General features: G+C 68.6%; 57 protein-coding genes (2 of these 57 only partly in view). 29 read left to right on the forward strand and 28 right to left on the reverse strand.

The window, feature by feature from the left end; translation table 11 throughout:
* Positions 1-1,373, forward strand: the 3' portion of a protein-coding gene (locus LGM42_RS20605) for an NCS2 family permease (protein ID WP_059581961.1). 16 nt of this gene lie to the left of the window's left edge; only the last 1,373 of its 1,389 coding nucleotides appear in the window; its start codon lies off the left edge, out of view; its stop codon occupies positions 1,371-1,373.
* Between the two features lie 175 nt (positions 1,374-1,548).
* Here the strand turns inward: LGM42_RS20605 and LGM42_RS20610 are convergent, their stop codons facing one another.
* On the reverse strand, positions 1,549-1,950 hold the full coding sequence (locus tag LGM42_RS20610; RefSeq protein WP_089465827.1) for a CopD family protein: 402 nt from the start codon (positions 1,948-1,950) through the stop codon (positions 1,549-1,551).
* A complete protein-coding gene (locus LGM42_RS20615) occupies positions 1,947-2,255 on the reverse strand; it encodes a DUF3817 domain-containing protein (RefSeq protein ID WP_059581956.1) in 309 nt (102 codons plus the stop codon). Before LGM42_RS20615 ends, LGM42_RS20610 begins: the two co-directional genes overlap by 4 nt.
* Before the next feature lie 107 nt (positions 2,256-2,362).
* On the opposite strand from LGM42_RS20615, the gene LGM42_RS20620 reads away from it, so the two are divergent.
* The 4 genes from LGM42_RS20620 (at position 2,363) to LGM42_RS20635 (ending at position 6,646) form a co-directional block, all read left to right on the forward strand.
* Positions 2,363-3,310, forward strand: a complete 948-nt coding sequence (locus LGM42_RS20620) for a GlxA family transcriptional regulator (RefSeq protein ID WP_059581954.1) — start codon at positions 2,363-2,365, stop codon at positions 3,308-3,310.
* Between the two features lie 66 nt (positions 3,311-3,376).
* Complete coding sequence (locus LGM42_RS20625) at positions 3,377-4,297, forward strand: LysR family transcriptional regulator (RefSeq protein ID WP_059581952.1); 921 nt, start codon at positions 3,377-3,379, stop codon at positions 4,295-4,297.
* A 226-nt stretch (positions 4,298-4,523) separates the two neighbouring features.
* Positions 4,524-5,306 carry an ABC transporter substrate-binding protein gene (locus LGM42_RS20630; protein WP_060317289.1) on the forward strand — a complete coding sequence of 261 codons (783 nt, stop codon included), beginning with the start codon at positions 4,524-4,526 and terminating at the stop codon, positions 5,304-5,306.
* 224 nt (positions 5,307-5,530) lie between these two features.
* Entirely contained in the window at positions 5,531-6,646 is a 1,116-nt protein-coding gene (locus LGM42_RS20635) for a succinylglutamate desuccinylase/aspartoacylase family protein (protein ID WP_059581947.1), read from the forward strand.
* 161 nt (positions 6,647-6,807) lie between these two features.
* Here LGM42_RS20635 and LGM42_RS20640 read toward each other — a convergent pair whose 3' ends face one another.
* Positions 6,808-7,614 carry a MetQ/NlpA family ABC transporter substrate-binding protein gene (locus LGM42_RS20640; protein ID WP_059581944.1) on the reverse strand — a complete coding sequence of 269 codons (807 nt, stop codon included), beginning with the start codon at positions 7,612-7,614 and terminating at the stop codon, positions 6,808-6,810.
* 309 nt (positions 7,615-7,923) lie between these two features.
* Between LGM42_RS20640 and LGM42_RS20645 the strand changes: the two genes are divergently transcribed.
* From LGM42_RS20645 to LGM42_RS20685, 9 genes are all read left to right on the forward strand, one after another.
* Positions 7,924-9,081: a porin gene (locus tag LGM42_RS20645; RefSeq protein ID WP_059581942.1), complete on the forward strand. Its 1,158-nt coding sequence runs from the start codon at positions 7,924-7,926 to the stop codon at positions 9,079-9,081.
* Between the two features lie 206 nt (positions 9,082-9,287).
* Positions 9,288-9,548 (forward strand): DUF2866 domain-containing protein, encoded by a 261-nt coding sequence (locus tag LGM42_RS20650; protein ID WP_011548992.1) that lies wholly within the window; start codon positions 9,288-9,290, stop codon positions 9,546-9,548.
* A 123-nt stretch (positions 9,549-9,671) separates the two neighbouring features.
* Entirely contained in the window at positions 9,672-10,055 is a 384-nt protein-coding gene (locus LGM42_RS20655; protein ID WP_060317293.1) for a DUF6232 family protein, read from the forward strand.
* A gap of 189 nt (positions 10,056-10,244) precedes the next feature.
* Positions 10,245-10,472, forward strand: a complete 228-nt coding sequence (locus LGM42_RS20660; protein ID WP_059581936.1) for a hypothetical protein — start codon at positions 10,245-10,247, stop codon at positions 10,470-10,472.
* 245 nt (positions 10,473-10,717) lie between these two features.
* Positions 10,718-12,991, forward strand: a complete 2,274-nt coding sequence (locus LGM42_RS20665) for a TonB-dependent hemoglobin/transferrin/lactoferrin family receptor (RefSeq protein ID WP_226233057.1) — start codon at positions 10,718-10,720, stop codon at positions 12,989-12,991.
* Positions 12,992-13,040: 49 nt separating this feature from the next.
* Positions 13,041-14,132 (forward strand): hemin-degrading factor, encoded by a 1,092-nt coding sequence (locus LGM42_RS20670; protein WP_060317300.1) that lies wholly within the window; start codon positions 13,041-13,043, stop codon positions 14,130-14,132.
* Positions 14,129-15,046, forward strand: coding sequence for a heme/hemin ABC transporter substrate-binding protein (locus tag LGM42_RS20675; protein WP_226233058.1), 918 nt, complete (start codon positions 14,129-14,131; stop codon positions 15,044-15,046). Before LGM42_RS20670 ends, LGM42_RS20675 begins: the two co-directional genes overlap by 4 nt.
* Positions 15,047-15,061: 15 nt before the next feature.
* On the forward strand, positions 15,062-16,150 hold the full coding sequence (locus LGM42_RS20680; protein WP_059581927.1) for a FecCD family ABC transporter permease: 1,089 nt from the start codon (positions 15,062-15,064) through the stop codon (positions 16,148-16,150).
* Between the two features lie 19 nt (positions 16,151-16,169).
* Positions 16,170-17,000 (forward strand): heme ABC transporter ATP-binding protein, encoded by an 831-nt coding sequence (locus LGM42_RS20685; RefSeq protein ID WP_226233059.1) that lies wholly within the window; start codon positions 16,170-16,172, stop codon positions 16,998-17,000.
* Positions 17,001-17,067: 67 nt separating this feature from the next.
* On the opposite strand, the gene LGM42_RS20690 is transcribed toward LGM42_RS20685, so the two are convergent.
* Both LGM42_RS20690 and LGM42_RS20695 read right to left on the reverse strand, forming a co-directional pair.
* The gene (locus tag LGM42_RS20690) at positions 17,068-17,679 is read right to left on the reverse strand and encodes a trimeric intracellular cation channel family protein (RefSeq protein ID WP_226233060.1); all 612 of its coding nucleotides are present in this window, start codon (positions 17,677-17,679) and stop codon (positions 17,068-17,070) included.
* Between the two features lie 8 nt (positions 17,680-17,687).
* A complete protein-coding gene (locus tag LGM42_RS20695) occupies positions 17,688-19,817 on the reverse strand; it encodes a penicillin-binding protein 1A (protein ID WP_226233061.1) in 2,130 nt (709 codons plus the stop codon).
* Positions 19,818-20,061: 244 nt separating this feature from the next.
* On the opposite strand from LGM42_RS20695, the gene LGM42_RS20700 reads away from it, so the two are divergent.
* Both LGM42_RS20700 and LGM42_RS20705 read left to right on the forward strand, forming a co-directional pair.
* On the forward strand, positions 20,062-20,856 hold the full coding sequence (locus tag LGM42_RS20700; protein ID WP_226233062.1) for an aminoglycoside phosphotransferase family protein: 795 nt from the start codon (positions 20,062-20,064) through the stop codon (positions 20,854-20,856).
* A gap of 382 nt (positions 20,857-21,238) precedes the next feature.
* Positions 21,239-22,102 carry a S66 peptidase family protein gene (locus LGM42_RS20705; protein ID WP_226233063.1) on the forward strand — a complete coding sequence of 288 codons (864 nt, stop codon included), beginning with the start codon at positions 21,239-21,241 and terminating at the stop codon, positions 22,100-22,102.
* 119 nt (positions 22,103-22,221) lie between these two features.
* On the opposite strand, the gene LGM42_RS20710 is transcribed toward LGM42_RS20705, so the two are convergent.
* A complete protein-coding gene (locus LGM42_RS20710) occupies positions 22,222-22,782 on the reverse strand; it encodes a hypothetical protein (protein ID WP_155644602.1) in 561 nt (186 codons plus the stop codon).
* A gap of 321 nt (positions 22,783-23,103) precedes the next feature.
* On the opposite strand from LGM42_RS20710, the gene LGM42_RS20715 reads away from it, so the two are divergent.
* Positions 23,104-23,517, forward strand: coding sequence for a hypothetical protein (locus tag LGM42_RS20715; protein ID WP_059581907.1), 414 nt, complete (start codon positions 23,104-23,106; stop codon positions 23,515-23,517).
* A gap of 79 nt (positions 23,518-23,596) precedes the next feature.
* On the opposite strand, the gene LGM42_RS20720 is transcribed toward LGM42_RS20715, so the two are convergent.
* The 5 genes from LGM42_RS20720 to LGM42_RS20740 all read right to left on the reverse strand — a co-directional run bounded on the left by LGM42_RS20720 (position 23,597) and on the right by LGM42_RS20740 (position 27,721).
* Entirely contained in the window at positions 23,597-24,433 is an 837-nt protein-coding gene (locus LGM42_RS20720) for a bifunctional allantoicase/(S)-ureidoglycine aminohydrolase (protein ID WP_059581905.1), read from the reverse strand.
* Positions 24,434-25,249: 816 nt separating this feature from the next.
* Positions 25,250-25,690 carry a hypothetical protein gene (locus LGM42_RS20725; protein ID WP_059581902.1) on the reverse strand — a complete coding sequence of 147 codons (441 nt, stop codon included), beginning with the start codon at positions 25,688-25,690 and terminating at the stop codon, positions 25,250-25,252.
* A 377-nt stretch (positions 25,691-26,067) separates the two neighbouring features.
* Complete coding sequence (locus tag LGM42_RS20730) at positions 26,068-26,727, reverse strand: methyltransferase family protein (protein WP_226233064.1); 660 nt, start codon at positions 26,725-26,727, stop codon at positions 26,068-26,070.
* A 156-nt stretch (positions 26,728-26,883) separates the two neighbouring features.
* Positions 26,884-27,048 carry a hypothetical protein gene (locus tag LGM42_RS20735; RefSeq protein WP_162838116.1) on the reverse strand — a complete coding sequence of 55 codons (165 nt, stop codon included), beginning with the start codon at positions 27,046-27,048 and terminating at the stop codon, positions 26,884-26,886.
* Positions 27,049-27,301: 253 nt separating this feature from the next.
* Positions 27,302-27,721: an HIT family protein gene (locus LGM42_RS20740; protein WP_226233065.1), complete on the reverse strand. Its 420-nt coding sequence runs from the start codon at positions 27,719-27,721 to the stop codon at positions 27,302-27,304.
* A 230-nt stretch (positions 27,722-27,951) separates the two neighbouring features.
* Between LGM42_RS20740 and LGM42_RS20745 the strand changes: the two genes are divergently transcribed.
* On the forward strand, positions 27,952-29,373 hold the full coding sequence (locus LGM42_RS20745) for a serine hydrolase domain-containing protein (protein WP_226233066.1): 1,422 nt from the start codon (positions 27,952-27,954) through the stop codon (positions 29,371-29,373).
* Positions 29,374-29,454: 81 nt separating this feature from the next.
* Here LGM42_RS20745 and LGM42_RS20750 read toward each other — a convergent pair whose 3' ends face one another.
* The 6 genes from LGM42_RS20750 to LGM42_RS20775 all read right to left on the reverse strand — a co-directional run bounded on the left by LGM42_RS20750 (position 29,455) and on the right by LGM42_RS20775 (position 35,016).
* Complete coding sequence (locus tag LGM42_RS20750) at positions 29,455-30,078, reverse strand: glutathione S-transferase family protein (RefSeq protein WP_060317330.1); 624 nt, start codon at positions 30,076-30,078, stop codon at positions 29,455-29,457.
* A 71-nt stretch (positions 30,079-30,149) separates the two neighbouring features.
* Complete coding sequence (locus LGM42_RS20755; protein ID WP_226233067.1) at positions 30,150-31,649, reverse strand: TIGR01777 family oxidoreductase; 1,500 nt, start codon at positions 31,647-31,649, stop codon at positions 30,150-30,152.
* Entirely contained in the window at positions 31,646-32,515 is an 870-nt protein-coding gene (locus tag LGM42_RS20760) for a thiol-disulfide oxidoreductase DCC family protein (RefSeq protein WP_226233068.1), read from the reverse strand. Before LGM42_RS20760 ends, LGM42_RS20755 begins: the two co-directional genes overlap by 4 nt.
* A 90-nt stretch (positions 32,516-32,605) precedes the next feature.
* On the reverse strand, positions 32,606-33,076 hold the full coding sequence (locus tag LGM42_RS20765; RefSeq protein ID WP_060317340.1) for a DUF2269 family protein: 471 nt from the start codon (positions 33,074-33,076) through the stop codon (positions 32,606-32,608).
* Positions 33,073-34,395, reverse strand: a complete 1,323-nt coding sequence (locus LGM42_RS20770) for an SDR family oxidoreductase (protein WP_226233069.1) — start codon at positions 34,393-34,395, stop codon at positions 33,073-33,075. Before LGM42_RS20770 ends, LGM42_RS20765 begins: the two co-directional genes overlap by 4 nt.
* Before the next feature lie 87 nt (positions 34,396-34,482).
* Positions 34,483-35,016, reverse strand: coding sequence for a GbsR/MarR family transcriptional regulator (locus tag LGM42_RS20775; RefSeq protein WP_011548968.1), 534 nt, complete (start codon positions 35,014-35,016; stop codon positions 34,483-34,485).
* A 162-nt stretch (positions 35,017-35,178) separates the two neighbouring features.
* Here LGM42_RS20775 and fabV point away from each other — a divergent pair, with 162 nt between their 5' ends.
* Positions 35,179-36,381 (forward strand): enoyl-ACP reductase FabV, encoded by a 1,203-nt coding sequence (fabV, locus tag LGM42_RS20780; RefSeq protein WP_059581884.1) that lies wholly within the window; start codon positions 35,179-35,181, stop codon positions 36,379-36,381.
* 59 nt (positions 36,382-36,440) lie between these two features.
* On the opposite strand, the gene LGM42_RS20785 is transcribed toward fabV, so the two are convergent.
* The gene (locus tag LGM42_RS20785) at positions 36,441-37,145 is read right to left on the reverse strand and encodes an SDR family oxidoreductase (RefSeq protein ID WP_226233070.1); all 705 of its coding nucleotides are present in this window, start codon (positions 37,143-37,145) and stop codon (positions 36,441-36,443) included.
* Between the two features lie 344 nt (positions 37,146-37,489).
* Between LGM42_RS20785 and LGM42_RS20790 the strand changes: the two genes are divergently transcribed.
* Positions 37,490-38,074 carry a TetR/AcrR family transcriptional regulator gene (locus tag LGM42_RS20790; RefSeq protein ID WP_226233071.1) on the forward strand — a complete coding sequence of 195 codons (585 nt, stop codon included), beginning with the start codon at positions 37,490-37,492 and terminating at the stop codon, positions 38,072-38,074.
* A 40-nt stretch (positions 38,075-38,114) separates the two neighbouring features.
* Here LGM42_RS20790 and LGM42_RS20795 read toward each other — a convergent pair whose 3' ends face one another.
* Both LGM42_RS20795 and LGM42_RS20800 read right to left on the reverse strand, forming a co-directional pair.
* Positions 38,115-38,693, reverse strand: a complete 579-nt coding sequence (locus LGM42_RS20795) for a hypothetical protein (RefSeq protein ID WP_226233072.1) — start codon at positions 38,691-38,693, stop codon at positions 38,115-38,117.
* Between the two features lie 268 nt (positions 38,694-38,961).
* A complete protein-coding gene (locus LGM42_RS20800; RefSeq protein WP_059641426.1) occupies positions 38,962-39,492 on the reverse strand; it encodes a GNAT family N-acetyltransferase in 531 nt (176 codons plus the stop codon).
* Positions 39,493-39,696: 204 nt separating this feature from the next.
* Here LGM42_RS20800 and LGM42_RS20805 point away from each other — a divergent pair, with 204 nt between their 5' ends.
* From LGM42_RS20805 to LGM42_RS20815, 3 genes are all read left to right on the forward strand, one after another.
* A complete protein-coding gene (locus LGM42_RS20805; protein WP_099318033.1) occupies positions 39,697-40,062 on the forward strand; it encodes an ArsR/SmtB family transcription factor in 366 nt (121 codons plus the stop codon).
* The gene (locus LGM42_RS20810) at positions 40,034-40,519 is read left to right on the forward strand and encodes an SRPBCC family protein (RefSeq protein ID WP_060317355.1); all 486 of its coding nucleotides are present in this window, start codon (positions 40,034-40,036) and stop codon (positions 40,517-40,519) included. The genes LGM42_RS20805 and LGM42_RS20810 overlap by 29 nt, the downstream gene beginning before the upstream one ends.
* Before the next feature lie 119 nt (positions 40,520-40,638).
* On the forward strand, positions 40,639-41,115 hold the full coding sequence (locus LGM42_RS20815) for an SRPBCC family protein (RefSeq protein ID WP_060317358.1): 477 nt from the start codon (positions 40,639-40,641) through the stop codon (positions 41,113-41,115).
* A 13-nt stretch (positions 41,116-41,128) separates the two neighbouring features.
* On the opposite strand, the gene LGM42_RS20820 is transcribed toward LGM42_RS20815, so the two are convergent.
* From LGM42_RS20820 to LGM42_RS20835, 4 genes are all read right to left on the reverse strand, one after another.
* The gene (locus LGM42_RS20820; RefSeq protein WP_226233073.1) at positions 41,129-42,244 is read right to left on the reverse strand and encodes an amidohydrolase family protein; all 1,116 of its coding nucleotides are present in this window, start codon (positions 42,242-42,244) and stop codon (positions 41,129-41,131) included.
* A 1-nt stretch (position 42,245) separates the two neighbouring features.
* Complete coding sequence (locus tag LGM42_RS20825) at positions 42,246-43,553, reverse strand: MFS transporter (protein WP_226233074.1); 1,308 nt, start codon at positions 43,551-43,553, stop codon at positions 42,246-42,248.
* 83 nt (positions 43,554-43,636) lie between these two features.
* Entirely contained in the window at positions 43,637-44,929 is a 1,293-nt protein-coding gene (locus LGM42_RS20830; protein WP_226233075.1) for a CaiB/BaiF CoA transferase family protein, read from the reverse strand.
* On the reverse strand, positions 44,926-45,912 hold the full coding sequence (locus LGM42_RS20835) for a hydroxymethylglutaryl-CoA lyase (RefSeq protein WP_060317370.1): 987 nt from the start codon (positions 45,910-45,912) through the stop codon (positions 44,926-44,928). The genes LGM42_RS20830 and LGM42_RS20835 overlap by 4 nt, the downstream gene beginning before the upstream one ends.
* A gap of 172 nt (positions 45,913-46,084) precedes the next feature.
* Between LGM42_RS20835 and LGM42_RS20840 the strand changes: the two genes are divergently transcribed.
* Both LGM42_RS20840 and LGM42_RS20845 read left to right on the forward strand, forming a co-directional pair.
* Positions 46,085-46,903 carry an IclR family transcriptional regulator gene (locus LGM42_RS20840; protein WP_060317372.1) on the forward strand — a complete coding sequence of 273 codons (819 nt, stop codon included), beginning with the start codon at positions 46,085-46,087 and terminating at the stop codon, positions 46,901-46,903.
* Positions 46,904-47,006: 103 nt separating this feature from the next.
* Positions 47,007-47,645 carry a 2-hydroxychromene-2-carboxylate isomerase gene (locus tag LGM42_RS20845; protein ID WP_226233076.1) on the forward strand — a complete coding sequence of 213 codons (639 nt, stop codon included), beginning with the start codon at positions 47,007-47,009 and terminating at the stop codon, positions 47,643-47,645.
* 29 nt (positions 47,646-47,674) lie between these two features.
* Here LGM42_RS20845 and LGM42_RS20850 read toward each other — a convergent pair whose 3' ends face one another.
* Positions 47,675-48,658 (reverse strand): LysR family transcriptional regulator, encoded by a 984-nt coding sequence (locus LGM42_RS20850; protein ID WP_226233077.1) that lies wholly within the window; start codon positions 48,656-48,658, stop codon positions 47,675-47,677.
* 101 nt (positions 48,659-48,759) lie between these two features.
* Between LGM42_RS20850 and LGM42_RS20855 the strand changes: the two genes are divergently transcribed.
* On the forward strand, positions 48,760-49,992 hold the full coding sequence (locus tag LGM42_RS20855) for an MFS transporter (RefSeq protein ID WP_226233078.1): 1,233 nt from the start codon (positions 48,760-48,762) through the stop codon (positions 49,990-49,992).
* Positions 49,993-50,419: 427 nt separating this feature from the next.
* On the forward strand, positions 50,420-51,112 hold the full coding sequence (locus tag LGM42_RS20860; protein ID WP_226233079.1) for a phosphatase PAP2 family protein: 693 nt from the start codon (positions 50,420-50,422) through the stop codon (positions 51,110-51,112).
* Between the two features lie 102 nt (positions 51,113-51,214).
* Here the strand turns inward: LGM42_RS20860 and LGM42_RS20865 are convergent, their stop codons facing one another.
* Together LGM42_RS20865 and LGM42_RS20870 are read right to left on the reverse strand one after the other, a co-directional pair.
* Positions 51,215-51,874 carry a glutathione S-transferase family protein gene (locus tag LGM42_RS20865; RefSeq protein ID WP_226233080.1) on the reverse strand — a complete coding sequence of 220 codons (660 nt, stop codon included), beginning with the start codon at positions 51,872-51,874 and terminating at the stop codon, positions 51,215-51,217.
* 125 nt (positions 51,875-51,999) lie between these two features.
* Entirely contained in the window at positions 52,000-53,070 is a 1,071-nt protein-coding gene (locus tag LGM42_RS20870) for a rhodanese-like domain-containing protein (RefSeq protein WP_060011231.1), read from the reverse strand.
* A 288-nt stretch (positions 53,071-53,358) separates the two neighbouring features.
* Here LGM42_RS20870 and LGM42_RS20875 point away from each other — a divergent pair, with 288 nt between their 5' ends.
* Positions 53,359-54,264 carry an HTH-type transcriptional regulator ArgP gene (locus tag LGM42_RS20875; RefSeq protein WP_060317384.1) on the forward strand — a complete coding sequence of 302 codons (906 nt, stop codon included), beginning with the start codon at positions 53,359-53,361 and terminating at the stop codon, positions 54,262-54,264.
* A 160-nt stretch (positions 54,265-54,424) separates the two neighbouring features.
* Complete coding sequence (locus LGM42_RS20880; protein WP_059581851.1) at positions 54,425-54,637, forward strand: DUF1059 domain-containing protein; 213 nt, start codon at positions 54,425-54,427, stop codon at positions 54,635-54,637.
* Positions 54,638-54,741: 104 nt separating this feature from the next.
* Here the strand turns inward: LGM42_RS20880 and ltaE are convergent, their stop codons facing one another.
* Positions 54,742-55,029 carry the 3' portion of a low-specificity L-threonine aldolase gene (gene ltaE, locus LGM42_RS20885; RefSeq protein WP_226233081.1) on the reverse strand. Its footprint extends 726 nt past the window's final position, so 288 of the gene's 1,014 nt are visible here — the last part of the coding sequence; the start codon falls outside the window, past its right edge; its stop codon occupies positions 54,742-54,744.

Raw genomic sequence — 55,029 nt, forward strand, 5'->3', positions numbered from 1 at the left:
TGCAGCCGACGGTCGGCGTCGGCGCGGAAGAAACTGACTTCGGCGCCCAGGGAGTCATCGACCGCTATTTCGGCATTTCGTCGCGCGGCAGCACGCAGCGCCGCGAGATCATTGCCGGCGTGACCACGTTCCTCGCGATGGTCTATTCCGTGTTCGTCGTGCCCGGCATGTTCGGCAAGGCCGGTTTCGACACGAGCGCCGTGTTCGTCGCAGTGTGCGTCACCACCGCGTTCGGCTCGCTGCTGATGGGCCTGTGGGCGAAGCTGCCGATCGCGATCGGCTGCGCGATCTCGCTGACCGCGTTCACCGCGTTCGGCCTCGTGCTCGGCAAGGGGCTGCCTCCGACGGTCGCGCTCGGCGCCGTGTTCCTGATGGGCCTCGTGTTCACCGGCATCTCGATCACCGGCGTGCGTTCGTGGATCCTGCGCAACCTGCCCGCGGGCGTCGCGCACGGCACGGGCATCGGCATCGGCCTGTTCCTGCTGCTGATCGCGTCGAACGACGTCGGCCTCGTGATCAGGAACCCGGGCGCCGGCCTGCCGGTCTCGCTCGGCCAGATCACCGCGTTCCCGGTCATCATGTCGGTCATCGGGCTCGCCGCGATCTTCGGCCTCGAAAAGCGCCGCGTGCCGGGCGGCATCCTGCTCGTCGTGATCGCGATCTCGGTGTTCGGCCTGATCTTCGATCCGGGCGTGAAGTACCGCGGCATCTTCGCGCTGCCGTCGCTGAGCGCGCCGGGCCACGCATCGCTGATCGGCGCGATGGACATCAAGGGCGCGCTGTCGATGGCCGTGCTGCCGAGCGTGCTCGCGCTGGTGATGACCGCCGTGTTCGACGCGACCGGCACGATCCGCGCGGTCGCGGGCCAGGCCGGCCAGCTCGACGAGAACGGCCGCATCATCAACGGCGGCCGTGCGCTGACCGCCGATTCGGTCAGCTCGATCTTCTCCGGCTTCCTCGGCGGCGCGCCGGCGGCCGCCTACATCGAGTCCAGCGTCGGCGTGGCCGCCGGCGCCAAGACGGGGCTCGCGGCCGCCGTGGTCGGCTTGCTGTTTCTCGTCGTGATGTTCTTCTCGCCGCTCGCGGGCCTCGTGCCGTCGTATGCGACGGCACCCGCGCTGATGTACGTCGGCCTGCTGATGCTCGGCAGCGTGAGCAAGCTGCACATGGACGACATGGTCGACGCGATGTCGGGCCTCGTGTGCGCGGTGTTCATCGTGCTGACCGCGAACATCGTGACGGGCATCATGCTCGGCTTCTCGACGCTCGTGATCGGCCGCCTCGCCAGCGGCGAATTCCGCAAGCTCAACGTCGGCACCGTGCTGATCGCGGCCGTGCTCGTCACGTTCTATCTCGGCGGCTGGGCCATCTGAGCGCACGCCATGCGCGACGTCGCCGGCACGAAGGCGGCGCGCATCGGGACGAGATCGTCTCCTCCACCATCGGCGTCGATGGTCTGCCGGCCTGGGAACGCGAGTTTCCAGGCTTTTTTTGCCGGTGCGGCGCGGCATGACGCCCGTCGCGAAAACGGCGCGCTCCCCCGCCCCGTCAGAACGGCTTGATCACGGCCAGCCCGACGACGAGCGCCATCGCGACGATCACCGCGCCCGCCGTCCGCCCGAGCCACGGCGCCGGCACGGCGACGAGATCGTCGCGCTCCATGCGCCGCAGCGTGCCGGCCAGGATTCCGTGCAGCACCGACAGCGCGACGACGAGCGCGAGCTTCGCCGACAGCCACGCGGCGCCGAACCAGTGGCCGCTCAACGCGAGCGCGATGCCGGCGATCCAGACGATCGCGAGCGCGGGCGCCGTCACCGTGCGATCCCAGCGCCGCACCGCGCGATGCACGGCGAGGTTCGCGATACGGACCGCGACGGACGACAGCAGCAGCCCGCCGACGAACGTGACGACGGCGACCAGATGCACGGCCTTCAGCACCAGGTAAATCATCGCGCGTGCCGCCTGCGCGCGATCCAGCCGGCGCTCGCCAGACCCGCGAACGGCACCACGGCCGACAGCACGAGCCGCGCGACCTCGCCCTTGCTCCACAACCCGCTCGACGCGGTGCCGACCACCGCCCACACGTACATCGCGAACGCGATGCCGTGAACCGGGCCCATGATCGATACCGCGACCGGATACCCGGCCAGGTGCTTGAGCGGCACGGCGACGCACACCAGCACGACGAGCGTGGCCGCTTCCAGCAGCGACAGGTATTGCAGGTTCCGCAACGCGTTGCGATCGTCTTGGTTCATCGGCAGGCCTCCAGGTGGGTCCGCCGCGATTGTCGCGTGTGGTGCCGGGTCGAGCCATTGGCTAGAATGACATCTTTCAACGGATTCTGGCCACGGCCGCGAACGCCATGCATACGGTCGCCGTTCTTGCCTTGCCCGATGTCGTCCCGTTCGATCTCGGCGTCGCCTGCGACACGTTCGCGCGCGTGCGGGCGCCGAACGCCGCGCAGGCGTACCGTGTACGCGTATGCAGCGAGCAGCCGCGCGTCGGCGGCGACCTGTTCGAGTTGCGCCCGCCGTTTCGCCTCGATGCGCTGGCCGACGCCGACACGATCATGGTCCCCGGCACGTCGGTGCCGCTCGCGCCCACGTCGCGCCGCGTGCTCGATGCGCTGCGCGCGGCGGCCGCGCGCGGGCGCCGGATCGCGTCGATCTGCAGCGGCGCGTTCGTGCTCGCGGAGGCCGGGCTGCTCGACGGCCTGCGCGCGACGACGCACTGGCTCGCGGCCGCCGAACTCGCGCGCCGCTACCCGAACGTCGACGTCGATGCGAACGTGCTGTTCGTCGACAACGGCCGGATCCTGACCTCGGCCGGCGCGGCGGCCGGTCTCGATCTGTGCCTGCACATGATCCAGGCCGACTATGGCGCGGCCGTCGCCGTCGACGCGGCCCGCAGCGCGGTGGCGCCGCGCGTGCGCGAAGGCGGGCAGGCGCAGTTCATCGCGCCCGAATGGCCGGCCGGCGGCGACGGGTTGCACGACCTGATGGACTGGCTGCACGCGAACCTGCGCCAGCCGCTGACGCTCGACGCGATCGCGCGCAAGGCGTCGACCAGCGTGCGCACGCTGACGCGGCGCTTCCAGGAGCAGACAGGCACGTCGCCCGGGCAATGGCTGCAGACCGCGCGCGTCAGGCATGCGCAGCAGTTGCTGGAGGTGACCGAACTGTCGATCGAACATGTGGCGACGGAAGCCGGGTTCGGTTCGGTCACCGCGTTTCGCGAGCGCTTCTCACGCATCGTCGGCACGTCGCCGCAACGCTATCGGCAGGCGTTCCGCGCACGCGCCGACGCGTGACGTGCATCCGGATCGCCGCCTGAATCCGAACCCGCCGCCCCCTTTCGCGCCAACCGGACCCGACCGATGACCCGCATCCGCAATCCCCTGAACATCGCGCAGCTCCAGGCGTTCGTCTCCGCCGCGCACCTGAAGAGCCTGCGCGCCGCCGCGCGCGAGCTCGGCGTCACGCAGCCGGCGATCACGCACACGATCCGCGAGCTCGAAACGGCGCTCAACGCGGAATTGCTCGCGCGCAGCGTGCGCGGCGTCGAGCTGACCGCGTGCGGCGAGGCGCTGCTGCCGCGCGCCGAGCAGTTGCTCGGCGACGTCCGCCGCACGGTCGAGGCCGTCGAGCAGGTGAAAGGCGAGATGTCGGGCCGCGTCGCGGTCGGCACGATGCCGTCGATCGCGCTGACGGCGTTGCCGCACGCGGTGACGGCGTTCCGCGAGTCGATGCCGAACGTCAGCCTGCATCTGGAGGAAGTGACGGTGCCCGATGCGCTCGCGCAGTTGCGCAACGGCACGCTCGACATCGCTGCAATGCACCATGTGCCCGCGCTCGACCGCGATTTCACGCAACTGCCGCTGCTGTCGACCGAATTCACGATCGTGATGCGCGACGGCCACCCGCTCGCGCAGGCGCGCCGGTTAGAGGAATTGCTCGATGCCGAGTGGATCGTCACGGTCGGCGCCGAGCAGTTTCCGCACAGCGTGATGGTCGGGATGTTCGAGGCGCACGGGCTGCCGCTGCCCAAACGCCTGCTGCGCTCGCCGATGTCGTTCGCGGTGACGCTCGGGCTCGTCGCGCGCTCGGACGTGATCGGCTGCTTCACGCGCCCGCTCGCCGCGATGGTCGCGCCGCTCGGCATCCGCACGGCCGAACTCGACGAAAGCATGCCGCGCTTCGACCTGTCGATCATCGCGCGGCGCGACCTGCTGCCCACGCCCGCCGTGTCGCACTTCGTCACGTGCCTGCAGCGCGCGGTCAACGAAACGCTCGGCTGAATCGTTCCTGTGTGTGAAACGGCGGTGCGTCCGACGCGCCGCCGCCGGGCCCGGTATCGGGGCTTGTCCTAGGCGCCCCGCCGGTATTTTGTCTTGATAATCTTGCGCACGTCGCGCGCCCCCATCGGGCGGGCGAAACGGACTGTCCGACGCGAAGCCGCGGCGGGCCGAAGGCTTACGGCGCGGCACAACCGCGCACCCATCGAACAAAACGAGGAGTCACCGAGTGAAAAAGATTCTTGCGGCTGTGACCGTGGCCCTGCTCGCCGTATCGGCCGGCAGTGCATACGCGAAGGACTGGTCGACCGTGCGGTTCGGCGTCGACGCAAGCTACCCGCCTTTCGAATCGAAAGGCGCCGACGGCAAGGTGGTCGGCTTCGACGTGGATCTCGGCAACGAGATCTGCCGCCGCATCAACGCGAAGTGCGTGTGGATCGAAAACGACTTCGACGGGATGATCCCGGCGCTGAAGGCCCGCAAGTTCGACGGCGTGCTGTCGTCGATGTCGATGACGCCGGCGCGCGCCGAACAGATCGCGTTCTCGTCGAAACTGTTCAACACGCCGACGCGCCTCGTCACGAAGAAGGGCGCGAACCTGCTGCCGACGGCCGAATCGCTGAAGGGCAAGTCGGTCGGCGTCGAGCAGGGCACGATCCAGGAAACCTATGCGAAGACGTACTGGGCGTCGAAGGGCGTGAACGTCGTGCCTTACCAGAACCAGGACCAGGTCTACGCCGACCTGATCTCCGGCCGCCTGGACGGCGCGCTGCAGGACGCGGTGCAAGCCGAGATCGGCTTCCTGAAGACGCCGCGCGGCGCGAACTTCGACTTCGCCGGCAAGGATCTCGACGATCCGAAGACGCTCGGCAACGGCGCCGGCATTGGCCTGCGCAAGGAAGACACCGACCTGAAGGCGAAGATCGACGGCGCGATCGCCGGCATGCGCAAGGACGGCACGTACGACAAGATCGCGAAGAAGTACTTCGATTTCGACGTCTACGGCAAGTAATCCGGCCGACCGACGCGCGATTCGGCGCGACACCGACGGGCTCCGCAAGGAGCCCGTTTTTTTTGCGCGCGGCGCGGACGACGTTATTTTTTCCGCGCCAACCCGATGATTTTCAACGGGAAACCGGATGTTCCGGCGCCGGTTTGGTGGGGGCGAGGAAGGCAACGTACAATCGATCTTCCACGCACACGGATCATTCGCGGCTGCGCCGCACTCCCCTCATCATGCAAACGCAGACCCATCCGCTGATTTCCCCCGCCGTCGGCACCGAACGCCAGATCACCAGCTTCCACTACGGCCCGCGCGGCGGCAAGAAGGTCTACATCCAGTCGTCGCTGCACGCGGACGAACTGCCCGGCATGCTGGTCGCCACGCTGCTGCGCCGCAAGATCGCCGCGCTCGAGACGGCCGGCAAGCTGCGCGGCGAAATCGTCATCGTGCCCGTGCCCAATCCGATCGGCCTGTCGCAACACGTGTTCGGCGATCATCTCGGCCGCTTCGAGCTCGGCTCGATGCAGAACTTCAACCGCAATTTCTACGATCTCGCGGCGCTCGTGCTGCCGCGCGTGGAAGACCGCCTCACGAACGACGCGCAGCGCAATCTCGCCGTCGTGCGCACCGCGATGCGCGAAGCGCTCGACGAGCAGAAGCCGCGCACCGAACTCGACTCGCAGCGCCTCGCGCTGCAGAAGCTGTCGTTCGACGCCGATATCGTGCTCGACCTGCACTGCGACAGCGATGCGGTGATGCACCTCTACACGAATCCCGATCTCTGGCCGGACGTCGAGCCGCTGGCGCGCTATCTCGATGCCAAGGCGTCGCTGCTCGCGCTGAATTCGGTCGGCAACCCGTTCGACGAAATCCACAGCTTCTGCTGGTCGGATCTGCGCAACCGCTTCGGCGACCGCTTCCCGATCCCGAACGGCGCGATTTCCGTCACGGTGGAACTGCGCAGCGAACGCGACGTGTCGTACGAGTTCGCCGAAAAGGATGCCCAGGCGATCGTCGAATACCTGACCGAGCGCGGCGTCGTCGAAGGCACGCCGGCACCGCTGCCGCCGCTCGCGCATCCGGCCACGCCGCTCGCGGGCACCGATCCGCTCGTCGCGCCCGTGTCGGGCGTGATCGTGTTCCGTACGCCGGTCGGCGTGATGATCGAGGCCGGCCAGGCCGTGGCCGACATCGTCGATCCGCTGACCGATCGCGTCGTCACGCTGAAGAGCAGCGTGTCGGGCGTGCTGTACGCGCGCCAGGTCGTGCGCTTCGCGACGGCCGGCATGGAAGTCGCGCGCATCGCCGGCGCGACCGCGATCCGCACCGGCTCGCTGCTGTCGGCCTGAGCCCGAGTGTCCGGCCCGCGCGCCGGGCCGGGCAGGGCCGCGGCGCGCATGCGCACCATCCGCATCCACCAATGAAATCGCCCGCTTGCGCGGGCGATTTGCTTTCCGGAGCGCGGTTGGCGGCCGATACTGCATCGCCGGCCGCCAGGCGCGAAGGCCGCTCAGAACGCCGGCACGATCGCGCCGCCGAACTTCTGGTCGATGAACTTGCGCACGTCGTTCGATTCATAGGCCGCGACGAGCTTCTTCACCCACGGCTTGTCCTTGTCCTGCGCGCGCACCGCGATCAGGTTCGCGTACGGCCCGCGCAGATCCTCGATCGCGATCGCGTCCTTCACCGGCGTGAGCCCCGCCTTCACCGCGTAGTCGGTGTTGATCGACGCGGCGTCGAGATCGGGCAGTGCGCGCGGCAGTTGCGCGGCGTCGAGTTCGACGATCCTGATCTTCTTCGGATTCTCGGCGACGTCGAGCGGCGTCGCGTTCACGCCGTTCGTGCCGGCGCCGGCCTTCAGCTTGATCACGCCGTACTTCTGCAGCAGCAACAGCGCGCGGTTGCCGTTCGACGGATCGTTCTGGATTCCGACCTTCGCGCCGACGGGCAGATCCTTCAGCGACTTGAGCTTCTTCGAATAGAAGCCCATCGGCGCGGTGTAGGTCAGCCCGACGTTGACGATCTTGTAGCCGCGCTGCTTGATCTGGCTGTCGAGGAACGGCTGGTGCTGGAAGCCGTTCGCATCGAGATCGCCGGCATCGAGCGCCGCGTTCGGCTGCACGTAGTCGTTGAATTCGATCACCTTGATCGCAAGGCCTTCGCGCGCGGCGACCTTCGTCACCTCGGTCCAGATTTGCGCGTCGGGGCCGCTCATCGTGCCGATCTTCAGCGTTTGCGGGTCGGCGTGCGCGCCGGGCGCGGCGAATGCCAGCGCGGCGGCGAGTGCGCCGAGGCCGGTCAGGATCGAACGTCGCATGGGTGTCCTCTTTGTCCCGTGTCGTGTGTTGGAGGACGGATCGTGGCACGGGGCGCGAACGCCGCAAACCAAGCTTATTTCATGTGCATATTCCGGATCGGGATCGAATCTCAGCCGAAATCGGTATAACCCGCGCGAGGCAACCCGGGCAGAATTCCGTGTCGCATCGGCACCACACATTCGTCATATGACAGTCGCTGTCATATTCATTACGTGGCCCGCCGATAAAGTTGCGCCGGTCCGTGAGAGCGCCCGCAGAGAGCGCCGGAACCGCAACTGGACACGCCATTCATTCGCTCGGAGAATCCTTTGAACAAGAAACTGTTGACCATCGCCGCCCTCGCAGCAACGGCCGGCACGGCGCACGCACAAAGCAGCGTGACCCTGTACGGCGTCATCGATGCCGGTATCAGCTACGTGAACCACAGCAAGACCGCTACCGGCAGCGGCAAGCTGTTCAAGTACGACGACGGCGTGGCCCAGGGCAGCCGTTGGGGCCTGCGCGGCACCGAGGACCTCGGTGGCGGCCTGAAGGCGATCTTCGTGCTCGAAAACGGCTTCAACAGCGGCAACGGCACGATCGGCCAGGGCGGCGCGATCTTCGGCCGTCAAGCGTACGTCGGCCTGAGCCAGGCGCAATACGGCACGGTCACGTTCGGCCGCCAGTACTCGTTCTCGACCGACATCCTCGGTTCGAACTACTCGACGGGCGGCAACACGGTCGCGGGCAACTACGCGTACCACGTGAACGACATCGACCAGCTCACGTCGAGCCGCATCAACAACGCGGTGAAGTTCCAGAGCGCGAACTACGCCGGCTTCACGTTCGGCGCGTTGTACGGCTTCTCGAACTCGACCGACTTCGCCGGCGCACCGTCGACGACGACGGGCACCACGACGACGCCCGGTTCGTCGCGCGCATACAGCTTCGGCCTGAACTACGCGAACGGCCCGTTCGCGCTCGGCGCGGCATACACGGACATCCGCTTCCCGAGCCAGTCGACGCCGGCCTTCTCGACGTCGATCGCGAACATCGCGCTGACGAACATCCGCGACCTGCGCACGTACGGCGTCGGCGGCCGCTACGTCTTCGGCCCGGCAACGGCATGGCTGCTCTGGACGCGCACACAGTTCACCCCGATCGCGGCCGGCGCATCGGGCACGTTCTACAACGCATACGAAGCAGGCGTGAAGTATGCGTTCACGCCGGCGCTGTCGGCGGCAGCGGGCTACACGTACACGAACGCGACGCAAAGCGGCAGCTCGGCGCACTGGAACCAGGGCAACGTGGGCCTCGACTACGCGCTGAGCAAGCGCACGGACGTGTATGGCCTGGTGATCTACCAGAAGGCGTCGGGCAACAACGTGCAGGCGCAGATCGGTTCGAGCACGAGCTACTTCAACACGTCGGGCACGGGTTCGTCGAACCAGCTGGCCGCTCGCGTCGGTATCCGTCACAAGTTCTAAAGCATCCGCTTAACTCGCGGATCACGACGGCAAGAAGCGCCCCGCTCCACGCGGGGCGCTTTTTTATGGGCTTTTAAGTTTCGCTTAATTCTGGGCTGAGACGATGCTCTCACCCCCCCTGTTGGCCGCCTGAGCATCGGCGGCTTTTTTTTTAAACGCCGACGGCGCCGCCATCGATTGCCCACAAGACAGGATCGGAGGCCATGATGATCGAAGATACCGTTTTCAGCCATCTGCACGCGATTCTCACGTGCCAACACTCGCTGCCGGTCCAGAGCTGCCGCGTCTCGGTTGAAATGCAGCGCCCCTGGGGCCGCCCGTATCGCCTCGTCGAATGGACGATGCATCTCGACGCGCCCGCGCGGCGCCAGATCGTGCCGGCCGAATCGACCGACGAAGAAATCGCCGAGGTCGTCGCGTCGCACGTGCCGGGCCGGCTTTACGGCGACGGCCGGCTACAGTTCTGAGCACGTTTCCGTTCCCCCGCCCCCCTTCTGTCGGCCGCGCCGCGCGCATCGTGCGGCAGTCGGTCTCGTTTGACGCGGCAACGAAACCTGCTACGCTGCGCGTTTTCGTCCACGCAACACATGATGGAAAACGCATTCAACGAACGTGGCGTCATGGTCACGCGCAACGGCCTGTCGGCCGCCGGGCAGGTATTCGCACTGCGTGACATCCGCCACGTCGACGTCGTCAAGATTCCGAAGAACCGTCTCGTGCCGTCGCTGATCTCGCTGATCGGCGCGGCCATCGCCATCGCGGGCGGCATCGGCGCATCGAGCGCCGCGCTCGTGGTCGGCGTGATGCTCGCCGTCGTCGGCTATCTCGCCTGGACCACGCAGGACGTCACCTATCGCCTGATGGTCGAGATGCCCGACGGCAAGCGCGAAGCGCTGTCGAGCGTCGACGCCGAGTTCGTCGAACGTGTCGCGCAGGTCGTGCGCGATGCGCGGTCCGCCACCGCGGCCGGCTGATTTTCCTCGCATTCGCTTGCGTGCCGGTTCCCGCCGGCCGCACGCACGCGGCGAATGTCGGCTCGCGCGGCGTTCGCGCGGAATCGCGTGCCGGCCGCCGGCACGCACGCACCTCGCCTCCACCTCCGCCGCCGAGCGCCTAGTATGGAAAGAGCGGCTCGCCGCCGCATCGTCCGAGGAGGCACCAGCATGAACGCTCAATCGCTGTCCGGCATGCTTCGCGCGCAGGAACTGCTGATCGTGTCGATGATCCGTGCGCTTCCCCCTGACGCACGCCGTACGCTCGTCGAGCTCTACACCGACCAGATCGCGTTCGCCGAACAGGCCGGTATCGAAAGCCACGGCGATCGCGCAACGCACGACGCGTTCGTCGCGCACGCGCGCAACCTGCTGATTCGCGTCGAAGCGCTGGCTTAGAGCGCGTTCGCGCCCCAGTTTCTCCCGAATTTCCGACCCGAGCTCGGCCGAGCCGCGCAGGCGAGCGCTCACTCGCGTGAGCCGCTTTGCGTCCTTGTATTGATAATAATTCTCATTTACACTGTTAAGGTTGTCAGTTGCCTTTCAAATCGCCGTTTGCCGCATGCCGCGCGCAAACGGGCCAGCCAGGTGAACGCGTCACCCAGCCAGCCTTCGGGCTTGTTATCGTCAATGGGAGACCACCTGTGCATTGCTCCATGCTGGCGCGGCGGCCGATCCGTGCCGCGCTGTTCGGCGCGTTCGGCCTGTCCGCCGCCACGGCTTACGCCGATTCGTCGCCGCAAGGCGTCACGCCGCCTTCCGCCGTCCTGACCGCCGCTGCCGCATCCGCGCGCGGCAATGCGGCGCTGCTCGACCCCGTCACCGTCACGGCCACCCGCACCGCCACCGCGGCGAGCCGCACGGCGGCGTCCGTGTCGGTGATCACCGACGACGATCTCGAAGAGCAGCAGGCCACCAACATCAAGGACGCGCTGCGCTACGAGCCCGGCATCACGGTGCGCCGCACCGCGTACCGGCCCGGCAGCGCCGCGCTCGGCGGCGGCCGCGACGGCGATTCGAGCATCAACATCCGCGGCCTCGAAGGCAATCGCGTGCTGTTGATGGAAGACGGCATCCGCCTGCCGAACGCGTTCTCGTTCGGCCCGCTCGAAGCCGGCCGCGGCGACTACGCCGATCTCGACACGCTCAAGCGCATCGAGATCCTGCGCGGGCCGGCGTCGGCGCTCTACGGCAGCGACGGCCTGACCGGCGCGGTGAACTTCATCACGAAGGACCCGCGCGACCTGCTGTCGGTCTACAACAAGCCTTACTACTTCTCGTTCCGGCCGAGCTACGACTCGACCGACCGCAGCATCGGCGCGACCGTGTCGGCCGCGGGCGGCAACGACCGCATCCAGGGGATGATCATCGCCGACGGCCGGCGCGGTCACGAGGTCGACACGCGCGGCGGCAACAACTCGGCGAGCACGCTGCGCACGACGTCGAACCCGCAGGACGTGTATTCGGAATCGCTGCTCGGCAAGCTCGTGCTGACGCCCACCGCGCGCGACACGATCAAGTTCACCGCCGAAACGGTGCAGCGGCGCGTGAGCACCGACGTGCTGTCGGCGATCAATGCGCCGGCCACGCTCGGCCTGACGACGCACGACCGGCTCGAGCGCAATCGCTTCAGCGTCGATTACGACTTCCGCGACGATGCATTCCGCTGGTTCCAGACCGCGCACGTGCAGTTCTACTACCAGGACGCGAAGCAGGATCAGTACGCGTTCGAGACGCGCGGCAGGCAGCCCTCGCGTTCGCGCGACAACCAGTACAAGGAGCGTACGTTCGGCGGCTCCGCGTTCGCCGAAAGCGGCTTCGCGACCGGCCCGCTCGCGCACAAGCTGCTCTACGGCGTGGACGGCAGCCTGTCGCGCGTGACGAACCTGCGCGACGGCACGGTGCCGGGCGTCGGCGAAGCGTTCCCGAACAAGGCGTTTCCCGACACCGACTACACGCTGTTCGGCGCGTTCGTGCAGGACCAGATCGGCTACGGCCGCCTGCTCGTCACGCCGGGCCTGCGCTTCGACACGTACCGGTTGAGCCCCACCGAAAACGATCCGCTGTTCACCGGCAAGGCCGTGTCGACGAGCGCGAACGAACTGTCGCCGCGCGTCGCCGTGCTCTACGAGATCACGCCCGCGGTCATTCCGTACGTGCAGTACGCGCACGGCTTCCGCGCGCCGACGCCCGACCAGGTGAACAGCAGCTTCTCGAACCCCGTGTACGGCTACACGTCGATCGGCAATCCGAACCTGAAGCCCGAGACCAGCGACACGTTCGAAGCCGGCCTGCGCGGCAAGGCCGGCACCGGCTACGGCGTCGTGCGCTACAGCGCGGCCGCGTTCACCGGCCGCTACCGCAACTTCATCTCGCGCACGACGATCGCCGGCAGCGGCCGGCCGGTCGACCCGTTCGTGTTCCAGTACGTGAACTTCGCCGATGCGCGCATCCACGGCCTCGAAGGCCGCGCCGAATGGGCGATGCCGAACGGCATCACGCTGAAGACGGCGATGGCCTTCACGAAGGGCTCGACGCAGAACGACGGCGCCGCCAGCCAGCCGCTGAACACCGTGAACCCGTTCTCGGCCGTGTTCGGCGTGCGGTATGAACCGGGCGAACGCTGGTTCGTGCAGACCGACCTGCTGTTCCAGGCCGCCAAACGCGACAAGGACGTCGACAAGTCCGACTGTTCGAACAAGACGTGCTTCACGCCGCCGTCGTCGTTCGTCGTCGACCTGCGCGGCGGCTACCGCTTCAACAAGCACGTGAGCGCGACGATCGGCATCCGCAACCTGTTCGACCGCAAGTACTGGAACTGGTCGGACGTGCGCGGCATCGCGGCCGATTCGCAAGTGCTCGACGCGTATTCGTCGCCCGGCCGCACGGTCGCCATCAGCATGAAAGTGGATTTCTGATGCGCGTTGCCCGCGCACCCACCCCAACCGTTACTCGAAGGAGTCCGACATGATGCATTCCGCCCTTCCCGGTCAGCCGGCCACGTCGGCCCGCGCGGTCGCCGCGCTGCGCGATGCGTTCATCAAGCTCAAGACCGAGCGCCAGTTGCGCAACCGCGACGTCGCGCAGGCGCTCGGCGTCAGCGAAGGCGAGGCGCTCGGCGCGTTCGTCGGCGAGCACGTCGTGCGGCTCGACGCGCGCTTCCCGGCGATGTTCGAGGAAATGCCACGCCTCGGCCGCGTGATGGCGCTCACGCGCAACGACACGGCCGTGCATGAAAAGGATGGCGAATATGCGCAGATGAGCCACGACGGCCCGGTCGGCCTCGCGCTCGGCGACATCGACCTGCGCATCTTCTATCGTCACTGGGTGTCGGCATTCGCGGTGCGCGACGAGACCGCGCACGGCCCGCTGAAAAGCCTGCAGTTCTTCGATGCGCAGGGCCATGCGATCCACAAGGTCTATCTGCGCGCGCACAGCGATCACGCGGCGTACGACGCATTCGTCGAACGCTGGCGCGCACCGTCGCAGAAGCCGGGCCTCGAGGTCACGCCCGCCGCGCCGAAAACGCCCGAGCGCGCCGATAGCGAGATCGACGTCGCAGGCTTTCGCGCCGCGTGGGATGCGATGACCGACACGCACCAGTTCTTCGGCCTCACGCAGCGCTTCGGCGTGAGCCGCCTGCAGGCCCTGCGTCTCGCCGATCCGCAATACGCGTATCCGGTCGAAACCGCGCATGCGTTGCGCCACGTGCTCGAACAGGCCGCGACAAGCGGCCAGCCGATCATGGTGTTCGTCGGCAATGCGGGAATGATCCAGATCCATACGGGCCCCGTCGCGAACGTGCGCGAGGTCGGCGCGTGGATCAACGTCCTCGATCCGGGCTTCAACCTGCATGTACGCGAGGACCTGATCGCCGCCGCATGGGTCGTGAAGAAGCCGACGAGCGACGGCATCGTCACGTCGCTCGAGCTGTTCGACCGGCAGGGCGAGCACGTCGCGCTGCTGTTCGGCGAGCGCAAGCCCGGCAAGGTCGAGCGCGACGACTGGCGCTCGCTCGTCGCGACGCTACCGGCGGCCGCACGCGGGGCCGCGCGGTGAGCGCGCGGCCGTTCGATCCGCGCCGCCGGTCGCTGCTGGCCGGCGCGGCGGCCGGTGCGCTCGCCGGCGCGCTGCCCGGCGGCGTGCTCGCCCAGGTCGCGGCCGCCACCCCGAAGCGCGTGATCGTGATCGGCGGCGCGCTCGCGGAAACCGCATTCGCGCTCGGCGGCGCCGAGACGCCGCGTTACCGGCTCGTCGGCGCCGACACGACCTGCACGTATCCCGACGCCGCGAAGCGCCTGCCGAAGGTCGGCTACCAGCGCGCGCTGTCGGCCGAGGGGCTGCTGTCGCTGCGGCCCGATCTCGTGCTGGCCTCGGCGGAAGCCGGCCCGCCGACGGCGATCGCGCAGGTGAAAGGCGCGGGTGTCGCGGTGACGACGTTCGACGAGCGCCACGACGTCGAATCGGTGCGTGCGAAGATCACCGGCGTCTCGCAGGCGCTTGAGGTGCGCGACGCCGGCACCGTGCTGCTGCAGCGTTTCGATCGCGACTGGCAGGCCGCGCGCGACGCGGTCGCCGCGCGCGTGCCCGGCGGCGCGCAGCCGCCGCGTGTGCTGTTCGTGCTGAACCATACCGGCGCGCAAGCGCTCGTCGCGGGCCAGCGCACGGCCGCCGACGCGATGATCCGCTATGCGGGCGCGCGCAACGCGATGCAGCGCTTCGATCACTACAAGCCGCTGACCACCGAGGCGCTCGCGGCGGCCGCGCCCGACGTCGTGCTGATCACCGACGAAGGACTGGCGGCCGTCGGCGGTCACGCCGCGTTGCTCGCGACGCCCGGGTTCGGCGCGACGCCGGCCGGCCGCGCGCGGCGCGTCGTGTCGCTCGACGCGCTGTTCCTGCTCGGCTTCGGCCCGCGCCTGCCGCTCGCCGTCACGACCCTGCATCGACGCCTGTCCGATGCGCTCGCCTGATTCCGGATCGACCCGATGCCCGCTCACGCTTCGCCGTTCAACGCACCGCGGCGCGCCGCGCGCACCGGCGCCGCGCGCCTCGGCACGTCGCGCCGCTTCGCGCCGTTCGTCCTGGCCGCGCTCGCCGTTCTGGTGGCCGCGATGTCCGTCGTCGCGCTGTGCGTCGGCGCGTACCGCATTCCGCTGGCGCAAGCCTGGGCCGCGCTGAGCGGCGACGCGGCCGCACAGCAGGCGCGCGCGGTGCTGCTCGACATCCGCGCGCCGCGCGTCGCGCTCGCGCTGCTGGTCGGCGGCGGCTTCGGCGCGACCGGCGCCGCGATGCAGGCGCTGTTCCGTAATCCGCTCGCCGATCCGGGGCTCGTCGGCGTGTCGAGCGGCGCCGCGCTCGGCGCGACCACGCTGATCGTGCTCGGGCCCGCGCTCTTCGCCGCGCACGCGAGCGCGGCCGCGCTGCCGGTCGCCGCGTTCGCGGGCGGGCTCGCGGTCGCGGCGCTCGTCTACCGGCTGGCCGCGTCGCGCGGCCGGCTCGCACTGCCGCTGCTGCTGCTCGCCGGCATCGCGATCAATGCGCTGGCCGGCGCGGCGATCGGGCTGCTCACGTTCGTCGCCGACGACGCCCAGCTGCGTTCGCTGACCTTCTGGAGCCTCGGCAGCCTCGGCGGCGCGCAATGGACGACGCTGGCGGCCGTCGCGCCATGCGTCGCGCTCGGCTGCGGGCTGCTCGTGCGCGAACGCGACGCGCTGAACGCGCTGCAGCTCGGCGAAACCGAAGCGCTGCATCTCGGCGTGCCGGTGCAGCGGCTGAAGCGGCGTGTGCTCGTCGCGGTCGCGCTGGCGGTCGGCGCGCTCGTGTCTTGCGCGGGCGTCATCGGCTTCATCGGACTCGTCGCGCCGCATTGCGTGCGCCTCGCGTGCGGCCCCGACCAGCGCATCGTGCTGCCCGGCGCCGCGTTGCTCGGCGCGTTGCTGACGCTCGCGGCAGATCTCGCCGCGCGCACCGTCGCCGCGCCCGCCGACATTCCGCTCGGCGTGCTGACCGCGCTGCTCGGCGCGCCGTTCTTCCTCGTGCTGCTGTGGAAGAACCGCGGCGCGCTCGGCGGGTAATCCCTTCATCACGACGACCATGCTGACTGCCCACCACCTCGACGTCGCCCGCCGGCACGATACGATCCTGCGCGACCTGTCGCTGTCGATCGAACCCGGCCGCGTGACCGCGCTGCTCGGGCGCAACGGCGCCGGCAAGAGCACGCTGCTGAAAACCTTCGCCGGCGAGCTGACCGGCGGCATCGCGCCGAACGGCGTGCGCGTGACGGGCGACGTCACGCTGAACGGCGAACCGCTCGCGCGCATCGACGCGCCGCGGCTCGCGTGCCTGCGCGCGGTGCTGCCGCAGGCCGCGCAGCCGGCGTTCCCGTTCAGCGTCGACGAAATCGTGCTGCTCGGCCGCTATCCGCATGCGCGGCGCGGCGGCGCGCGCCACGTGATCGCGCATCGCGATCGCGACATCGCGTGGCGCGCGCTCGAACGCGCGGGCGCCGACGCGCTCGTCGGCCGCGACGTCACGACGCTGTCGGGCGGTGAACTCGCGCGCGTGCAGTTCGCCCGCGTCCTCGCGCAGCTGTGGCCGGACCACGACGCGATGGAAACCGGCCCGCGTTACCTGCTGCTCGACGAACCGACCGCCGCGCTCGATCTCGCGCACCAGCACCGCCTGCTCGATACCGTGCGCGCCGTCGCGCGCGAATGGCGGCTCGGCGTGCTCGCGATCGTCCACGATCCGAACCTCGCCGCGCGGCATGCGGATACGATCGCGATGCTCGCCGACGGCACGATCGTCGCGCATGGCGCACCGCGCGACGTGATGACGCCGGCCCATATCGCGCGGTGCTACGGCTTCGCGGTGAAGATGGTGGAAACTGGCGACGGAACGCCGCCGGTGATGGTGCCCGCGTAGGAAGGGAACGTCTTTCAGGTGATGCAGCCGGACTGAATGCCGGCGCGGCAGGCACCGGCGCGTGCGCTCAATGCTCGACGTCCGCCGCGCCGAAGGTCCGCATCTTCCAGCCGAGTCGCACCGCGAGCGTCCGCATCGAGAAGCCGGCCGCCAGCGCGACGAGCGTCGCGAACCCCGCGTCGATGCCGACATGCTGCATCCCGACATACAGCGTGCCCGTGACGAACGCGACGCTCGCATACAGCTCCTCGCGCAGGATCAGCGGCATCTCGTTGCAGAGCAAATCGCGCAGCATCCCGCCGCACACGCCCGTGATCGCGCCGGCCAGCACGACGATGATCGGCGCCGTGCCGGCCGACGCGCCGACGTCGCAGCCGATGATCGTGAACGCCGCGAGGCCGATCGCATCGACGGTGACGAACAGCGTCTTCATCCGCGCGACATGGCGTGCCGCCCACGACGCGACGGTCGCCGCGACGAGCGTGATCACCAGGTATTCGGGATGCGCGATCCAGCCGAGCGGATAGTGGCCGAGCAGCACGTCGCGCACCGTGCCGCCGCCGAGCGCCGTCACCGCGCCGACGAGCGCGAGCCCGAAGCGGTCCATTCCGCGGCGCATGCCCATCAGCGCGCCCGACATCGCTTCCGCGACGATCGCAATCAGGTAGAGCGTATGCATCGCGCGCGTCAGTCGTCGGTCCGGAACAGGTCGAGCACGCGTTCGCGCTCGGCCGCATCGACCGCGGCGGGCATCGGTTCGTCGCGCTTGCCGTGGTCGGCCCGCGCATCCGGCGCATCGACGGCCGCCGCGCCGCCGCATGCGAAGCGGCTGCGGATATACGCCGGCACGTCGGCCGTGCACGTACCGCGCGTGTATTCGGCGTAGACGAAATCGCCGTCGACGAGCACGATGTCCTGCGGCGGCGTCGCATCGACCGGCGTGCGCCCGTCGACGGCCGTCTTCATGTAGTCGAGCCAGACCGGCAGCGCGAGCGTCGCGCCGGTCGCGCGCCCCATCGGGCGCGGCGTGTCGTAGCCGAGCCATGCGACCGCGACGATGCCCGACGAGTAGCCCGCGAACCATACGTCCTTCGACCCGTTCGACGTGCCCGTCTTGCCGGCCGCGTCGTCGCGCCGTAGCGCGAGCGCGCCGCGCGCGGTGCCGGCCCGCACGACGTCGCGCAGCATGCTGTCCATCACGAACGCATTGCGCGCCGACACGACCCGCTCGCCCGCCGGCACGGCCGCCTCGTACATCGCGCCGCCGTGACGCTGCTTCACCGACAGGATCAGGCGCGGCTCCATCCGCGTGCCGCCGTTCGCGAACACGCTGTACGCGCTCGCGAGTTCGAGCGGCGTCACGGCGCCCGCGCCGAGCGCGAGCGGCAGCGACGCCGGATTGCGCTGCGCGTCGAAGCCGAACCGCACCGCGTGCTGCTGCACGTAGCGCGCGTCGGTGGCCTGCATCAGGCTGACCGCGACGAGGTTCTTCGAGCGCACGAGCCCGCGCCGCACCGGGATGAAGCCCTCGTAGTGGTTGGCGAAATTACGCGGACGCCACGGCCGCGCGCCGGTTTCCGCATGCGTGAGCGTGCGCTGCGTATCGTCGACGAGCACGCCGGGGAAGTAGCCTTTCTCCAGCGCCGCCGAATAGACGAACGGCTTGAAGCTCGAACCCGGCTGGCGATACGCCTGCAACGCGTGGTCGAACACGTTGCGATTGAAATCCGCGCCGCCCACCAGCGCGAGCATGTCGCCGGTAGCCGCATCGAGCGACACGAGCGCGCCTTCGAGCCCGTTGCGCGTATCGCGCTTCGCGCGCGCCTGACGGCTCAGCGTGCGCTCGAGCGCGGCTTCGGCCGCGCGCTGGTCGCGCATCGAGATCGTCGTCGTCACGTCGAGGCCCAGCGTGTACGCATCGTCATGAAACCGCTCGACCATCATCCGGCGCGCCCGCTCCGCGACGTACGGCGCGGCGACGATGCCGGGCGGCGGCGTGGTCGCGAGCGCGATCGGCGCGTCGACGGCCGCGCGATACGCCGCATCGTCGAGCTGGCCGAGCGCATGCATGCGGCCGAGCACGTAATTGCGCCGCGCGGTCGCGCGCACCGGGTTGACGACCGGGTTGAACGCGGAGGGCGCCTTCGGCAGCCCGGCGAGCACGGCCGCCTCGCCGGCGCTCAGCGCGTCGAGCGGCTTGCCGAAGTACACGTGCGCGGCGGCCGCGAAGCCATACGCGCGCTCGCCCAGATAGATCTCGTTCATGTACAGCTCGAGCAGCTTGTCCTTGCTGTATTCGCGTTCGAGCTTGGCGGCCATCAGGATCTCGGCGAGCTTGCGGCTCAGCACCTTGTCGCGCGTCAGGTAGAAGTTGCGCGCGACCTGCATCGTGATCGTGCTGCCGCCCTGCCCCGGCTGCCCCGTGACGACGTTCGCGAACGTCGCGCGCGCGAGGCCGCCGATATCGACGGGGCCGTGCTCGTAGAACTTCGCGTCCTCGGCCGCGAGCAGCGCATGGCGCATCAGCGGCGGGATGCGTTCGAGCGGCACGAACTCGCGCCGCTCGACGCCGTATTCGGCCAGCAGGTCGCCGTCGCGCGAGAAGATCCGCAGCGGCAGCGCGGGACGATAGACGGCCAGGTGTTCGACGGACGGCAACTGCGTCCAGATGCGATCGATCGTCCACGCGCCGATGCCCGCGCACGCGAGCGTCAGGCCGAGCAGCGCGCCCGCGAGCGTGCGCCATACACGGCGGCGGCGCGGCGCTGCGGATGGCGGCGCGGGCGGTGGCGGCGGGTGGGCGGTGGGATCGGTCATGTCGGGCTCCTTCTTCAATGCCGCGACGGCCGGCGCGCGGGCGGCGCGCCGATCGGTCACGAAAGGCGCGCATTGTCGAAGGGATGCCGCGAAACCGGAACATTCTTTAGCCAAAGTTTGGCTGGCTAAATTTTATTTAGGAAAGCGCTTTGGAGGCCGCTCGGATCGTGCATGCGGGTTTGCGGCATGCCGTTGCGGTCACGTGTGCCGGGCGCGCGAGCCGGTTCGCTTGTACCATCGTCGGATGTTCGATCGATACCTCGACCTGTGGGGCCTCGTTCCCGACGGCGGCCCGATCCTGACCGCGAGCGGCGGCCTGCTGCCGGTCGTGTGGCACGCGCGGCCCGCGATGCTGAAAGTCGCGACGTGCGACGAAGAGCGGCGCGGCAATGCGCTGATGGCCTGGTGGAACGGGCAAGGCGCCGCGCAGGTGTGGCAGCACGACGGCGACGCGATCCTGCTCGAGCGCGCGCAGCCGACGCCGACGCTCGCCGCGTTGTCGGCCGCGGGCCACGATGACGACACGATGCGCATCGCGTGCGACGTCGTCGCGCGGCTGCATGCGCATCGTGCGCCGCAGGTACCGCCGGTGGTGCCGCTGCATGACTGGTTTTACGCGCTGCTGTCGAACGATGTCGATAACGACGCGCTGCGCGGCTCGGCGGCGGTCGCTCGCCAGTTGTTCGCCGAGCCTTCCGTCGACGAAGTCGTGCTGCACGGCGACATTCACCACGACAACATTCTTCATTTCGGCGATCGCGGCTGGCGCGCGATCGACCCGAAAGGGCTGCGCGGCGAGCGCACGTTCGATTACGCGAACCTGTTCTGTAATCCTGCGCATGACATCGCCGTCGATCCGGTGCGTTTCGAGCGGCGTATCGTGGTCGTGGCGGATGCCGCGCAGCTTGACTCGCGTCGGCTGCTGCAATGGATTCTCGCGTGGGCCGGGCTGTCGGCCGTGTGGTTGACGGAAGACGGCCAGCCGGCCGACACGCGGCTGCAGGTTGCGATGCTCGCGACGAGAGCGCTCGGGCTGTAGCGATACGCATCGGCGATGAAAACAGCTCATCGCGGATTTCCGCAGGAAAGCTGCGAAGACCACCGGTATTCGGCCAGGACGGCTACTCGACCTCAGCGCCTGAATCGTCGACAATCGGCGTCAGGCTGATAAAGGCGTGAATCGGGTTGCATTGCCACTTCACCGGGGGCGCATGTCGTAAGCTTGCGGGTCGCATGATGTCTCGTGCATACGGCGGCTCGTGGCTCGCCGTTCGCGACAATCGTTGCATCAGAAGTGGCAAGAGATAGGCAAGACGCAACGATTTCTGCTTTCAATGCGGAGGCGGGCTCTGGTTGGCGCGCGGCAACGTTCCGCTCAAATGCTTGGCGCCGGCGACCGGTGAAACAATGGAGCAACCGACGTGATAGAGCAAGGTAAGCGGGTGGCCGTCGTGGCGCCGGCGGGCATTCCTGACCGGGATAACCTCGCGCGCGCCATGTCGCTGCTGGAAAGTTGGGGATTTTCCGTCTCTGTGGGCGCGCACGTAGCTGACCGGTTCCGGTATCTCGCGGGATCTCATCAGGATCGTATCGACGATCTGCTTGCGGCGTTGTCAGACCCGGCAGTCGATATCGTCTGGATCGCACGCGGCGGCTATGGCTCTACGCATGTGCTGCCCGCGCTGCCCACTACCGTGCCCCGAAAGAAAACCGTGATCGGCTTCTCCGACGCGACCGCGCTTTTCTGCGCGCTGCAGCAGATTCCCGGCATCGACGTAATTCACGGGCCGACGCTCAACGGCCTCGCGACGAAAGTTGACGAGGAGTCGCGCCTCAGCGTTCTGGGTGCGCTCACCGGGGTCCCGCCGACGCCACTGCCACTCGAACGTCTGCATGGGTCGGCTGATTCGATCGAAGGGCCGCTTGTGGGCGGCAATCTCACGGTACTCGCGAGCATGGCCGGCAGCCGTTGGCAACCGAGATTTCGCGACTCGATTGTCGTTCTGGAGGACGTTACTGAACTTGCATACCGCATTGACCGCAGCATCATGACGATGCGTCACGCCGGTATCCTCGATGGCGCACGCGCGATCGTGCTCGGCGACTTCATCCGCTGCCCGGTGCCGGCCGGGGCCGACTACTTACTTACGGACGTTCTGCTGGACGCACTGGCGCCGCTCGGCGCCCCAATCTACGGGGGCCTTCCCGTGGGTCATGGTCAGCGCAATCTGTCGTGGGTGGTTGGACGGCCTGCCGAGATCCGCGGAGACATATTGCTGCGATAGCTTTGCCCTTCGCACATGCTGTCCGATCGTCGATTGTCGGGCGGTGGACGGGATTCGGCGCGGGCAGACGCTTGGTATCTCGCCTGATTCGTCGATAAAGAAGCGGCGGTGACGTTTGTTCAGCCTGCTTTGAGGAAGATCTGCTTTACCCCTCGTTTTGCAATGATGTCGAGAAGATGCATCAGGGCTGTCGTCGGCGCGGTCCCGAAGTCAACTGTGAAGAACGACCAGTGATCGTTAGATTCGACTTGGCTCGCACCGTGGATCGCACCGGCTAATCCATCGACGCTATTGCCACCGCATTCACCTACGTCTAGCCATGTGGTAATCCAGTTGTCCAACGCAAAGGTCTCTGGCGGCTGCCGATCGAAGACCACCTGCAATCTATTCCACGTGAATGGATGGAGATTCAGGTCGAACGCACGGAAACGGAAAATTTCTGCAACGAATGCTGGGTCCGGATCGATAGCGAATTCGTACGGTTTGATTTGATCTCCTTCATCCTTTGCCAAGGCATCGACGCGAAGGTAGCGGTACGGATACGGTATCCGATCGTTGTTTATGGAGATTAGGACTTCCGTCGCAACGTTGCGCACGGAGGTTTGAAGTTGGCTGACCGTCGAACGGAAGAATTGCAGGTATCGATCACGCTCTGCCTCGAGTATGGACTCGACTGCCACCTTAACCGTTCTCCGCGAGTGCTGTTCGTGCAACCATTTTACATTGCTCGGGTGGCCGCTGTTGCTGTGGATTGGCGTCTGCTCCGGGTCCGATTCCAGCCGTCGACCTCGCGCGCAAGCGCATCGTTCGACGCACGTCACGGACGGTGCCGCACCGATAGACTCGAGCGTTGAATTCCGGGCACGCTCGAAACAGCGGTCGTCTGATCGTGGAGTAGTATTCCCGCATGTCCAGGTGATTGCCCGACCCCTACCGCGCACAGCCGCTCCGTCTATGTGTGGCGGCGCCGGCCGTGGCGACGACATCGACGGAAACGCATCATGTCAACCGAGTGGAAGCACCGCGTCAGACTCTTCGTCCAGCGTTTCTGGCAGCCGACCAGTGCGTGCATGACCTGCATGCCCGGGAGCTGGGGAAACGTCATGAGCCTTGCCCACTGGACCATCGCCTTTCATACGGGTCTGCTGACAGGACTCCTGGCTGTACTTCTGACTTTCACGCCTGTGGCGAAACTCTACGCGCATCGATACGGCAACGCGCTGGTCGTCGGCGTCCTGACGACGTTGGGCGACGCCTACTCGCACACGAGTCACTACCGTATTCCCTATGTCGAGCACATCGTGACGGGTGCGATTTCAGGTCTCCTGGCGCTTGCGGCCTCATATCTCTTCGAAGACCGCGCGCGACGCCTTCGGGCGATGTGGGCTCGCGTTGTCGGACAGCTTGTCCGCTGACTTTCTAACCCACGAAGCCCCCGAAAAAAACCCGTCGGCACAACACCGGCGGCCTTTCATGTCCGACGTACGCGGCGCTTCAGCGCGCCGGGTTCAGCGTCAGATTCATGTGACGGTTCACGTCCTTGTACAGCAGATAACGGAACCGCCCAGGCCCGCCCGAATAGCACGCCTGCGGGCAGAACGCGCGCAGCCACATGAAGTCGCCCGCTTCCACCTCGACCCAGTCCTGGTTCAGCCGATAGACGGCCTTGCCTTCCAGCACGTACAGGCCATGCTCCATCACGTGCGTTTCGGCGAACGGGATCACGCCGCCCGGCTCGAACGTCACGATGTTCACGTGCATGTCGTGACGCATGTCGCTCATGTCGACGAAGCGCGTCGTCACCCATGCGCCGTTGGTGCCCGGCATCGGAATCGGCTCGACGTCCTGCTCGTTCGTCACGAACGCTTCCGGCAGCGGAATGCCGTCGACGGCCTGGTAGTGCTTGCGGATCCAGTGGAAACGCACAGCGGCATCGCTGACGTTGTGCAGCGTCCAGTCCGCGCCCGGCGGAATGAACGCATAGCCGCCCGGCTTCAGCGTGTGCTGCTTGCCTTGCAGCGTCAGCTCGGCTTCGCCTTCGACGACGAACAGCACGGCTTCGGCGTGCTTGTCCTGCTCGGGCTTGTCGCTGCCGCCGCCCGGATTCACTTCGACGATGTACTGCGAGAAGGTCTCCGCGAAACCCGACAGCGGGCGCGCGATCACCCACAGGCGCGTGTGGGTCCAGAACGGCAGCCAGCTCGTGACGATGTCGCGCATCACTCCCTTCGGGATCACCGCGTACGCCTCGGTGAACATCGCGCGATCGGTCAGCAGATCCGTCTGCGGCGGGTGGCCGCCATGCGGCGCGTAATACGTTGTCTTAGACATAGTGCATCCAGGCAATGGGTTGGTCCGGCCCCAGGCGCAAACGGCATCGGGCGGTTCGCATGCGCGTGGAGTACGCATGCGGCGGCGGGACATCGTTGCCGGGGTGGCTTGAAAGCGCATGCGCCTTCGATCGGTCGGCCAGGCTTCGCGGCGGGTCGTCCGGTTCAGCGCCGCGGCGCTCGCGATCAGGCGAGGCGCGGACGGCCGCACGGTTCGACTCCGTACGCGAGCATCGCCGACGATAGCGAAGTCGATCCCGATCGACCAATTAAATGTTGCGATGCCATCCATTCGATTTCCCACTACCCGCCGGCGCCCGCGATGCACGGCGGGGACGCGTCGCGCGAGGTGCCGACCATCAGGGAAATCCTGACGGTCGCGATGTTCGCGCGATGCGCCGGTGCGGCAACGCGGGGAGACACGCGCTGGTCTCGATGCATCCCGTTACGCAGGGCGAGGCGAAGGAGGTCATTACGTGCGCGGCAGCGGATCACGGCGCGAGGGCCGCACGGAGGCCATCACGTCAGGCTGGAGCGAGCCGACGTGTCGAAGGAAAAGGAGATGTCATTCGGCCGACCCTGTCCGAGCACATTCGGATGCGGCAACGGGTGCCGTCGAGAAACGGAGAAAAACGGCGGAAGGAGCATTGCCGGCCCGTCGATCGGGCACATGGCAGCGGCTGATGAAGCCGGAGGAGGATCGCCGGTCTGGCCGGCGAAGCGGCCCGGCGGCTTGCCGGGCCGAGGCCCGCGTCGGGGTGCCGACGCCGGCGGCGCGCCGGTGCGCGGCTCGCGCACCGTGCCGCGCCAGCGGCGATCAGTCCCAGTCGCGGTGGTGACGATGCTTGCGGTGATGACGGTAGCCGCGGTCGCCGTGATCGCGATCGTACGAGCTGCGCGACAGGTTGCCGCCGAGCGCCGCGCCGGCGCCGCCGCCGACCGCCGCGCCCAGCAGGCCGCCCGTGCGGCCGCCCATCGCGTTGCCTGCCGCGGTACCCGCGCCGCCGCCGAGTGCGCCGCCGATGATCGCGCCGGTGCGCTCACGACGGTTCGACGTCACCGCGCCGCCCGCGCCGCCGCCGATCGCGCCGCCGATGACGGAGCCCGTGCTGCCGCCAACCGCGCCGCCGACCGCTGCGCCGGCAACCCCGCCGAGCGCGCCGCCGAGCGCGTTGTTCAAGTCACCGGCCACGGCCGGCAGTGCAGTCGCGCCGGTCAGCACGGCGACGACGAGAGTGGGGGCGATTTTCTTCCACATTCCCGTATTCTTCCTTGTTCGCAATTCTGGTTATCGAGGTCCGCTCGGTACGACGACCTGAATCGATCGACATCGGGCCAGGCATTGTGCCGAACCGTGGACCAATTCATTTCAATGAGCTTGCGGCGAAGAATAGCACCGGTCCCGCATCCTTGCCGTGGACATTCTGGTAACAAGTTGTTGTCGAATAACGGACGTTGAACGCGCCCGCCGAATCCGGCTGAAACCCTTGCCGGTATTGACTCTGGCAAGGGTCCGGCCCCGCGTTGCGACACGTCGGTCACGCACGCGCTCGTCCGTTCGAGACACACGTGGCAACACATCGGCACCTGCCGCAAACGGGCATCCGAACGATGGTCAGGGGGAAGATGGCGGGGTCAGTACACGCCGGGCAGCAATCGCCACGTCCGCGCGCAATACGCGTCGTATTCCGCGCCGAATTGCGACCGCAGCAACGCCTCTTCCGAGCGGATTCGCGCGACGAGCGGCACGAGCGTCAGCACGACCAGCAGCACGCCGACACCCGAGCGAAACGCCAGCGCCCAGCCGAGCGAATTGACGACGAGGCCGAGATAGCTCGGATTGCGGATGCGGCTGTAGATGCCGCCGGTCACGAGCGTATGGCCCGGCTGGATCGCGACGAGCCCGCTGAAGCGCTTGCCGAGCACGAACACGGGCCACATGCGCAGCCCGCCGCCCACGAGGTACAGCGCGACGCCGATCCAGCGCACCGTCTCCCCGCCGAAGGTCCAGACGTCGAGCCGGTCGGTCAGCGCCGGCAGGTACGCGAGCAGGAAGCCGCTTACCGCGAAGGCCGCGAGCACCCAGCGGTTGTCGCGATTTTCGCGCTCGCCGCTGCTCAGATTGCCTTCGCTGAACAGCGCGGCGACGGCCATCGCGAACGTCGCGACGACGATGACGATCAGCTGCGGGTGCGAGAAGAACGCAGCGAACCCGCCGCTGCCGAGCACGGCGAGCCCGAGATAGACGAGCGTGGATACGCCCGACAGGACGACGACCTTCGGGGTGACTGTCATGACGGCCTCGCGGGGATGCGCTTTCCTGTGAAGTATAGGAACTGCGCGCCCCGCGCGCCGGGCGGCACCGTCATGCGGCGCGCGAACTCGCGTGCATCGGCCGGCCGACCGCAGCCGGCCGAGCCGGTATAGCTCGGGCCGGCGCGCCGCAACGGATCAGCGGATGTGGAAGTGGCCGCCGATGCCGACGGTGACGGGCGGCGCGTAGTACGCGGGCGCATAACCGTAATAGGCCGGCGCGGGCGCGTAGCCGTACGGCGGCGCGACGTAGCAGCCGGACAGGCCGCCGATCAGGGCAAGCGTGATGAGAAGTCTGGACATGGCTCGATTCCCGGCGCGAAAGACGAACGACACCTCGCGAAGGCCCCACCGCAGCACAACGCGGCGGCCGGCACGAAGAGGCGATCCGCCCTTCCTGTCGCTCGATGAAACAATGCGCGCAGTCTAGCGCCGGGCCTGGCCGCGCGAGTTTCCCGGGCGGTTACACGTGTTACGTGGTGTGACCGCTGAAACAGGCTCGGGAGGCGCAACGGCCGGCCGGTGGGCGGGCGCCGCGCCGACGGTGGCCGGGCTGTTACACGAAGCGCGCGCGAATGCGCTGCGCGAGCGCTTCCAGCGTCGCCGCGTCGGCGATCTCGCGCGCATGCATCCGCAGTTCGACGCCTTCCCAGCGCGGAATCACGTGAAAGTGCACGTGCGGGACCGTCTGGCCGGCTGCCGCACCGTTGAACTGGCCGATGAACACGCCGTCCGGCTCGAGCGCCGCGCGCGCCGCCGCAGCGACGCGCTGCGTCATGCGGATGCCGGCCGCGGCCGCGTCGCCGGACAACTCGAAGATCTGCGCGGCCGGCTCCTTCGGGATCACGAGCACGTGACCGTCGGCCTGCGGCATCAGGTCCATGATCGCGAGCGTCGCGTCGTCTTCGGCGACCTTCACGCACGGCAGTTCGCCGCGCAGGATTTTGGCGAACGGGTTGTTGTTGTCGTAGGACATGGCGTTTCCGATCTCGGTTGGTCAGTGGGACGGGCAGAGCAAAGCGCAATGCCGGACGATTATCGGCCGACGGCCGACCCGATATCAACTCGCCCGATGCGCGACGCCGGCCGCGCCGTCGGGCACGCGGCGGTCATCATGCGTCACACGGCAGCGATTGCACCGCATCGCCCGAACCTGCGACACTGCCGCATCGATGCCGGCCGGCACGCCACCGAGGACGCTCGCGCATGACGATCCCCCTCAAGAAGCCGATACTGCGCGGTGTCGCGCTCGTGTTCGTGGCCGCGATCGGCTATACGGGCTACACGCTGTCCCGGCTCGCGCCGATCGCGACCGGCTATGCGGCCAAGGCGCTGTGTTCCGGCGTGTTCGTATCGGGCCGTCCGGCCGCATCCGTGATCGACGTCGACATCATGGCCGGCGTCCATCCGCTGCTGAAACTGGTGCGCCCGTCGCTCGATCCCGACCATCGTCGCGCCGTGGCGACCTTCGCCGGCTTCGCCGAACGCGAAGCCGACTTCCGGCCCGGGCTCGGCTGCACGCTCGCGCTCGGGGCCACGGCCGGTGCGGCGGCGGCCACCTTGCCCGCCGCGCTGCCGGCCCTACCCGATCCGCCGCCCGCGCAACCCGACCCGCCCGCACCGGCCACGCCGCCCGCCGGCATCGACACGCACATGCTGCAGACCGCGCTCGACGGCGCGTTCGACGAACCCGATCCGGCGCGGCCGCGGCGCACGCGCGCGGTCGTCGTGATGTGGCGCGGCCAGGTGATCGCCGAACGCTATGCGCCCGGCTTCACGGCCGCCACGCCGCTACCCGGCTGGTCGATGACGAAGACCGTCACGGCCGCGCTGGTCGGCACGCTGGTCGCGCGGCACAGGCTGTCGCCCGACGCGTCGGCACTGCTGCCCGAATGGCGCGGCAGCGGCGATCCGCGCGCGGCCATCACGCTCGACGAGCTGCTGCGGATGACGAGCGGCCTGCAATTCAACGAGGACTACGACGATCCGCTCTCCGACGTCGCGGTGATGCTGTTCACGCAGCCCGATACCGCGCGGTTCGCGTCGGCGAAGCCGCTTGCCGCGGCGCCCGGCACGCAGTGGTCGTACTCGAGCGGCACGAGCGCGATCGTCGCGCGCGTGATGCGCGAAGCGCTGGGCGGCAACGACGCCGACTACCTCGCGTTTCCGCGCCGCGCGCTGTTCGCGCCGCTCGGGATGCGCAGCGCGGTGTTCGAGCCCGATGCGTCCGGCACGCTCGTCAGCGCGTCGTACATGTATGCGAGCGCCCGCGACTGGGCGCGCTTCGGGCAGCTTCTGCTGCAGGACGGCGTGTGGAACGGGCAGCGGCTGCTGCCCGAAGGCTGGGTGCGCTATCTGACGCGCGCGACGCCACAGTCACCGCGGCAGGAATTCGGCGCGCAGCTGTGGGTCAAGGTGCCGGAGCCGTTCAACGATCGCGATCCGCATGCGCGGGCGATGCCGGCCGACGCGTTTCATGCGGTCGGCCATGAAGGCCAGTTCGTGAGCGTGGTGCCGAGCCGCGAGCTGGTGGTCGTGCGGCTCGGGCTGTCGCGGCCGGAAGCCGCGTGGAATCACGAGGCGTTTCTCGCGCGCGTGCTCGACGCGGTGCCGGCGCCCGGTGCGTGACGACGGGCAGGTGCGTCGGTGAATCGGTCGTGAAGCGGCGACGAAGGCAATACCACCGCTTCAAGCGCTGCCTGCGCCGCATTACGGATTCGCGCTGCCCGCGTACTGCTTGAACCCTTCGCGGGTCGCGAGCCGTTCGATGTAGCGCGACACCGCCGGCAGGTCCGGATGCTCGAACGGCGTGCCGAACCACCGGTTCACCGACAGGCCGATCGGGATATCCGCGAGCGTGAACGTGTTGCCGGCCACGTACGCGCCGGTCTTTTCAAGCTGCGCATTCAGCACGCGCATGTGCGTCGTCCAGCCCGCGATCGACTGAGCGATGCCGTCCGGATCCTGGTGATCGGGCGACTTGCGCACGAGGCCGAGGAAGGCGCCGACCCACGAGCGGTTCAGGTCCGAGCCCTGCCAGTCGATCCACTGGTCGACCCGCGCACGCGCCTGCGGCTCGGCCGGATACAGCGCGTCGCCGCCGTAGCGGTTCGCGAGGTAGCGGATGATCGTGTTCGATTCCCAGAGCACGAAGTCGTCGTCCTTGATGACGGGCACGAGCGCGTTCGGATTCAGCGCGAGATAGGCCGGGTCGTGGGTCGTGCGAAAGCCCGCGCCCCAGTCTTCCTGTTCGAACGGCAGGTTCAGTTCGGTGCACAGCCACAGCACCTTGCGGACGTTGATGGACGGAATCTTGCCGAGGACGTGCAGCATGCAGTCTCCTTGTGAGGTCGGGTGCGAACGTTCGGCGCGCGCGGCACGCGCCGAACGCGTTCACGCCGAAGTTATACACGACCTCGCGGGAAACGGCAGGCCGCGGGCGCGAAACCGGTGTGCGGCCGATTCGTCAGGTCGCGCAGCGCGTGCTCGGCCGTCGGGAAGCGGAACATGAATCCGTCCTGATGCAGCCGTGCCGGCACCACGCGCTGCCCGTCCAGCAGCAGCTCGGCCATCTCGCCCATCGCGGCGCGCAGCGGTGCCGCCGGCACGTGCACAAACGCGGGGCGGCGCAGCACCTTCGTCACGATCTGCACGAACGCGCGCTGGGTCAGCGGCACCGGGGCGACCGCGTTGTAGACGCCGCGCATGCCCGTGTTCGACATCGCGCGCGCGACGATCCGCAACACGTCGTCGCGGTGAATCCAGCTCATCACCTGCGCGCCGTCGCCGAATCGTCCGCCGAGCCCGAAGTAATGCGGCAGCAGCATCGGGCGCAACGCGCCGCCCGGGCCGAACACGATGCCCAGCCGCAGCACCACCGCGCGCACGCCGTGGCGCTCGAGCGGTTGCACGGACTGCTCCCACTGCCGGCACAGCTCGGACATGAAGCCGGTGCCGGTACTGCTGCCCTCGTCGAGCCGTTCGTCGCCCGGCCGCACGCCGTAGTAGCCGATCGCCGACGCCTGGATCCACGTACGCGGCTTGACTTCGGCGGTCTCGACCCAGCGCATCAGCGCCTGCGTGACGCCGACGCGGCTGGCGAGCAGCAGCGCCTGCCGGCGCTTGCTCCAGCGTGCGCCCAGCACCGGCGCGCCAGCGAGATTGATCACCGTGTCGAAACGCTCGTGCGGCTGCAACTGGTCGACGGACGTCACGCTGCGCACGCGGCCTTGAAACAAGTAAGCCGCACGCAACGGATCGCGCGCCAGCAGCGTGACCGTATGTCCTGCATCGAGCAACTGGTTCACGAGCGTTTCGCCGATGAAGCCGGTCCCGCCAGTGACCAGCACATTGCAGGGCCGCTGCCCCGCGAACGGGTTGGCGGCCGGCGCGCGTGGCGCGATGCGGCACGCGGCAATCCCGTCGCGCACGCCCGACACCGTCACGCCGACCGCGAACAGGCTGAGCAACCCGCCGCGCCAGCCGGGGTCGATCGGCTGCAGCGCGGTCGGCTCGTGCGCCCACACGGCGAGTTGCATCGCGATCATCCCGAACAACGCGCCGCCGTTGACGGCCAGCAGCGTATGCAGCACGCGCTCGGTCGCGGGCAGCTTGCGGCTTTGGTCTTCGATGACGAAATCCCACAACGTCAGCCCCACTTCGACAAGCACGACCATCGCGAGCGCCGCGACCCACGCGCCGTGAAACGCGACGTTCGCGATCGACGCGAACACGAGGCCGTACAGCACGGACCGCACCGCATGAATCGCCAGTTCGAGCCGCGCGCGCGGGCTGTGCGGCAGGTCTTGCGTGAGTTCGTGGTGGTAAAGCGTATCGAATGCGCCCATCGCGCCCTGCACGATCAGCAGGTTGAGCGCCCAGTCGAAAGCAGGCAACGTGTTCATGCGGTATCCCTCCTCCACAACCAGACCAGCGGCGGCACCATCGCGACGAGCGCGGCCACGTCGATCGCCACGTGCCCCCACACCTGCGCCTGCCACGACAACAGCATGTCCTGCGGCGCCCAGATCAACAGGCCGGCCAGCAGCCAGCCCCACACTTCCCGTTTCCTCGACCGGTTGCCGAGATGGACGAGCGCGAGCATCCAGACCGCCGCGCACTGTACCGTCGCGCCGAGCAGCGACATCCACCAGACCTGCTGGGCGCGCGCGGCTTCGGGCGCCGCTGTCGACCAGAAATGCCACTCGATGCCGCGGTGATAGGCGTCGAGCCACGATGCGTCGGCAATCCACGGAATGGCCGCGCCGACGAGCAGGTGCGCGATCGCGGCTGCGTACATCCAGCGCACGACGGCGCAGCGCGGAGTGTCGCGCGGCGGGCGATTCGCCGCCGCGCTTTCGGCGTTGCTGCCGGTGCTGCACGCGCCGCCTTCGCAGCAGGCTTGCGCGCGATACCCGAGCCAGCGCGATACGGCATACCGGTTGCGTGCGAGGCGGCGATACAGCGGCGCGAACACGGCACGCATCGCCGGCACGCGAAGCAGCCAGGCGAACCAGCGACGCCCAACCAGCGCATGGGCGGCCGCGATGCCGTCGATGCCGGTCAGCATGCGTCCGTTGGGCAAGCGCGCATGCAGCTCGCGATTCAGCGCGGGCAAGTCGACATCCAGCGGCGCCGGATCGAAGCCCGGCTCCGCGATGTCGACGAACGCCAGCCGGTGTCGCGCATCGCGCTCGCCGAGACGCCGGATTTCCGCGACACATAACGGACATCGCCCGTCGAAGTACAGCACCAGCTCATTGGCATTCATGCTTCGCACTCCTTCTTGTTATCGCAAGCATCATGAATCGATCGACTGCTTTCCCGCGTACGCCGCCGCTTCCGCGCGACGGCGACGGGCTCACATCGGCTTGACCACCATCAGGAAGTACACGGTCAGCATCGCGAAGAACGCCGGATAACCGAGCCGTTCCCAGCGCTTCGCATAGCGCCAGTAGCGCTCGGGCAACGCGGCGTCGCCGTTGGCGTGCGCGAGCTTCGCCATCGCCGCCAGTTCGAGCTGCAGCCACACGACCGGCAGCCAGCACGCGCCGGCGACCGCGTACAGCACGACCGACGCGAGCAGCCATGGCGTATGCCACGGCCACCCGGCCGTATGCGCGAGCCACAACCCGGACGCCGGCTGGAAGATCACGGCCGGCGTCGTGAACCACCAGTCCGCGCGCACCACGAGCCGCGACACGGCCGCGATCGCGGGCACCGATCGCGTGCGGTTCGCGAAGAACAGGTAGAACGCGGTGCCGAACCCCGTGCCGACCAGCAGCACCGAAGACAGGATGTGAAGCGCCTTGATGACGAGATAGGTATTCATGCGCGTTCTTCTTCTGAAAAGAGGATCAACAGGATGGCGAGAATCGGCACGTTCTTGAGCACGGGGCCGAACGGTTCGGCCAGCAGGCCGGGCATCGTGACCGCGATGACCGCCGAGTACGCGACGATCAGCGCCGCCTGCACGGCCCACAGGCGCCGCGACGGCGCGACGACGGTCGCGATGCCGAGCGCGAAGTCCAGCGCGCTGGCGGTGTAAAGCGCGATCAGCGCGGGCAGCCCCGTCAGGTGCGCGGGCGCCAGCAGCGCGAGGCTTGCGTGCAACGGATGGATGAAGGCGCTCGCGATCGCCGTCCAGATCCACACGATCGCGAGCGCGCCCAGCAGCAACGGACGCCGCCACATCGCGAGCGCGTCGCGGCGCAGCGCGGCGGCTTCCGCGCCGATGAACCCGCCGATGCGGCGCGGCGGCCGGCCCAGCACGGCCGCGGTGGCCGCCGGATCGCCCGTGTTGCCGCCGCGCAGCATCGTCCACGTGTCGCGCGTCAGCATCGCCCCCGGCAACGCGCCGAGCAGTGCGGCCGCCGCGCCGACCAGCGGGCCCGGCAGCGTCACGCGGGCCGCTGGCGGAAAACCGAGTGCGGCGCGGTAGCCGGCCAGCATCTCGCGGTATTCGACTTCGTCGCTGCCGACCACGTCGATCACGCGGCGGCCCGCCGCCGACGGCGAATCGGCCGGCTCCATCACGAGCCGCGCCACGACTTCGGCGAGATCGTCGACATGCACCGGGCGCAGCCGCTGACGGCCCCCCGCCGGCAGGACGTGCACGGGCAAGCTCGCGAGCATCCGGAAAAACCGCGCCGATGCGCCGGCCGCCCCGTAGACGAGCGCCGGGCGCACGATGCGGAAGTCGATCGGCAACGTCTGCAGGAAGCGGTCGGCCGCCTGCTTGCTCGCGAAGTACCGCGTATCGCCGCGCTCGACGCCGAGCGCCGAGATCTGGATCACGCGCCGCACGCCGGCGCGGCAGCATGCGGTAAAGAGCGCGCACGGCGCGGCGCGATGCACGGCGTCGAGCGTCGCGCCGCGTCGATCGGCCAGCATGCCGACCGCGTTGATCACCACGTCCACGCCCTTCAGCCGCGCAAGCCATGCTTGCGGATCGACGTCCCGCACGAAGTCCATCGCGACGTCGTGCGGGCCGGCCGCGTGACGCACGCCGCGCAGCACGCGAAGCCCGCCCGCTTCGAGCTGCGCGCACAGCGCCCGCCCGATGAAGCCGTTCGCGCCGCACACGAGCACAGTCATGCCGCGTGCGCCGGAACGCTCGGGCGGGCAGGTCGACGGCAAGACGGCGTTCATGTTCATCCTTTACCTACAGTTATTTCTGTAATGACAGAAACAATAGCCCCGAAAAAAGCGGGCTGCGTGCCCGCTCTCCGTTACCGCTTACTTCGACGGCTTGCGCCGAACCGTCTGGCTGATCTTCGCGCCGATGCCGAGCGCCTTCATCAGCGTATCGGGCTTGAGCCTCAGCATCTCGTCCGACCAGGTCGTCAGCGTCTCGACGAACTGCAGCGTGTCGCGGATGCGCTGTTCGGTCTCGCGGCTTTCGTTCGCGATCTCCGGGCTCGTGAGGCAATCGCGCAGCACCGTGAGCGTCGGCTCGATCTCGCGCTGCCGCCGCCCTTCGACGATCAGCTTGAACAACTCCCAGATGTCGGTCGACGTCTCGAAGTGGTCGCGGCGGTCGCCGAGCACGTGCACGACCTTCGCGAGCCGCCACGCCTGCAACTCCTTCAGGCTCGTGCTGACGTTGGAGCGCGCGACGTTCAGCGTCTCGGCGATTTCGTCCGCTGCCACCGGCCGTCCGGCCAGGTAGAGCAGCGCGTGAATCTGCGAGACAGTACGGTTGACGCCCCACCGCGAGCCCATTTCGCCCCAGTGGAGAATGAATCGTTCGGCAATCGGTGTGAGTTCCATGGTGGGGAATTTAGTTTTTTCAGTTATTTCTGTTAAGAGAGAAATAACCGGGCGATCGCGCGCCTTCCGGCCGCGCCCGCCCGCGATCGGCCGCTTCCTTTACAATGCGCGGGATTTTTCCGATTTCAGGCCGTCCCCGCCTTTCTGACTAGAGGTTCTCCCATGATCATCAAACCGCGCGTGCGTGGCTTCATCTGCGTGACGACTCATCCGGTCGGCTGCGAAGCCAACGTCAAGGAACAGATCGATTACGTGACTTCGCACGGCCCGATCGCCAATGGCCCGAAAAAGGTGCTCGTGATCGGCGCGTCGACCGGCTACGGCCTCGCCGCCCGGATCTCCGCCGCATTCGGCTCGGGCGCGGACACGCTCGGCGTGTTCTTCGAGCGCGCAGGCAGCGAGACGAAGCCGGGCACGGCCGGCTGGTACAACAGCGCCGCGTTCGAGAAATTCGCCGCCGAAAAGGGGCTGTATGCGCGCAGCATCAACGGCGACGCATTCTCCGACAAGGTCAAGCAGGTCACGATCGACACCATCAAGCAGGATCTCGGCAAGGTCGATCTGGTCGTCTACAGCCTTGCGGCCCCGCGCCGCACGCATCCGAAGACGGGCGAAACGATCAGCTCGACGCTCAAGCCGGTCGGCAAGGCCGTCACGTTCCGCGGCCTCGACACCGACAAGGAAGTGATCCGCGAAGTGTCGCTCGAGCCGGCGACGCAGGAAGAGATCGACGGCACCGTCGCGGTGATGGGCGGCGAGGACTGGCAGATGTGGATCGACGCGCTGGCCGAAGCCGGCGTGTTGGCTGACGGCGCGAAGACCACGGCGTTCACGTACCTCGGCGAGCAGATCACGCACGACATCTACTGGAACGGCTCGATCGGCGAAGCGAAGAAGGATCTCGACAAGAAGGTGCTGTCGATCCGCGACAAGCTGGCCGCGCACGGCGGCGACGCCCGCGTGTCGGTGCTGAAGGCGGTCGTCACGCAGGCCAGCTCGGCGATCCCGATGATGCCGCTGTACCTGTCGCTGCTGTTCAAGGTGATGAAGGAGAAGGGCACGCACGAAGGCTGCATCGAGCAGGTGTACGGGCTCCTGAAGGACAGCCTGTACGGCGCGACGCCGCATGTCGACGAGGAAGGCCGCCTGCGCGCGGACTACAAGGAACTCGATCCGCAGGTGCAGCAGAAGGTCGTCGCGATGTGGGACACGGTCACGAACGAGAACCTGTACGAGACGACGGACTTCGCAGGCTACAAGACCGAGTTCCTGCGCCTGTTCGGCTTCGAGATCGCCGGCGTCGACTACGACGCGGACGTGAACCCGGACGTGAAGATCCCGGGCATCATCGACACCACGGTCTGACGGCACGACCCGCCGCCGCGCTCACGGCGCGGGCGGCGGGTTCGCACGACCGGGCGGCGTCAACGCGGCGCCGGTTCTTCCAGATAGACGCCCGACGACAGCGTGGCCTTCACCTGCCGCGTGAATTCGTCGGTCGACACTTCCTCCGCCCCCGCTTCGATCGCGTCGTACGCCTGGTGCACGACGTCGGACGGCGTGGCTTTCGGCACGTCGAGGCCGGCCGTCAGGTCGGTATCGATGAAGCCGGCATGCAGCCCGACGACCTGCGTGCGCTGCTCGCGCAGCGAATGGCGCAGCCCGTTGGTCAACGCCCATGCGGCCGATTTCGACACGCCGTAGCTCGACAGGATCGGCCGGTTCACCCAGCTCGCGACCGACAGGATGTTCAGGATCGCGCCGCCGCCGTGGGCCGCCAGGGTGCCCGCGAATGCGCGCGACATCGCCAGCATCCCGAACACGTTGGTCTCCAGGTGAGCGCGCAATGCGTCGGGCGCGCCCTCGTCGGTCAGGCTGCCGAGCCGCGCGATGCCGGCGTTGTTGATCAGCAGCGTGACGTCGCGCGCCGCCTCGGCCGCTGCCGCGACCGCCGCGGGGTCGGTCACGTCGAGCTTCACGGGCACGACGCCCGGCAGCGTCACGCTGGCCGGATCGCGCGCGCCCGCATAGACCTTCCGCGCGCCCCGTTCGAGCGCCTGCTTCGCGAACTCGAGCCCCAGCCCGCGGTTCGCGCCCGTGATGAACACCACTGCACCTTCGATTTTCATGATGCGTCCTTTCGCGTGATGAATCGCCCGCGCGCCGGCTCGCCGCGCGTGAGATCCAGGTAAAAACGAGACTGTCGTTGCCTGTCGAACCGTGGCGCCGCGGCCTGCCGCCGAGGCAAGCCGCCCGCGACCCACAACCCACGGCGCCAAAGACGCTGACCCGTTGCCATCCGGTGTACCCGCCGTGGCTTTGCCACGATCCGCCCAGTCGGCTACACTCAATGTCAATGTTGATCACCATTGTCTTTGCGGTGCATTGTGTTCTCGCCGCATGGTCGTGTCAATGGCGATCACCATTGTGTTTTTCAATCGACGCGATCGAACAGGAAATCAGGGAGAGATCGATGGGCGTGTCCAGACAACAGGCTGCCGAGAACCGAAGCGCGATCGTCGCGGCCGCCGAGCGGCTGTTCCGCGTACGCGGCGTCGACGCCGTGGGGCTGACGGAACTGATGAAGGAAGCCGGCTTCACGCAGGGCGGCTTTTACAACCACTTCAAGTCGAAGGACGCGCTGGTCGCCGAAGTGATGGAAAAGGCGATGCACGACCGCGCGGATTCACCGAATGCCGGCAGTCTCGACGCGCAGGTGGCCGCGTATCTGTCGCCCGCGCATCGCGACAACGTCGAGGCCGGTTGCCCGCTGTCTGGCTTCGCGGGCGATGCGCCGCGGCTGACCGATGCGGCGCGCGCGTGCTATGCGCACGGCCTCGCCGCGTATCTCGATCGGCTGGAACGGATGGTGGCGACCGAAGGCGCGACGCCCGCGCAGACGCGTCGCGACGCGCTCGCGGTCTTCAGCCAGATGGTCGGCGCGCTCGTGCTGTCGCGCGCGATCGCCGGCACCGATCCGGCGCTGGCCGACGAGATTCTCGACGCGGGACGGGACACGCTGGCCGGCCGACGCGGCGAATCGGCCGCGTCGAATTGAGCGCTGGCCGCGCGCGCCGCGGCGCGGCGTTCTTATCTCGCTATTCGATCGCCCGCGCGGCGTCCCACAGCGGCTGCGCGCCGCGCGCCGAATTCCACGCGGCGAACCGCGTGCGCCACGATTCGAACGGCTCGGCCAGCGGATGGCGCGGATCGTCGCTGAGCGAATACGCCATCCCTTCGATCAGCCAGCGCGGTTTGGTCAGAACGGCCAGGTTGCCGAGTACTTCAGCCTGCCGGTGGTGGATCAGCTCGTGCGCGAGAAAGTACGTCTGCCAGCCGCGCGGCGCGATCACCACGCCGAAATCGCCGAGCGTCAGCGCCGCGCGTGTGCCGAGGCCGAACGCATCGGCGCACGTGCGGGTCGCGCAGAACACGACGCGCGGTGCGGCGCGGAACGCGCCGACGGTCGCCGCCGCGCGCGCGTAGCCGTCGTGATAGAGCTGCCGCGCCTCGCCGAGCCTCGCGACATCGTCCGTGCAGATGTCGGTGCTCGGGCACGACACGCCGGGGATCAGCGCGGGCGCGACGACGCGCAGCGGCTTGACGAGCGCATACGCGGCAATCGGCAGCGCGACGAGCAGGCCCGTGAGGGCGAAAGCGGCGTGGGAGCGTTTCATCGAGGCGGCGGTTTCGTGACGTATGGTGGGCGTCTTGCTGCGTGCACGCGACTATATCGGACGCGGGGCCGCGCGCGGTGGCGCTTTTTTCACAGGCCACGCCCGTCACGCGACGCGCGCCCGCATCGTCGACACCGGCTCCGCCACGGCACCGGCGTGCAGCGGCGCCACCCGGCAGCGAGCCACGCGGGCGCGATCGGCGCAACGACACCGGCCGCACGCGTGGCGAACAACGGCGCCGGCGCGACCGGCTGCATGGCGACGGCCGTCACGCGAGCTGCTTGTGGAAATACGTCGTCGCGCACGGCGCGCCGTCGGGCATCAACGCATAGTTCGGCACGACGCCGACGCGCTGCCAGCCGGCCCGCTCGTACAGCCGCTCGGCGTCGCCGCCCGTCACCGTGTCGAGCACGAGCACGGTCTTGCCGGCGTCGCGCGCGGCCGCGTCGGCCGCCGCCATCAGTCGTGCGGCGACGCCCTGCCGGCGCGCATGCCGCGACACGAGCATCTTCGCGATGTCCGCGCGATGCGGCTGGTTCTCGGGCTGCGCGGTCACGATCTGCACGGTGCCGACGATCCGGCCGGACGCATCCTCGGCGACGAGCAGGATGCGCTCGTCGTTCGCGACGCCCTCGGCCACACGCGTCCAGAACGCGACGGCGGTCGCCCGCTCGATCGGCAACATGAAGCTGACGGATGCGCCGCCTTCGACGCAATCGATCAGCACGTCGGCCAGCGCATCGACACAGGCCATCGCTTCGCTTGCGCCGACGCGGCGGACGGTAACAGGTTCGGTCATGCCCTCTCCGGTAGTCAGGTGGGCCGCACGCGCGGGTTCGGCATGGGCCGGAATCGGAACGGACGCCGGCCGGGCGTCGCCGCACGCGCGACGACGGCAGGCGTCCGGCAACACGGCGCCCGACCGGCGCGCGTTACCGCCCCATCATCGTACGCGACGAAAATTGTCGTTGCACCGATGACCACATCGCCTACACTTAGCCAAATGGATAACTTTCAACCCGGCATCAGCGACGTCTTCCACGCCCTCGCCGATCCGACGCGCTGCGCGATCGTCGGCGCGCTCGGCCAGGGGGAGCGGACCGTCTCCGCGCTGGCCGCGCCGTTCGACATGGCCCTGCCGTCGTTCATGAAGCACCTCGCCGTGCTCGAGCGCAGCGGCCTCGTGGCGACCCGGAAGGCCGGCCGTTCGCGCACCTGCGCGCTGGTCGGCAGCCGGCTGACCGAGGCCGAGGCATGGCTCGCCGCGCAGCGCGCGCAGTGGGAAGCGCGATCCGATCGTCTCGTCGAATTCGTCGAACGCCGTCACCAGGAGGAGCACGATGTCAGCCAGCCACGTCGAACCCGCTGAAGCCCACGATCTCGTCATCACGCGCACGCTGCGCGCGCCGCGCCGCGCGCTGTGGCGTGCATGGACCGACCCTGAATTGCTGAAGGAATGGTGGTGCCCGAAACCGTGGACCACCGAAGTGCGTGCGTTCGACCTGCGGCCGGGCGGCGCCTTCCATACGTTCATGCGCGGCCCCGATGGCGGCACGAGCGACAACCCCGGCTGCTTCCTCGACATCGTGCCGGAATCGCGCATCGCGTTCACGTCGATGCTCGCGGGCGGCTGGCGGCCGCAGACGCCGTGGCTCGGCTTCACGGCGATCGTCACGATGGCCGACGACGACGCGGGCAGCCGCTACGAAGCGCGCGTGATGCACCCCGACGCCGCGACGCGCGAGCGCCACGAAGCGCTCGGCTTTTTCGAGGGCTGGAACACCTGCATCACGCAGCTCGACGCCTTTGCCGCCACGCTGCGCTGAACGCCGCTTCGCGTGCGGTCATTGCATGCCGCCGCGCCCGCGCCTAGGATTCCTGAAGGAAGCATGACGACACGCCGGGCGCCGGCGTGCACCGTCTCGCTCGCTTCGCGGGAGGCGACATGTTGCACACGCACACGCATTCGACCCGGGTCAGCCGGCACCTGAACGCGCCGCGCGGGCGCGTCTATCGCGCGCTGCTCGACCCGCACGCGGTCGAGCAATGGAAAGTGCCCGACGGCATGACGTGCCGCGTACACGCGTACGACACACGGGAAGGCGGCGCGCTGCGGGTGTCGCTGAGCTACGACGCGCCGTCGGCCGGCACCGGCAAGACCACCGCGCGCACCGACACCTATCACGGCCGCTTCGTCACGCTGGTGCCCGACCAGCAGATCGTCGAGATCGACGTATTCGAAACCGACGACCCGATGCTGCGCGGCGCGATGACGATCACGATCACGCTGTCCGACGAAGCGGGCGGCACGCGCGTGGACGCCGTGCACGACGGCATACCGCCCGGCGTGCCGGCCGCCGACAACGAGACCGGCTGGCAGATGGCGCTGGCGAAGCTCGCGGCGCTGGTGGAAGCCGGGTGACGCCGCGCGCGCGTCAGCCGAGCCGGTAAGCGTGCGTGACCGTGCCGCGGAACAGCGCGTCGCGCTCGTCCGCGCTGGCTTGCGCGGTCAGCCGCTTGAACGCGTTCCACCCGTTCACGAACGAATACGAGCCCTTGTCGACCGGGAAATTGCTCTCGAACATGCAGCGCCCGGGGCCGAACGCGTCGATGCAGGTCATCATCCACGGCTTCCACGCGTCGGCAAGCTGCGCCGAAGACGGCGGCTTCTCGCCCTTCTCGAAATCGAACCCGTTGATGCGCATCCCGAGGCCGCCGACTTTCACGTACACGTTCGGCAGTTGCGCGAGCGTGCGCATCGACGCCGACCAGCGCGCGAACACCTCCGGCCGCTTGTCGGCATAGCTGCCGATCCGCACGACGCCGCCGCAGTGATTGACGATGATCCGCGTGTCGGGGTTCGCTTTCGCGAGATCGAATAATTCGGATAACTGCGGAAAGAACAGCCACGCGTCGTACGACAGCCCGAGCGGCGCAAGTTGCGCGACGCCGGCCCGGTACGCAGGATCGAGCAGCAGCCCGCGCGGCACCGCCGACAGCGGATTGGCGAGCGTCGGATCGGCATCCCACGTGCTCAGGTGCCGCACGCCGCGAAACCGTCCGCGCCCCGCTTCGAGATGCGCTTCCAGCACGTCGCGCACGCGTTCGCCGAGCCGCAGGTCCGCATGGCCGACGATGCCTTTCGCGACGGCCACGGGACCGTGCTGCAGCGGCTCGGTCACACCGGCGACGTAAGCCGTCTCGCCCACCGGCTTCAGTTCGGCCGGGCCCGAATCGCGATAACGCGTCTGCGCCTGCATGTAGACGGACGCCTGGATGTTGTGGCCCGAGCGCGCATCCTGCAGATAGTCGTCGAGCAGGTAGATCCAGCCCGGCCGTTCGTAGAAGTGATGATGCGCGTCGACGATCGGCAGGTCGGGCTCGAGCGCGGGTTCGAGCGCCGACGCGAGCCAGTCGGGGCGGACCGCGAGGTAGTTGCTTTGCGTCATGCGGGAAGCTCCATCGTGGGCCGGCGTGTCGGCGAACGCGGGCAGCGCGAGCGAGGCGGCGGCCGCGCCGATCAACCGGCGCCGTTTGATCGAAAAGGTCATGTCATTCGCTCCGGTCGAACGCGACCAGCGACAGCGTGAGCAGCGTCGTGATCGCCAGCACGATCGCGAGCCCGAGCATCCCGGCCGTGAAGGTACCGAAGCTGTCCTTCAGGTATCCGACGAGATAGGGGCCCGCGAAGCCGCCGAGCGCGCCGATCGAATTGATCAGCGCCAGCCCGCCGGCCGCGGCCTGGCCGGACAGGAAGCGCGACGGCAGCGTGTAGAAGATCGTGCGGCCGGCAATCGTGCCGATCAGCGCGAGCGTGATGCCGACGAGCGCCGGCCCGAGCGTCAGGAAATGGGTCGACACGCCGAGCGCCACCGCGCCGATGAACAAGCCGATCGCCAGGTTCGCGACCGGGCCGCCGCGACGGTCCACCCGTTTCGCCCACCACAGCAGCGCGATCGTGGCGAAGAAGTAAGGCACCGCGGAAAGCCAGCCGGTCTGCATCGTCGACATGCCGTGCGCCTTCAGCATTTGCGGCAACCAGATGCCGATGCCGTACGAGCCCATCGTGAAGCCGAACGAAATCAGCGCGAGCACGTAGACGCGCACGTCGCGCAGCGCGACGCCGAAGCGCTTCTTGCGGCCGGCGGCCGCGCCGTCGCGCTCGAACGCGCGCTGCAGCGCGGCACGCTCGTCGTCCGACAGCCACGCGGCATTCGCCGGCGAATCCGACAGCAGCTTCAGTACGAGGAAGCCGAGCGCGCACGCGGGCAGCCCTTCGACGATGAACATCCACTTCCAGCCGGCGAGCCCGAGCGCGCCGTCGAGCTGCAGCAGCCACGTCGACAGCGGGCCGCCGATCAGCGACGACAGCGGCGTCGACACCGTGAACCACGCCAGCACGCGCGTGCGGTAGCTCGCCGGAAACCACACCGCAAGAAAGAAGATCACGCCCGGAAAGAAACCGGCTTCCCCGATGCCGAGCAGCAGCCGGATCGCGTAGAAACTGGTCGGCCCAGTCGCAAGCGCGGTCGCGGCCGCCATCAGCCCCCACGTGATCATGATGCGGGCGAGCCAGCGGCGCGCGCCGAAGCGGTACAGCGCGAGATTGCTCGGCACCTCGAACACGCAGTAGCCGGCAAACATGATCCCCGCGCCCCAGCCGAACTGCGTCGCGGTCAGCCCGAGATCGCGGTTCATCGTGAGCGCCGCGAATCCGACGCTCGTGCGATCCAGGTAGTTGAAGAAATACGCGAGCGCGAGCAGCGGGATGAAGCGCCACGCGGCCTTGCGCACGGCCCGTTGCTCGATCGACGTGTCGGTCTCGTGATCGGCGGGCAGCGCCGGGGAAGCGGATGTCATGGTTGTCTCCGTGGATGCGGCGATCCTCTGCCGCGTGGTGCGCGGCCGGGACGCCTTTGTTCGTTCGATGAATCGCGGCGGCGCTACGCGCTCGCCACTTCGTTCGCCGACGGCGCGCCGCCCGGCGCGTCGCCCGGCGCGGCGGCGTCCGCGCCGTACCGCCCCGCGACGACGCCGGCCTCGATCAGCGCACGCGCGTCGTCCGGCGTGTAGCCGAGTTCGCCGAGCAGCGCGCACGTGTCCTGGCCGAGCGCGGGCGGCGCCGAGCGCAGCCGCAGGCGTTCGCCCGCGAGCGTCAGCGGCAGCAGCGCGGTGCGCGTGTCGACCGGCCGCCCGGCGCTGCTCGCGTCGGCCGGCAGCGTCACGGCTTCGAGGCCGCCCGTGGCGAGCAGATGCGGATCGTCGAACAGGTCCTGCGGCTTCGTGATCGGTGCGTACGGCAGGCCGGTCGATTCGAAGATCGCGCCGATCTCCGCGGCCGAATACGGCGCAAGCCGCGAACGCAGCTCGGGCAGCAGCCATTCGCGCGCCTGCACGCGCAGGTTGTTGGTCGCGAGGCGCGGATCGTCCTTCAGCGCGTCCATGCCGAACGCGTCGCAGAACAGCGCCCACTGCGTGTCCGACACGACCGCGAGAAAAATCTGTTCGTCGTCCTTGACGGAGAACACGTCGTAGACGGCCCACGCGGAAATCCGGCTCGGCATCGGCGCCGCTGCCTGCCCCGTCACCGCGAACTGCATCATGTGCTGCGCGACGAGGAACACGTTGTTCTCGAACAGCGAACTCTGCACCTGCTGGCCGCGGCCCGTGCGCTCGCGCTGCGCGAGCGCGGCCATCGCGCCGATCGCGCCGAACATGCCGCCCATGATGTCGTTGACGCTCGCGCCCGCACGCAGCGGCCGCCCTTCGGGGCCCGTCATGTAGGCCAGGCCGCCCATCATCTGCACGACCTCGTCGAGCGCGGTGCGATGCTCGTACGGCCCCGGCAGGAAGCCCTTGTGCGACACGTAGACGAGGCGCGGATTCAGCGAGTCCAGCGCCGGATAACCGAGGCCGATGCGGTCCATCGTGCCGCTCTTGAAGTTCTCGCTGAACACGTCCGCCGTCGCGACGAGCCGCAGCACGATCTCGAGCCCGCGCGGATCCTTCACGTCGACCGCGAGGCTCTTCTTGTTGCGGTTGAACATCCCGAAGAAGCCCGCGCCGGAACCGCGCAGCGCCCGCGTGCTGTCGCCCGCGATCGGTTCGATCTTGATCACTTCCGCACCGAGATCCGCGAGCAGCATGCCGCACGTCGGGCCCATCACCATGTGCGTCATCTCGATCACGCGCACGCCTGCGTATGGCAGCGCCGAAGTGGGTTGGCGATCGTTCATTGTGCGACTCCCGCTACACATCCTTCCGGTTGCGCCGCCGTCGCCGCGCGGCCGTCCGCATAGCGGAACCCCTTCGGCAACCCGGCATCGGGCACGTGGCCGTACAGCGCCTCGGACGGCAGCGCCGCGTGCAGGATCGCGCGCGCGGCGAGCAGCGCGTCGACGTCGACGCCCGTGTCGACTCCCATCGCCTCGAGCAGGAACACGAGATCCTCGGTGACGATGTTGCCAGTGGCGCCGGGCGCATACGGGCAGCCGCCGAGGCCGCCCTGGCTCGCGTCGATCGTCGTCACGCCGGCGTCGAGCGCCGCGACGACGTTCGCGAGCCCTTGCCCGCGCGTGTTGTGGAAATGGCCGCCGCCAGCCTTCTCGCCGACTTCGCGCTGCAGCCGCGTGAACAGCCGGCGCACCTGCGCGGGATTCGCATAACCACTGGTGTCGGACAGGCCGATTTCGTCGACCCCGCATTCGGCCATCGCGACGGCCATCGCGATCGTCTCGTCGTCGCCGACCGCGCCGGCAATCGTGCAGCCGAACGCAACCGACACGCCGGCCTCGATCTGCACCGACGGAAATCGCGCGTCGCGCAGCGCGACGATCGCACGCACCTCGTCGATCATCTGCGCGGGCGTCTTGCGGATGTTGGCCAGCGAGTGCGCCTCGGTCACCGAGACCGGCAGCGTCAGCTTGTGCACGCCCGCGTCGAACGCACCCTCGGCGCCGCGCAGGTTCGGCGCGAGCGCGGCGACGTGCAGCCCGGGAATCGCTAGCGCGTGCGCGACCACTTCGCGCACGTCGGCCATCTGCGGCAACAGCGTAGCCGGCACGAACGACCCGACCTCGATCTCGCGCAGGCCGGCCGCGGCCAGCGCGGTGATCCAGCGCAGCTTGGCGGCCGTCGGCATCACGGTCTTGATGCTCTGCAGCCCGTCGCGCGGGCCGACCTCGCTGACCAGCACCTTCGGGTTTTCTGAAACCTTCATTCGACACCTCATCGTTCTATCTGAAAGAACATAGTTCTGTTTGACAGAACTTTAAGCATGCGTCGAATGCGCGATAAGCGGGGTATACCCGTGAAATCGCGTTTTTCTGGAACTTGTGTTCTGCCAGATAGAACGATATAGTCCGCCGACCATCATTCGAAGGAAGCAGGTCGTGCCCAGGAACCCAGCAGATCACGTCGGCGACGCAGCCGATCCGATGACGGAAGACGCGTCAAGCGGCGTCGCCGTGCTCGACCGCGCGTTCGCGATTCTCCGTGCGTTCGGCCAGACCGACGACCGGCTGTCGCTCGCCGAATTGTCGCGCCGCACCGGGCTGTACAAGAGCACGATCCTGCGTCTGCTCGCCGCGCTCGAGCATGGCGGATTCATGCGCAAGCTCGACGATGGCCAGTACGCGGTCGGGCACGAGCCGTTGCGGCTCGCCGCGCTGTACCAGCGTTCGTTCCGCGTCGGCCCGGTGGTCGAGCCGCTCCTCGAGACACTGAGCCGCGAACTCGGAGAAACGGCATCGTTCTATGTGCGCCAGGGCGACGTGCGCTCCGTACTCTATCGCGTCGAGCCCGCGCGGGCGGTGCGCGTGTCGATCCGCGTCGGCGAGGAGTTTCCGGTCGGCCAGGGCGCATCCGGAAAGGTGCTGCTAGCCTTCACCGACACGCAGGACGCCCGCTGGAACGACGTGCGCGAACAGCTGTGGGCCGCGTCGTACGGCGAGCGCGACCCGGAAACGGCATCGGCTTCCGTGCCCGTGTTCGGCGCGGCCGGCGAATGCGTCGGTGCGCTGACGGTGTCGGGCCCGAAATCGCGGCTCGCCGCCGCGCCGGCGATGACGGCGGCAGTCGCGATGCTGCTGCCGCTCGCGCAGAAGGCGACCGTCGCCCTCGGCGGCGCGGGCGCACGCTACGACGCGGCGGCCGTGCGCGACAGTCTCGCGCGGCTCGCATCGTCGGCGGACGACGCCGCCCGGTCGTAGGGAGCCGATGGCGCGCGGCACGCGATACGGCAGCGCGAAAGGCGGCCGCATGCGACACTGCCCCTGCAGCCGACAACCGGATCCGCCCGAGGAGACTCCCGCGATGAACGCCCCGCGCACCGCCAGCTGGTATTTCGATTTCGTTTCGCCGTTCGCCTACCTGCAACAGGAACAGTTCGACCGGTTGCCGCCCGCCGCCGCGTTCGAGCCGCGGCCGATCGTGCTCGGTGCGCTGCTCACGCACTGGGGCCAGAAAGCGCCGGCGGAGATCGCGGCCAAACGCGTGTTCACCTATCGGCATGCGCAATACCGCGCGGACAAGCTCGGCATTGCGTTCCGGATGCCGCCCGCGCACCCGTTCAATCCGATCAAGCCGCTGCGCCTCGCGATCGCGATGGGCGGCTCACGCGACGCGATCCAGCGGATCTTCCGGCATATCTGGCGCGACGGCGAGGACGTGTCGACGCCGGCAGGTTTCGCCGCGCTGTGCGAAGCCGTTGGCTTCCCGGAAGGCGTGACGGCCGTCGAAGCCCAGCCGGTCAAGGATGCGTTGCGCGCGAACACGGATCGCGCGATCGCCGACGGCGTGTTCGGCGTGCCGACCTTCGTGCTCGGCGGCGACCTGTTCTGGGGCGAGGACGCGACCGACATGTTCGTCGACTGCGCGACGTCGCGCGCGTGGCTCGATTCGCCCGAAGTGCGCCGCATCAGCGCGCTGCCCGAAGGGATCCGGCGGGGCTGACGGTGTACCGCCAGCCGGGCCGCGTTGCTTCAGCCGTCGCGCCCTTCGACGAGCGCCGGCACGGCGTCGCGCATCATCGCGGCGAACCGCACGAGCCGCGACGGATAGAACTGCGCATGCGGATAAGTCAGGTAGACGGGCAGCGACGCGGCCTCCCATTCGGGGGCGAGGTGCACGAGATCGCCGCGCGCGAGATCGTCGGCGAGCATCCACGATGATCCGACGCACGCGCCGACGCCCAGCAGCGCCGCGCTGCGCAGCGCATACAGGTTCGCGGTCGTGATGCGCGGGCGGATCGCGATGCGCCGCGTGTCGCCGGTGGCCGCATGCGTCAGCGCGAGCTCGTTGCGGTAGTACGTGCGCAACGCGAGCCATGGCAGCGCGGCGAGCGCGTCCGGATCGGCCGGCACGTCGGCGCCGTTCAGTATGGACGGCGCGGCGACCACGAAGCGCGGCACCTTCGTCAGCCGGATCGCGACCACGCCCGGATCGGTGGGCTCGCCGACCTGGATCGCGCAATCGATGCCGCTGCCGACGAAATCGCGCACCTCGTCCTGCAGCAGCCACTCGACCGACACGCGCGGATAGTCGCGCAGGAACTGCGCGAGCGGCGCAACGAAACGCTGCTGCCCGAACGCGTGCGGCACCGCGACGCGCAGCAGCCCGTCCGGCTCCTCCTGCGCGCCGCGCAAATCGGCCTCGAACGCCGCCCAGCTCGCCAGCAGCTCCTTCGCCTGCTTGAAGCACCGCTCGCCGTCGACGGTCAGCCGCATCGTATGGGTCGTGCGTTGCAGCAGCCGCATGCCGAGCGAACTTTCCAGCGCCTGCAGCCGGCGGCTGATCGTCGGCTGCGTGGTATGCAGCTGCACGGCGGCCGCCGACAGGCTGCCGGCCTCGACTATGCGCACGAAGGTTTCCATCAGCTCGAAGCGATAGCCCGCACCGTTCACCGGCACCGTCTGAACGCGCGGAGATCCGCCAACAGCGCGAGAGGGAGGAGATTTTTCGGTCATTCGTGGAGCGTATAACAAATGTGCGCAAGGCGGCACTACCGTCGTCCGCCGAGTACCGCCACACTCGCGTCCAATCCCTTCTTCAACCGAGGATGCACGCGATGTCCACCCCGACCCGTCTCGATGCCGCGCCCCGCGTGGCGCATGCCCCGGCCCGCCCGGCCGCCCATTCGATGCCCGATCGCCGGCTCGTGCTGCTGCTCGCGGCCGCCGCCGGCCTCGGCGTCGCCCCGATCTACTACGCGCAGCCGATGCTCGGCGCGCTCGCGCCCGATCTCGGCGCGTCGGCGCGGGCGATCGGCTTCGTGCCGACGCTCACGCAGCTCGGCTATGCGCTCGGCATCCTGCTGCTCGCGCCGCTCGGCGACCGCTTCGACCGGCGCCGCGTGATCGTGACCAAGGCCGCCGCGCTGGTCGTCGCGCTGCTGCTGGCCGCCGTCGCGCCGTCGCTCGGCCTGCTGCTCGCGGCGAGCTTCGCGATCGGCCTCGCCGCGACGATGGCGCAGGACGTCGTGCCGGCCGCCGCGACGCTCGCACACGACACGCATCGCGGCCGCATCGTCGGCACCGTGATGACGGGGTTGCTGCTCGGCATCCTGCTGTCGCGCGTCGTGGCCGGATTTATCGCCGAGACGGCCGGCTGGCGCGCGATGTTCGCGCTCGCGGCCGCCAGCGTCGCCGTGATCGGCGCGGTAGCCGCACGCGGGTTGCCGCGCTTCGAGCCGACCACGCGGCTGCCGTACCGTGCGCTGATCGGCTCGCTCGGCGCGCTGTGGCGCGAGCATTCGGCACTGCGCCGCGCCGCGCTCGCCCAGGGGCTGCTGGCCGTCGGGTTCAGCGCATTCTGGTCGACGCTCGCGGTGATGCTGCACGGCGCGCCGTTCCATCTCGGCAGCGCGGCAGCCGGCGCATTCGGCCTCGCGGGCGCCGCCGGCGCGCTGGCCGCGCCGATCGCCGGGCGTCTGGCCGACCATCACGGCCCCGAGCGCGTCACGCGTATCGGCATCGGCATCGCGACGGTGTCGTTCGCGTCGATGGCCGCCGCGCCGCTGATGTCGCCGCATGCGCAACTCGTGCTGCTCGCGGTCGCGACGATCGGCTTCGATCTCGGCGTGCAGGCCACGCTGATCGCGCACCAGTCGATCGTCTACCGGATCGATCCCGCGTCGCGCAGCCGTCTCAACGCGGTGCTGTTCGTCGGCATGTTCATCGGGATGGCGGCGGGCGCGGCAATCGGCAGTTCGTTGCTCGCGCAACTGGGCTGGAATGCGGTGACCGCGCTGGCCGTCGTGACGTCGCTGGCCGCGCTCGCCGTCCGGGTGTGGCGCAACTGAAGCCGCGCATCGCGTCACGCCGGCGGGCAGGCCGATGAGGCTTGCCCGCTTTTTTTATTTTTTGATCGGCACACGCATGACGCCGCGCCGGCCGGCAGATTCACGCCACTCCGGCACGGCAATCACTCATTCGGCGCAAGGTCCGCACCGTCCTGCCGAATTGTCCAGTTCAACAAAATATTTTTCCGGCGCGCGTGCATGGCCGCCCGCAAACGTCGGACGATTCGACCCTACCGCACCACACGGCGCTCGCCCATCCGGCCCCACCACACGGCCCCGGTTTATCAGGGGAATCCCGGTATTTTTTCGCATTTTCTTCGAAATAACGGGTGACATACTTGCCCCCCGTTGCGCTCCGTGCGAGCGCGCTTTCCGATCCAGCCGGCCGCCCGTCATGCGCTGCGCGTCCGCCCGGGTCGCACAGGACATGAACGATTTCGACACCACGATCCAGATCTTCCTCACCCACGTGACGTTCGGCCCGTTGATGAATCACGCGATCCGCGTGATCGCGGGCCTCTACACGTTCAAGGGCTTCGTGCTCGTTCCCGTGCTGTGCTGGCTGTGGTTCCAGCCCGGCCCGCATCGCGAACGGCAACGCGAACTGGTCGTCGCCACCGTCGCGAGCGGGCTCGTCGCGCTCGCCGTCGGCCGCGTGCTCGCGCAGGTGCTGCCGTTCCGCGTGCGGCCGATCTACAACCCCGACCTGCACCTGCACTTCCCGTCGGCCGGATTGCGCGCGGCGACCCTGCAGACATGGAGTTCGTTTCCGAGCGATCACGCGATGCTGTGGATGGCGATCGCCACCGGCATCTTCATCATCGCGCGCCGCGTCGGCGTCGTCGCACTGCTGTATTCGGTCGTGTTCATCTGCCTGCCGCGCGCGTATCTCGGCTTTCACTACCCGACCGACCTGATCGCGGGCGCCGCGATCGGCATCGCGATCGCGTGGCTGCTGACGCGCGACGCGATCCGCTCGCGCTTCGCGCCGCAGGTGCTGGAGACGATCCGGCGCTTCCCCGCGCCCGCCTATACGCTCGCGTTCCTGCTGTGCTTCGAGTTGATCACGCAGTTCGACGAACTGCTGACGCTCGCGCAGTCGGCCACCCGCACGATGTGACGGGCACGCGCGCGATGCTGCCGCTGCTGCTGTCGTTCCGTCGCCCCGGCGCGCGCTGCCGGCCATGCTCGGCGGCAGCACGCCGTGCAACGGCCGCGCCCGTCAGTCGCGATCGGGCGCGCCGAGCGGAAAGAACGAACGATACGGCCGCGCCTCGTCGACCGCGCGCGCAAACGAAGGCCGCGCGAGCAGGCGCTTGCGGTACGCGATCACGTTCGCGAACGCCGGATCGATCCGGTGCGTCCAGTCCGCGTAGAACAGGAACGGCGCCGCGCCGCAATCGGCGAGGCTGAAACGATCGCCGGCCGCCCATTCGCGATCGGCCATCGTCTCGTCGAGCCACGCGTACGACGTATCGAGCATCGCGCGCGCGTCGGCCACCCCGCGCGCATCGCGCTCGGCTTCCGGCCGCAGCGCGTCGAACACGACCTTCTGCTGCGGCGTCGCCACGTAGTTGTCGAAGAAGCGGTCCATCGTCCGCACCTCGAGCGCGGCGCGCGGATCGTCGGGCAGCAGGCGCACGGGGCCCGGATGGGCCAGGCCGAGATACTCGATGATGATCGACGCCTCGATCACCGTGCGGCCCGCGTCGACGAGCACCGGGAAGCGCTTCAGCGGCCACAGCGCGGCCAGTTCCTGCATCGGCTTCGGATCGTCGTGCGCAAGCACGCGATAGTCGAACGGCGTGCCGTTCTCGTACAGCGCGGTCAGCACCTTCTGGCAGTAGGACGAAAAGGGATGGGCGTAAAGCGTCGGCATCATCGCGGGTCTCTCAGGGTTTCGGCGCCGCGTCAGGCGGCGCCACATGATCGGATACCTGGACGACGAACGGCGCCGGGCCGTTTCGACACCGGTCCGGATTTTTTCGAGGGAGCCGGCCTCGGCCGCTACGACCGGCCGTCCATCACGACGCGCCCTTCGGCGCGCCAGCGCAGCATCCCACCGCCGAGATTCGCGACCGCATCGAAGCCGGCCTGCTTCAGGATCACCGTCGCCTGCGCGGAGCGCCCGCCGGCCCGGCACACGGTCACGACCGGCCGGTCCCGCGCGATTTCGCCGGCGCGCGCGGCCAGTTCGCCGAGCGGAATCGGCGTCGCGCCGGGCAGATGACCGAGCGGGCCCGTGAATTCGTCCGGCTCGCGCACGTCGACGACCTGCACGGCCGGCAGATGATCCTCGAGCCATTGCGGATCGATTTCCCAGAAGCCGGCGAACGTGTAGACGAGCGGCGCCCAGCCGGGGGCGGCCTGCGCATCGGGCGCGTTCGCGGCCACGCCGCACCGCAGGTTCGCCGGCACCGCGACGTCGATCTGGCGCGGATGCGCGAGCCCGAGATTGCGCATGTAGCCGGCGAAATCGTCTTCGCTGAGATCGCCGCCGAGGCGCGGGTTGAAGCGCCGCTCCTCGCCGACGCTCGTCACCGTGAGCCCGCGATAGTCGTGCGCCGGATACAGCAGGCACGCGGCCGGCAGCGTGAAGAGCCGGCCGTGCACCGCGCGATACAGCGCGCGCGGGTCGCCCTGCTGGAAGTCGGTGCGGCCGGTGCCGCGGATCAGCAGGCAATCGCCGGTGAACGCCATCGATTCGTCGTCGAGCACGAGGCTGATGCAGCCGTTCGTGTGGCCGGGCGTCGCGCGCACGGTCAGGTAGCGCGCGCCGAACGCGCAACGGTCGCCGTCGTTCAGGTAGCGGTCGGCGCCTTGCGCGCCGCTCGCCGCCGAGATCGCGATCGCGCTGCCCGTGTGCTGCTTCAGCAGCCACGCGCCCGTCACGTGATCGGCGTGCACGTGCGTGTCGACGGTCGCAACGAGCCGCAGCCCGAGTTCGTCGAGGAGCGCCGCGTCGCGGCGCACCTGCTCGAACACGGGGTCGATCAGCAGCGCCTCGCGCGATGCGCCGTCGGCGAGCAGATACGTGTACGTCGACGACTGCGGGTCGAAAAGTTGCCGGAAGATCATTGCTTTATTGCTCCGTCGCGTGTTCTTCAGTGAGGTGTAGTCGGATCGGCACACTGCATGGCGTCGTCAGGGGCCTGCGCCGCACGACGACATCGCCGCCGCGCGAGCGGCATCGCGCATATTCATACAGCGTAGATCAAAATGCCCGCGCCGCCGCGCCCCATGCGCGGCAACCGATTCCGACGACGAATCGCGCACCGCCGAACGACGTGCCGCGCCGGGACGGCAACGCACGCTGCCTTACACTACGGCCTGTTCTCGTCCCCGATCACAGGAATTGCTCCCGACATGTCGATGACGATCGATCCGAAGCAGGCCGCCGCGCTGCTGGCCGTCGCCGACACCGGCAGCTTCGAGCAGGCGGCCGTGCGCCTGCACGTGACGGCGTCCGCCGTCACGCAGCGGGTCCGCGCGCTGGAAGCGAGCCTCGGCACGCCGCTCGTGCTGCGCACGCGGCCGTGCCGCCCGACGGTGGCCGGGCAGCGCGTGCTGCAGCATCTGCGCCGCGTCGCGCTGCTGCAGGCCGACCTCCAGAGCACGCTCGCGGCCGAGCGCGAATCGCCGATCTCCGTGACGATCGCGCTGAACGCCGACAGCCTCGGCACGTGGTTCCTGCCCGCGCTGACGTCGGTACTCGCGGGCGAGCGGATCCTGTTCGAGCTGATCGTCGAGGACCAGGACCACACGTTCGCGCTGCTCGAAAGCGGGATGGCGGTCGGCTGCGTGACGACCGAGCCGAAGCCGATGCGCGGCTGCCTCGCGACGCCGCTCGGCACGATGCGCTACCGGCTGCTCGCAGCCGCCGCGTTCGCGGTGCGCTGGTTTCCACGCGGGCTGAACCGCACGAGTGCGCGCCACGCGCCCGTCGTCGCGTATTCGCGGCGCGACACGCTGCAATCGTCGTTTCTGAAGGAGAAGTTCGGGTTGCCCGAAGGCGCGTATCCATGCCACTACGTGCCGGGCACCCATTCGCACTTCGCGGCGGTACGGCACGGGCTCGGCTACGCGATGGTGCCGGAGCCGCTGATCGGCGCCGCGCCGCTCGATGCGCAAGGGCTCGTCGATCTCGCGCCCGCGCATCCGACCGACGTCACGCTGTACTGGCACGCGTGGACCGTGCAGTCGCCGACGATGGCGTCGCTGTCCGAGCGGGTGGTCGAAGCGGCGCGCCGGCTGCTCGCGCCGTTGCCGTGACGCGCCGGCCGGCGCGCGGGCGATCGACACGGCCGGCGCGGTGCGCACTGCGACGAGAAAAGTCGGCCGCGCCGCCTATACTTTTTCCATCGGCCTCGCGAACGCGCCGCGCGGCCGATCATCCAGGTCCGGCCGTTCCCTTTCATGTGAGGAGAACATCATGTCCCGCCGCTATATCGATTGCCGCGAGTTTCCCAGCGCGATGCATTGCTCGGTCGCCATTTCCGCCGACTCCGACAACGAACTGCTCGAGGCCGCCGTGCAACATGCGGTCTCGGTACATCAGCACACCGACAGCGCCGAACTGCGCACGCAACTGAAATCGCTGTTCCACGACGGCACGCCGCCCGTCGACACGCCGTCGCAAGCGTAATCCGCCCGCGCGGCAACGATCGACCGCCTACATGCCGCGTCGTCCCTCGGGATTTTGCGTCATGCCACGTCGCGCCGGCCCGTCGCCGGCCGGCGCATTCCGCCTCACGCGCGACGCTGCGCGAAATACGCACCGACCGCGTCGAGGAACGTGTCGATGTCCCCGCGCGACACGTCGCAGTGCGTGACGAAGCGGGACGCGTACAGCATCTGCGTGAGGATGCCGCGTTCCTTGAGCCACGCCTCGAGCGGCGCGCAATCGGCTTCGGGGAATTGCGCGAACACCATGTTCGTCGCATGCGACAGCACCTTCACCGAATCGATGCGCGCGAGGCCGGCCGCGAGATGCGCGGCATTCGCGTGATCGTCCGCGAGCCGCTCGACGTTGTGATC

Origin of the sequence: Burkholderia sp. AU39826, from assembly GCF_020419965.1 — a bacterium.
In the GTDB taxonomy this organism is placed as follows: domain Bacteria; phylum Pseudomonadota; class Gammaproteobacteria; order Burkholderiales; family Burkholderiaceae; genus Burkholderia; species Burkholderia semiarida.

Excerpts from the sequence above, each read along its gene's own strand:
- LGM42_RS20610 (WP_089465827.1), bottom strand. The coding sequence starts at position 1,950 with ATGATTTACCTGGTGCTGAAGGCCGTGCATCTGGTCGCCGTCGTCACG.
- LGM42_RS20615 (WP_059581956.1), bottom strand. The coding sequence starts at position 2,255 with ATGAACCAAGACGATCGCAACGCGTTGCGGAACCTGCAATACCTGTCG.
- LGM42_RS20620 (WP_059581954.1), top strand. The coding sequence starts at position 2,363 with ATGCATACGGTCGCCGTTCTTGCCTTGCCCGATGTCGTCCCGTTCGAT.
- LGM42_RS20625 (WP_059581952.1), top strand. The coding sequence starts at position 3,377 with ATGACCCGCATCCGCAATCCCCTGAACATCGCGCAGCTCCAGGCGTTC.
- LGM42_RS20635 (WP_059581947.1), top strand. The coding sequence starts at position 5,531 with ATGCAAACGCAGACCCATCCGCTGATTTCCCCCGCCGTCGGCACCGAA.
- LGM42_RS20640 (WP_059581944.1), bottom strand. The coding sequence starts at position 7,614 with ATGCGACGTTCGATCCTGACCGGCCTCGGCGCACTCGCCGCCGCGCTG.
- LGM42_RS20650 (WP_011548992.1), top strand. The coding sequence starts at position 9,288 with ATGATCGAAGATACCGTTTTCAGCCATCTGCACGCGATTCTCACGTGC.
- LGM42_RS20655 (WP_060317293.1), top strand. The coding sequence starts at position 9,672 with ATGGAAAACGCATTCAACGAACGTGGCGTCATGGTCACGCGCAACGGC.
- LGM42_RS20660 (WP_059581936.1), top strand. The coding sequence starts at position 10,245 with ATGAACGCTCAATCGCTGTCCGGCATGCTTCGCGCGCAGGAACTGCTG.
- LGM42_RS20670 (WP_060317300.1), top strand. The coding sequence starts at position 13,041 with ATGATGCATTCCGCCCTTCCCGGTCAGCCGGCCACGTCGGCCCGCGCG.
- LGM42_RS20680 (WP_059581927.1), top strand. The coding sequence starts at position 15,062 with ATGCCCGCTCACGCTTCGCCGTTCAACGCACCGCGGCGCGCCGCGCGC.
- LGM42_RS20685 (WP_226233059.1), top strand. The coding sequence starts at position 16,170 with ATGCTGACTGCCCACCACCTCGACGTCGCCCGCCGGCACGATACGATC.
- LGM42_RS20690 (WP_226233060.1), bottom strand. The coding sequence starts at position 17,679 with ATGCATACGCTCTACCTGATTGCGATCGTCGCGGAAGCGATGTCGGGC.
- LGM42_RS20695 (WP_226233061.1), bottom strand. The coding sequence starts at position 19,817 with ATGACCGATCCCACCGCCCACCCGCCGCCACCGCCCGCGCCGCCATCC.
- LGM42_RS20700 (WP_226233062.1), top strand. The coding sequence starts at position 20,062 with ATGTTCGATCGATACCTCGACCTGTGGGGCCTCGTTCCCGACGGCGGC.
- LGM42_RS20715 (WP_059581907.1), top strand. The coding sequence starts at position 23,104 with ATGTCAACCGAGTGGAAGCACCGCGTCAGACTCTTCGTCCAGCGTTTC.
- LGM42_RS20720 (WP_059581905.1), bottom strand. The coding sequence starts at position 24,433 with ATGTCTAAGACAACGTATTACGCGCCGCATGGCGGCCACCCGCCGCAG.
- LGM42_RS20725 (WP_059581902.1), bottom strand. The coding sequence starts at position 25,690 with ATGTGGAAGAAAATCGCCCCCACTCTCGTCGTCGCCGTGCTGACCGGC.
- LGM42_RS20730 (WP_226233064.1), bottom strand. The coding sequence starts at position 26,727 with ATGACAGTCACCCCGAAGGTCGTCGTCCTGTCGGGCGTATCCACGCTC.
- LGM42_RS20735 (WP_162838116.1), bottom strand. The coding sequence starts at position 27,048 with ATGTCCAGACTTCTCATCACGCTTGCCCTGATCGGCGGCCTGTCCGGC.
- LGM42_RS20740 (WP_226233065.1), bottom strand. The coding sequence starts at position 27,721 with ATGTCCTACGACAACAACAACCCGTTCGCCAAAATCCTGCGCGGCGAA.
- LGM42_RS20745 (WP_226233066.1), top strand. The coding sequence starts at position 27,952 with ATGACGATCCCCCTCAAGAAGCCGATACTGCGCGGTGTCGCGCTCGTG.
- LGM42_RS20750 (WP_060317330.1), bottom strand. The coding sequence starts at position 30,078 with ATGCTGCACGTCCTCGGCAAGATTCCGTCCATCAACGTCCGCAAGGTG.
- LGM42_RS20755 (WP_226233067.1), bottom strand. The coding sequence starts at position 31,649 with ATGAACACGTTGCCTGCTTTCGACTGGGCGCTCAACCTGCTGATCGTG.
- LGM42_RS20760 (WP_226233068.1), bottom strand. The coding sequence starts at position 32,515 with ATGAATGCCAATGAGCTGGTGCTGTACTTCGACGGGCGATGTCCGTTA.
- LGM42_RS20765 (WP_060317340.1), bottom strand. The coding sequence starts at position 33,076 with ATGAATACCTATCTCGTCATCAAGGCGCTTCACATCCTGTCTTCGGTG.
- LGM42_RS20770 (WP_226233069.1), bottom strand. The coding sequence starts at position 34,395 with ATGAACGCCGTCTTGCCGTCGACCTGCCCGCCCGAGCGTTCCGGCGCA.
- LGM42_RS20775 (WP_011548968.1), bottom strand. The coding sequence starts at position 35,016 with ATGGAACTCACACCGATTGCCGAACGATTCATTCTCCACTGGGGCGAA.
- fabV (WP_059581884.1), top strand. The coding sequence starts at position 35,179 with ATGATCATCAAACCGCGCGTGCGTGGCTTCATCTGCGTGACGACTCAT.
- LGM42_RS20785 (WP_226233070.1), bottom strand. The coding sequence starts at position 37,145 with ATGAAAATCGAAGGTGCAGTGGTGTTCATCACGGGCGCGAACCGCGGG.
- LGM42_RS20790 (WP_226233071.1), top strand. The coding sequence starts at position 37,490 with ATGGGCGTGTCCAGACAACAGGCTGCCGAGAACCGAAGCGCGATCGTC.
- LGM42_RS20795 (WP_226233072.1), bottom strand. The coding sequence starts at position 38,693 with ATGAAACGCTCCCACGCCGCTTTCGCCCTCACGGGCCTGCTCGTCGCG.
- LGM42_RS20800 (WP_059641426.1), bottom strand. The coding sequence starts at position 39,492 with ATGACCGAACCTGTTACCGTCCGCCGCGTCGGCGCAAGCGAAGCGATG.
- LGM42_RS20805 (WP_099318033.1), top strand. The coding sequence starts at position 39,697 with ATGGATAACTTTCAACCCGGCATCAGCGACGTCTTCCACGCCCTCGCC.
- LGM42_RS20810 (WP_060317355.1), top strand. The coding sequence starts at position 40,034 with ATGTCAGCCAGCCACGTCGAACCCGCTGAAGCCCACGATCTCGTCATC.
- LGM42_RS20815 (WP_060317358.1), top strand. The coding sequence starts at position 40,639 with ATGTTGCACACGCACACGCATTCGACCCGGGTCAGCCGGCACCTGAAC.
- LGM42_RS20820 (WP_226233073.1), bottom strand. The coding sequence starts at position 42,244 with ATGACCTTTTCGATCAAACGGCGCCGGTTGATCGGCGCGGCCGCCGCC.
- LGM42_RS20825 (WP_226233074.1), bottom strand. The coding sequence starts at position 43,553 with ATGACATCCGCTTCCCCGGCGCTGCCCGCCGATCACGAGACCGACACG.
- LGM42_RS20830 (WP_226233075.1), bottom strand. The coding sequence starts at position 44,929 with ATGAACGATCGCCAACCCACTTCGGCGCTGCCATACGCAGGCGTGCGC.
- LGM42_RS20835 (WP_060317370.1), bottom strand. The coding sequence starts at position 45,912 with ATGAAGGTTTCAGAAAACCCGAAGGTGCTGGTCAGCGAGGTCGGCCCG.
- LGM42_RS20845 (WP_226233076.1), top strand. The coding sequence starts at position 47,007 with ATGAACGCCCCGCGCACCGCCAGCTGGTATTTCGATTTCGTTTCGCCG.
- LGM42_RS20850 (WP_226233077.1), bottom strand. The coding sequence starts at position 48,658 with ATGACCGAAAAATCTCCTCCCTCTCGCGCTGTTGGCGGATCTCCGCGC.
- LGM42_RS20855 (WP_226233078.1), top strand. The coding sequence starts at position 48,760 with ATGTCCACCCCGACCCGTCTCGATGCCGCGCCCCGCGTGGCGCATGCC.
- LGM42_RS20860 (WP_226233079.1), top strand. The coding sequence starts at position 50,420 with ATGAACGATTTCGACACCACGATCCAGATCTTCCTCACCCACGTGACG.
- LGM42_RS20865 (WP_226233080.1), bottom strand. The coding sequence starts at position 51,874 with ATGATGCCGACGCTTTACGCCCATCCCTTTTCGTCCTACTGCCAGAAG.
- LGM42_RS20870 (WP_060011231.1), bottom strand. The coding sequence starts at position 53,070 with ATGATCTTCCGGCAACTTTTCGACCCGCAGTCGTCGACGTACACGTAT.
- LGM42_RS20875 (WP_060317384.1), top strand. The coding sequence starts at position 53,359 with ATGTCGATGACGATCGATCCGAAGCAGGCCGCCGCGCTGCTGGCCGTC.
- LGM42_RS20880 (WP_059581851.1), top strand. The coding sequence starts at position 54,425 with ATGTCCCGCCGCTATATCGATTGCCGCGAGTTTCCCAGCGCGATGCAT.